The organism is Marinomonas hwangdonensis, from assembly GCF_003721245.1.
Lineage (GTDB): Bacteria > Pseudomonadota > Gammaproteobacteria > Pseudomonadales > Marinomonadaceae > Marinomonas > Marinomonas hwangdonensis.
On record NZ_RIZG01000004.1, the window covers coordinates 57,672 to 115,342 of the forward strand.

The 57,671-nt window shown below is 45.0% G+C and carries 50 protein-coding genes (2 of these 50 cut by a window edge); 26 read left to right on the forward strand and 24 right to left on the reverse strand.

Annotation, left to right across the window (positions count from 1 at the left end; all coding sequences use genetic code 11):
- The 5 genes from EBI00_RS08230 to EBI00_RS08250 form a co-directional block, all read left to right on the forward strand.
- Nucleotides 1-1,421, forward strand: the 3' portion of a protein-coding gene (locus EBI00_RS08230; RefSeq protein WP_277749199.1) for a (Fe-S)-binding protein. Its footprint begins 535 nt before the window's first position; 1,421 of the gene's 1,956 nt are visible here — the last part of the coding sequence; its start codon lies off the left edge, out of view; the stop codon is at nucleotides 1,419-1,421.
- The gene (gene etfA, locus EBI00_RS08235; RefSeq protein WP_123095455.1) at nucleotides 1,414-2,715 is read left to right on the forward strand and encodes an electron transfer flavoprotein subunit alpha; all 1,302 of its coding nucleotides are present in this window, start codon (nucleotides 1,414-1,416) and stop codon (nucleotides 2,713-2,715) included. The genes EBI00_RS08230 and etfA overlap by 8 nt, the downstream gene beginning before the upstream one ends.
- A complete protein-coding gene (etfB, locus tag EBI00_RS08240; RefSeq protein ID WP_123095456.1) occupies nucleotides 2,705-3,481 on the forward strand; it encodes an electron transfer flavoprotein subunit beta in 777 nt (258 codons plus the stop codon). The genes etfA and etfB overlap by 11 nt, the downstream gene beginning before the upstream one ends.
- A gap of 25 nt (nucleotides 3,482-3,506) precedes the next feature.
- The gene (locus EBI00_RS08245) at nucleotides 3,507-3,749 is read left to right on the forward strand and encodes a hypothetical protein (protein WP_123095457.1); all 243 of its coding nucleotides are present in this window, start codon (nucleotides 3,507-3,509) and stop codon (nucleotides 3,747-3,749) included.
- A gap of 382 nt (nucleotides 3,750-4,131) precedes the next feature.
- On the forward strand, nucleotides 4,132-6,099 hold the full coding sequence (locus EBI00_RS08250; protein WP_123095458.1) for a methyl-accepting chemotaxis protein: 1,968 nt from the start codon (nucleotides 4,132-4,134) through the stop codon (nucleotides 6,097-6,099).
- A gap of 100 nt (nucleotides 6,100-6,199) precedes the next feature.
- Here the strand turns inward: EBI00_RS08250 and EBI00_RS08255 are convergent, their stop codons facing one another.
- Genes EBI00_RS08255 through EBI00_RS08265 form a run of 3 tightly spaced genes read right to left on the reverse strand, consistent with a single transcriptional unit; the run spans nucleotide 6,200 to nucleotide 10,290 of the window.
- Complete coding sequence (locus tag EBI00_RS08255) at nucleotides 6,200-6,835, reverse strand: RluA family pseudouridine synthase (protein WP_123095459.1); 636 nt, start codon at nucleotides 6,833-6,835, stop codon at nucleotides 6,200-6,202.
- A 6-nt stretch (nucleotides 6,836-6,841) separates the two neighbouring features.
- Nucleotides 6,842-9,670, reverse strand: coding sequence for an RNA polymerase-associated protein RapA (rapA, locus tag EBI00_RS08260; RefSeq protein WP_123095460.1), 2,829 nt, complete (start codon nucleotides 9,668-9,670; stop codon nucleotides 6,842-6,844).
- A 2-nt stretch (nucleotides 9,671-9,672) separates the two neighbouring features.
- Nucleotides 9,673-10,290, reverse strand: a complete 618-nt coding sequence (locus EBI00_RS08265; protein WP_123095461.1) for a YigZ family protein — start codon at nucleotides 10,288-10,290, stop codon at nucleotides 9,673-9,675.
- 87 nt (nucleotides 10,291-10,377) lie between these two features.
- Here EBI00_RS08265 and EBI00_RS08270 point away from each other — a divergent pair, with 87 nt between their 5' ends.
- Nucleotides 10,378-11,712, forward strand: a complete 1,335-nt coding sequence (locus EBI00_RS08270; protein WP_123095462.1) for a DNA recombination protein RmuC — start codon at nucleotides 10,378-10,380, stop codon at nucleotides 11,710-11,712.
- A 71-nt stretch (nucleotides 11,713-11,783) separates the two neighbouring features.
- Here EBI00_RS08270 and EBI00_RS08275 read toward each other — a convergent pair whose 3' ends face one another.
- From EBI00_RS08275 to EBI00_RS08295, 5 genes are all read right to left on the reverse strand, one after another.
- On the reverse strand, nucleotides 11,784-12,956 hold the full coding sequence (locus tag EBI00_RS08275; protein WP_123095463.1) for a cation diffusion facilitator family transporter: 1,173 nt from the start codon (nucleotides 12,954-12,956) through the stop codon (nucleotides 11,784-11,786).
- Nucleotides 12,957-13,097: 141 nt separating this feature from the next.
- Nucleotides 13,098-13,994, reverse strand: coding sequence for a recombination-associated protein RdgC (locus EBI00_RS08280; protein ID WP_123095464.1), 897 nt, complete (start codon nucleotides 13,992-13,994; stop codon nucleotides 13,098-13,100).
- Between the two features lie 2 nt (nucleotides 13,995-13,996).
- Complete coding sequence (locus EBI00_RS08285; RefSeq protein WP_123095465.1) at nucleotides 13,997-14,575, reverse strand: thymidine kinase; 579 nt, start codon at nucleotides 14,573-14,575, stop codon at nucleotides 13,997-13,999.
- 63 nt (nucleotides 14,576-14,638) lie between these two features.
- Nucleotides 14,639-14,935 (reverse strand): LexA regulated protein, encoded by a 297-nt coding sequence (gene ybfE, locus EBI00_RS08290; protein ID WP_123095466.1) that lies wholly within the window; start codon nucleotides 14,933-14,935, stop codon nucleotides 14,639-14,641.
- A 99-nt stretch (nucleotides 14,936-15,034) separates the two neighbouring features.
- The gene (locus EBI00_RS08295) at nucleotides 15,035-17,086 is read right to left on the reverse strand and encodes a carboxy terminal-processing peptidase (RefSeq protein WP_123095467.1); all 2,052 of its coding nucleotides are present in this window, start codon (nucleotides 17,084-17,086) and stop codon (nucleotides 15,035-15,037) included.
- Between the two features lie 124 nt (nucleotides 17,087-17,210).
- On the opposite strand from EBI00_RS08295, the gene EBI00_RS08300 reads away from it, so the two are divergent.
- The gene (locus tag EBI00_RS08300) at nucleotides 17,211-18,509 is read left to right on the forward strand and encodes a M18 family aminopeptidase (protein ID WP_123095468.1); all 1,299 of its coding nucleotides are present in this window, start codon (nucleotides 17,211-17,213) and stop codon (nucleotides 18,507-18,509) included.
- A 111-nt stretch (nucleotides 18,510-18,620) separates the two neighbouring features.
- Here the strand turns inward: EBI00_RS08300 and EBI00_RS08305 are convergent, their stop codons facing one another.
- Together EBI00_RS08305 and EBI00_RS08310 are read right to left on the reverse strand one after the other, a co-directional pair.
- Nucleotides 18,621-19,943 carry a TolC family outer membrane protein gene (locus EBI00_RS08305; RefSeq protein WP_123095469.1) on the reverse strand — a complete coding sequence of 441 codons (1,323 nt, stop codon included), beginning with the start codon at nucleotides 19,941-19,943 and terminating at the stop codon, nucleotides 18,621-18,623.
- Between the two features lie 124 nt (nucleotides 19,944-20,067).
- The gene (locus tag EBI00_RS08310) at nucleotides 20,068-21,294 is read right to left on the reverse strand and encodes a hypothetical protein (protein ID WP_123095470.1); all 1,227 of its coding nucleotides are present in this window, start codon (nucleotides 21,292-21,294) and stop codon (nucleotides 20,068-20,070) included.
- A gap of 114 nt (nucleotides 21,295-21,408) precedes the next feature.
- Between EBI00_RS08310 and xni the strand changes: the two genes are divergently transcribed.
- Nucleotides 21,409-22,200 (forward strand): flap endonuclease Xni, encoded by a 792-nt coding sequence (gene xni, locus EBI00_RS08315; RefSeq protein ID WP_123095471.1) that lies wholly within the window; start codon nucleotides 21,409-21,411, stop codon nucleotides 22,198-22,200.
- Between the two features lie 102 nt (nucleotides 22,201-22,302).
- Nucleotides 22,303-23,784 carry a glutamate--tRNA ligase gene (gene gltX / locus EBI00_RS08320; protein ID WP_123095472.1) on the forward strand — a complete coding sequence of 494 codons (1,482 nt, stop codon included), beginning with the start codon at nucleotides 22,303-22,305 and terminating at the stop codon, nucleotides 23,782-23,784.
- A gap of 168 nt (nucleotides 23,785-23,952) precedes the next feature.
- Here the strand turns inward: gltX and EBI00_RS08325 are convergent, their stop codons facing one another.
- From EBI00_RS08325 to EBI00_RS08365, 9 genes are all read right to left on the reverse strand, one after another.
- The gene (locus EBI00_RS08325; protein ID WP_123095473.1) at nucleotides 23,953-25,848 is read right to left on the reverse strand and encodes a methyl-accepting chemotaxis protein; all 1,896 of its coding nucleotides are present in this window, start codon (nucleotides 25,846-25,848) and stop codon (nucleotides 23,953-23,955) included.
- A 248-nt stretch (nucleotides 25,849-26,096) separates the two neighbouring features.
- On the reverse strand, nucleotides 26,097-26,411 hold the full coding sequence (locus EBI00_RS08330; RefSeq protein ID WP_123095474.1) for a DUF3301 domain-containing protein: 315 nt from the start codon (nucleotides 26,409-26,411) through the stop codon (nucleotides 26,097-26,099).
- Nucleotides 26,412-26,650: 239 nt separating this feature from the next.
- Nucleotides 26,651-27,187, reverse strand: coding sequence for a flavodoxin (locus EBI00_RS08335; RefSeq protein WP_123095475.1), 537 nt, complete (start codon nucleotides 27,185-27,187; stop codon nucleotides 26,651-26,653).
- Between the two features lie 14 nt (nucleotides 27,188-27,201).
- The gene (locus EBI00_RS08340; RefSeq protein WP_123095476.1) at nucleotides 27,202-28,089 is read right to left on the reverse strand and encodes a helix-turn-helix transcriptional regulator; all 888 of its coding nucleotides are present in this window, start codon (nucleotides 28,087-28,089) and stop codon (nucleotides 27,202-27,204) included.
- Nucleotides 28,090-28,262: 173 nt separating this feature from the next.
- Nucleotides 28,263-29,636 (reverse strand): sigma-54-dependent transcriptional regulator, encoded by a 1,374-nt coding sequence (locus EBI00_RS08345; protein ID WP_123095477.1) that lies wholly within the window; start codon nucleotides 29,634-29,636, stop codon nucleotides 28,263-28,265.
- A gap of 1 nt (nucleotide 29,637) precedes the next feature.
- Nucleotides 29,638-31,716, reverse strand: coding sequence for an ATP-binding protein (locus EBI00_RS08350; protein ID WP_123095478.1), 2,079 nt, complete (start codon nucleotides 31,714-31,716; stop codon nucleotides 29,638-29,640).
- A 64-nt stretch (nucleotides 31,717-31,780) separates the two neighbouring features.
- Nucleotides 31,781-32,737 (reverse strand): AEC family transporter, encoded by a 957-nt coding sequence (locus EBI00_RS08355; protein ID WP_123095479.1) that lies wholly within the window; start codon nucleotides 32,735-32,737, stop codon nucleotides 31,781-31,783.
- A gap of 71 nt (nucleotides 32,738-32,808) precedes the next feature.
- The gene (locus tag EBI00_RS08360; RefSeq protein ID WP_123095480.1) at nucleotides 32,809-33,486 is read right to left on the reverse strand and encodes a response regulator; all 678 of its coding nucleotides are present in this window, start codon (nucleotides 33,484-33,486) and stop codon (nucleotides 32,809-32,811) included.
- 16 nt (nucleotides 33,487-33,502) lie between these two features.
- On the reverse strand, nucleotides 33,503-34,909 hold the full coding sequence (locus EBI00_RS08365) for an ATP-binding protein (RefSeq protein WP_123095481.1): 1,407 nt from the start codon (nucleotides 34,907-34,909) through the stop codon (nucleotides 33,503-33,505).
- 233 nt (nucleotides 34,910-35,142) lie between these two features.
- Here EBI00_RS08365 and EBI00_RS08370 point away from each other — a divergent pair, with 233 nt between their 5' ends.
- The 4 genes from EBI00_RS08370 (at nucleotide 35,143) to EBI00_RS08385 (ending at nucleotide 37,320) form a co-directional block, all read left to right on the forward strand.
- A complete protein-coding gene (locus tag EBI00_RS08370; protein WP_123095482.1) occupies nucleotides 35,143-36,048 on the forward strand; it encodes an acyltransferase in 906 nt (301 codons plus the stop codon).
- A 118-nt stretch (nucleotides 36,049-36,166) separates the two neighbouring features.
- Nucleotides 36,167-36,883: a YebC/PmpR family DNA-binding transcriptional regulator gene (locus tag EBI00_RS08375; RefSeq protein WP_123095483.1), complete on the forward strand. Its 717-nt coding sequence runs from the start codon at nucleotides 36,167-36,169 to the stop codon at nucleotides 36,881-36,883.
- A gap of 75 nt (nucleotides 36,884-36,958) precedes the next feature.
- Entirely contained in the window at nucleotides 36,959-37,129 is a 171-nt protein-coding gene (locus tag EBI00_RS08380; RefSeq protein ID WP_123095484.1) for an oxidoreductase-like domain-containing protein, read from the forward strand.
- On the forward strand, nucleotides 37,126-37,320 hold the full coding sequence (locus EBI00_RS08385; RefSeq protein ID WP_123095485.1) for a DUF1289 domain-containing protein: 195 nt from the start codon (nucleotides 37,126-37,128) through the stop codon (nucleotides 37,318-37,320). The genes EBI00_RS08380 and EBI00_RS08385 overlap by 4 nt, the downstream gene beginning before the upstream one ends.
- Nucleotides 37,321-37,332: 12 nt before the next feature.
- Here the strand turns inward: EBI00_RS08385 and EBI00_RS08390 are convergent, their stop codons facing one another.
- Nucleotides 37,333-38,577 carry a glycosyltransferase gene (locus EBI00_RS08390; RefSeq protein ID WP_123095486.1) on the reverse strand — a complete coding sequence of 415 codons (1,245 nt, stop codon included), beginning with the start codon at nucleotides 38,575-38,577 and terminating at the stop codon, nucleotides 37,333-37,335.
- A gap of 161 nt (nucleotides 38,578-38,738) precedes the next feature.
- On the opposite strand from EBI00_RS08390, the gene fabV reads away from it, so the two are divergent.
- On the forward strand, nucleotides 38,739-39,941 hold the full coding sequence (gene fabV, locus EBI00_RS08395; protein ID WP_123095487.1) for an enoyl-ACP reductase FabV: 1,203 nt from the start codon (nucleotides 38,739-38,741) through the stop codon (nucleotides 39,939-39,941).
- Nucleotides 39,942-40,035: 94 nt separating this feature from the next.
- Nucleotides 40,036-40,590: a hypothetical protein gene (locus EBI00_RS08400; RefSeq protein ID WP_123095488.1), complete on the forward strand. Its 555-nt coding sequence runs from the start codon at nucleotides 40,036-40,038 to the stop codon at nucleotides 40,588-40,590.
- Nucleotides 40,591-40,646: 56 nt separating this feature from the next.
- On the opposite strand, the gene EBI00_RS08405 is transcribed toward EBI00_RS08400, so the two are convergent.
- Together EBI00_RS08405 and ubiG are read right to left on the reverse strand one after the other, a co-directional pair.
- A complete protein-coding gene (locus EBI00_RS08405; protein WP_123095489.1) occupies nucleotides 40,647-41,390 on the reverse strand; it encodes a YciK family oxidoreductase in 744 nt (247 codons plus the stop codon).
- A gap of 20 nt (nucleotides 41,391-41,410) precedes the next feature.
- Nucleotides 41,411-42,136: a bifunctional 2-polyprenyl-6-hydroxyphenol methylase/3-demethylubiquinol 3-O-methyltransferase UbiG gene (gene ubiG / locus EBI00_RS08410; RefSeq protein WP_123095490.1), complete on the reverse strand. Its 726-nt coding sequence runs from the start codon at nucleotides 42,134-42,136 to the stop codon at nucleotides 41,411-41,413.
- A gap of 426 nt (nucleotides 42,137-42,562) precedes the next feature.
- On the opposite strand from ubiG, the gene gyrA reads away from it, so the two are divergent.
- From gyrA to rpsA, 6 genes are all read left to right on the forward strand, one after another.
- Entirely contained in the window at nucleotides 42,563-45,289 is a 2,727-nt protein-coding gene (gene gyrA, locus EBI00_RS08415) for a DNA gyrase subunit A (RefSeq protein ID WP_206612570.1), read from the forward strand.
- A 91-nt stretch (nucleotides 45,290-45,380) separates the two neighbouring features.
- Complete coding sequence (gene serC / locus EBI00_RS08420) at nucleotides 45,381-46,460, forward strand: 3-phosphoserine/phosphohydroxythreonine transaminase (RefSeq protein WP_123095491.1); 1,080 nt, start codon at nucleotides 45,381-45,383, stop codon at nucleotides 46,458-46,460.
- 62 nt (nucleotides 46,461-46,522) lie between these two features.
- On the forward strand, nucleotides 46,523-47,644 hold the full coding sequence (gene pheA / locus EBI00_RS08425; protein WP_123095492.1) for a prephenate dehydratase: 1,122 nt from the start codon (nucleotides 46,523-46,525) through the stop codon (nucleotides 47,642-47,644).
- A gap of 44 nt (nucleotides 47,645-47,688) precedes the next feature.
- Complete coding sequence (locus EBI00_RS08430; protein WP_123095493.1) at nucleotides 47,689-49,911, forward strand: bifunctional prephenate dehydrogenase/3-phosphoshikimate 1-carboxyvinyltransferase; 2,223 nt, start codon at nucleotides 47,689-47,691, stop codon at nucleotides 49,909-49,911.
- Nucleotides 49,912-49,929: 18 nt separating this feature from the next.
- Nucleotides 49,930-50,613, forward strand: a complete 684-nt coding sequence (gene cmk / locus EBI00_RS08435) for a (d)CMP kinase (protein ID WP_123095494.1) — start codon at nucleotides 49,930-49,932, stop codon at nucleotides 50,611-50,613.
- Between the two features lie 164 nt (nucleotides 50,614-50,777).
- Nucleotides 50,778-52,460 carry a 30S ribosomal protein S1 gene (rpsA, locus tag EBI00_RS08440; protein WP_123095495.1) on the forward strand — a complete coding sequence of 561 codons (1,683 nt, stop codon included), beginning with the start codon at nucleotides 50,778-50,780 and terminating at the stop codon, nucleotides 52,458-52,460.
- A gap of 168 nt (nucleotides 52,461-52,628) precedes the next feature.
- On the opposite strand, the gene EBI00_RS08445 is transcribed toward rpsA, so the two are convergent.
- Together EBI00_RS08445 and tsaA are read right to left on the reverse strand one after the other, a co-directional pair.
- On the reverse strand, nucleotides 52,629-52,877 hold the full coding sequence (locus EBI00_RS08445) for a hypothetical protein (protein ID WP_123095496.1): 249 nt from the start codon (nucleotides 52,875-52,877) through the stop codon (nucleotides 52,629-52,631).
- Nucleotides 52,874-53,602 carry a tRNA (N6-threonylcarbamoyladenosine(37)-N6)-methyltransferase TrmO gene (gene tsaA, locus EBI00_RS08450; RefSeq protein WP_123095497.1) on the reverse strand — a complete coding sequence of 243 codons (729 nt, stop codon included), beginning with the start codon at nucleotides 53,600-53,602 and terminating at the stop codon, nucleotides 52,874-52,876. Before tsaA ends, EBI00_RS08445 begins: the two co-directional genes overlap by 4 nt.
- Before the next feature lie 127 nt (nucleotides 53,603-53,729).
- Here tsaA and EBI00_RS08455 point away from each other — a divergent pair, with 127 nt between their 5' ends.
- The 5 genes in view from EBI00_RS08455 to mrdA are tightly spaced (at most 14 nt apart) and all read left to right on the forward strand, a layout consistent with a single transcriptional unit that may run on beyond the window.
- The gene (locus EBI00_RS08455) at nucleotides 53,730-54,989 is read left to right on the forward strand and encodes a glutamate-5-semialdehyde dehydrogenase (RefSeq protein ID WP_123095498.1); all 1,260 of its coding nucleotides are present in this window, start codon (nucleotides 53,730-53,732) and stop codon (nucleotides 54,987-54,989) included.
- Nucleotides 54,979-55,644 (forward strand): nicotinate-nucleotide adenylyltransferase, encoded by a 666-nt coding sequence (nadD, locus tag EBI00_RS08460; RefSeq protein ID WP_241556989.1) that lies wholly within the window; start codon nucleotides 54,979-54,981, stop codon nucleotides 55,642-55,644. The genes EBI00_RS08455 and nadD overlap by 11 nt, the downstream gene beginning before the upstream one ends.
- A 14-nt stretch (nucleotides 55,645-55,658) precedes the next feature.
- Nucleotides 55,659-56,012 carry a ribosome silencing factor gene (gene rsfS / locus EBI00_RS08465; protein ID WP_123095500.1) on the forward strand — a complete coding sequence of 118 codons (354 nt, stop codon included), beginning with the start codon at nucleotides 55,659-55,661 and terminating at the stop codon, nucleotides 56,010-56,012.
- 10 nt (nucleotides 56,013-56,022) lie between these two features.
- The gene (rlmH, locus tag EBI00_RS08470) at nucleotides 56,023-56,490 is read left to right on the forward strand and encodes a 23S rRNA (pseudouridine(1915)-N(3))-methyltransferase RlmH (RefSeq protein ID WP_123095501.1); all 468 of its coding nucleotides are present in this window, start codon (nucleotides 56,023-56,025) and stop codon (nucleotides 56,488-56,490) included.
- A 10-nt stretch (nucleotides 56,491-56,500) separates the two neighbouring features.
- Nucleotides 56,501-57,671: the 5' portion of a penicillin-binding protein 2 gene (mrdA, locus tag EBI00_RS08475; RefSeq protein WP_123095502.1), read on the forward strand. Its footprint extends 713 nt past the window's final position; 1,171 of the gene's 1,884 nt are visible here — the first part of the coding sequence; its start codon is at nucleotides 56,501-56,503; its stop codon lies beyond the right edge, outside the window.

Genomic DNA, 57,671 nt, shown 5'->3' on the forward strand with positions numbered 1-57,671 from the left:
TGTTCGGTATGACATGGGGTGGGCCGATGAAGCACGCGTTTGCGGGGGCGTTACATCTTGCCTTTCATCGTCGTCCAGAGCGTTTTGGTGGCGGTCGATCTACTGGGTTAAAACCAGTCGATTTTGGCGTTGGCGTAAGTGCGAAAGAAGTGCACGGCGTGGCGAAGCCAACGGATTTCAAATGGAATCAGTTATTAGGTTTTGATGCCTGTGTGCAATGTGGTCGTTGCGAAGCGGTGTGTCCGGCGTTCGCGGCGGGGCAGCCGCTAAACCCTAAAAAACTGATTCAAGATATGGTGGTGGGTTTTGCGGGGGGCACAGATGAAAACTACGCGGGCAATCCGTATCCTGGTATTGACCTTGGTCACGCGAAAGGCGAGCCGAATCAGATTATTACCGATGGTTTAATCCATCCCGATACGCTGTGGTCATGTACCACTTGCCGCGCCTGTGTGGAAGAGTGCCCAATGATGATTGAGCATGTGGATGCGATTGTTGATATGCGCCGTTTCTTGACGCTGGAAAAAGGCGAAACGCCGAACAAGGGGGCACAAGTCCTCGAAAATATTATCGCGACGGATAATCCGAATGGCTATGCGCCAGCGAGTCGAACTCACTGGGCGGCGGATCAGAACTTGCCTGTTATGAAAGACGTGAAACAAGCCGATGTGTTGTTTTGGGTCTCTGACGGTGCGTTTGATATGCGTAGCCAGCGGATTCTGCGTGCGTTTGTCAAATTGATGAAAGCCGCCAATGTAGACGCGGCGATTCTAGGAGACGAAGAATTAGACAGTGGTGATGTGGCTCGTCGTTTGGGCGATGATGCGACGTTTCAAAGCTTGGCGAAACGTAACTTGGCAACCTTGTCGACATATCAGTTCAATAAGATTGTCACGACTGACCCTCATGCCTTTCATTGTTTGAAAAACGAATACGGTGATTTTGGTTCTGATGCTCTACAGAACGTGGAAGTATTGCATCATACGATGTTTTTGAATCGCTTGGTAAAAGACGGCCTTTTGCAACTGGAACCCTTTAAAGGTGGCAAGGTAACCTATCACGATCCTTGTTATTTAGGACGTTACAACGGGGAATACGAAGCACCTCGTGAACTCTTGGCGAGTTTGGGTATTGATGTCGCTGAAATGGAGCGATCAAAATTCCGTTCTCGTTGCTGTGGTGGCGGTGGTGGTGCACCGATTACGGACATTCCGGGCGAACGTCGTATTGCCGATATGCGCATGGAAGATGTTGTCAGCACTGGCGCCAGCATGGTGGCCGTTGGTTGTCAGCAGTGTACCGCTATGTTGGAAGGCGTGGTAGAGCCAAGGCCAGTGGTGCGAGATATTGCTGAAATACTGGTGGGCCAGTTAGTTGAAGCAACGTCGATTAGCGTGAAAGAGGAGGTGGTTCATGAGTGATTTTTCTTTGGAGGAGATGTTGCGTCGCGACCCAAGGAACGAATGGATCGCCCGTAATCGTTTGCACCCGCTGCACGACACTGTGCTGTCTGCCGAGCAGGGTGAAAGGCGTGGACCATCCGGCTTGCTGCGAAAGGATCCTCATCTTGTCGGTTTTATTGGTCCTAATGGGATTAAGCGGATCGATCGCGCGGATGTGTTTTCTTCTGTAGGTGCTGAGCTAGCAGGCAAAAAGCGCAGCACTGAAGCAAAAGCGGTGTCATTGCCATGGCATATTGTCGAAAATCCAGCAGGCTACATTATGGTGGTAGCGGATATGGTGGGCGGGCGTTTGACGCGTCATGACAAAGATATTTTAGGATTGGCGCATCAACTTGCGACTGAAAAAGCCGCCGTCGCCGTGGTGTTGGTGTGTTTTGGAGAGAGTAAAGAGACACAATTTGATTTAGCGGGGGTGGATCGCTTGATTCATCTGGCAGGTCAGGAATTTAATGGCTTTGCACCAGAGGCAAGGCTAGCGGCACTGGAACAGATAGAAACACAATTTTATCCGGATTATTGGTTGTTTCCAGACAGCGTGAACGGTGGGGCGGATTTGGCTTCCCGTTTGGCCGCTCGGTTAGGCGAACGACCCGCGACTCAAGCGTGGCAGGTGAATGGCACACAAACGCTGTGTCGTGGCGCTTCGTCGAGTGTGGACATTCGCCGCGCAACACCGCGTATTTTGATGCTGCTCGAAGAATGTGCCGACGCCATAGACAGCACACGCCATCAGGCTTTGCCGCTTCAAATCAAGCCATTAGCCGCACTGAAGAAATCAAATGGCTCGTCGAAGATGCTAGACAGAGGCATGATAGACGTGGATGCTAGCGCGGTTCCTTTGGCGGAAGCAGAGTTTATCTTGTCAGCGGGTAACGGCATTCATAATTGGAACCAGTTCCACGCCGCGGCGGCCGCGTTGGGTGCGACAGAAGGTGCCAGCCGTGTGGCTGTAGACGATGGCTTTATGCCGCGAGAGCGACAAGTGGGGGCATCAGGCACCTGGGTGACCGCTCGGGTGTATCTGGCGGTAGGCATTTCGGGTGCTATTCAGCATATGCAGGGGATTGGGCAATGTGACAAGGTGGTGGCGATTAATACGGATGCCGGTTGTGACATGGTGAAACGGGCAGATTTGGCCGTGATTGCAGACAGTGACGCCGTACTAGCTGAGCTAACAAAACTGGCTAACGCCTTTATGGCGTCAAAACAGCAAACGTCTTCTAAACAAGGGGAGAAGAGTGATGCCGCCTAATATCAATGTGGTTTCTTTGGTGTCTATTGGTCGCCATCCTCAGTCGGGTCGTGCTCGTCGAGCGGAGCAAGATGGTCGCGCTGTTGAGTTAGGTTTAACAATGGTGGGTGAAGCATTAACGGTATTGCATGCAGGCAATCCACAAAACCCTGTGTTACGCCAATATGCCGGCATGGGATTGCCCAGTTTGACTGTGCTAGATCAAGCTTCCAGCTGTGACGCTGTGTCAGTATTGCTGCGTTATTTGCGTAAAAATCCAACCGACATTGTGTTAACTGGGGTGCGCGCAGAGAGAGGCGAGTCCTCCGGCATGTTGCCGTACTTGTTGGCGGAGCAGTTGGGGTGGCCTTTGGTGCCTAAAGTCGCCGAGATTGTGAGCGTACAAGATGGTAAGGCCGATGTTTTGCTGGCATTGCCTCGTGGTCAACGTCGTTCGGTACAAGTCAGTTTGCCTTTTATTGCCACCATCGATAATGCTGCGCCAGAAGCCCGTCAAAGTGCGTTTGGCCCCGGGTCGAGAGCGCTTTTTAGCATTCAAAAAGGCGACAACCTTGCGGACGACGCCTTCATGGAGTGGAAAATAAGCCCTGCTAAACCACGACCAAAACGTTTAAAAGTGGTCAAAGCAAAAACCGCTGCCGATCGAATGAAAGCCGCGACGGCTAAACCAGTGGGGGGCGGCGGTAAAATAATGAAACAAGAAAGCCCAGAAGAAAAAGCCCAAGCTATTTTCGACTTATTACTTGAAGAAAAAGTCATTCGCTAAATAAACATATTCCTAGGTCACCCTTATGATGATAGTAGACTTAATTGACGAAGTGGATTTAAAAGACAAGCTCAGGTTACTAGGGGCGCCGATCCACCAGGAACAGCGGTTAGCCGATGTGCAAGAAACGGTGTTATTGTGGCTGGAAAATGACCCTAAACACTTGGCTCTCATACACGGTCTGTGCAATGAGCTGCAACAAAGTCATATAACGGTTCATCCGAGTGTGATGCAAGTCATAACCGCACTCGATCAGGCCTCTCAGTGATTCATTGTTAGCCCACTTACCTTTTCATGAGAGAAGAATGTGGGCATCTAGGTGAGGGTTTTGTTACATTTTGTTGTTTTTATTGATTAGCCCTAGTGCGTTTTCAGTTTGTGTCGTAATGTTATTTGAAGGGAAAACAAAAATACTGAAGGGATGCGTGAAGTGTGCGATTTGACGAAAGTATCCGAGACAGTATGAGCTGATTAATGTCTTTTTCTATTATTATCATTTTTTTGAAGTAATGTGCTGAGATATTTTCTTTTAATCATTGTTAAAGTACTTGGTTGATGTGATTGCTCTAGCTGTCTGTTAACACAATGTATTTATTGAATGTTGTTTATTTCCATCATAATTTGAGTTTTCTCTTACGTGAGACACGCCTATGAAAATTAAATCGAAACTGCTGGTGGCCTTCTCGGTTGCTACCCTCTTGCCGGTGTTGATTGTGAGTTCGATCACGGCATTTTTAGCCTCTGACCAGGCGTTAAAAAGCTTCTCTCAAAACAGTGGACAGACCTTAACCGCGGTTGAAAACTCGTTTGATCAATTCATGAGTGATATCAAATCTGTGGTGGGTTTTATGGCAGACAGTGCCCCTGTGACCGCGGCTGACGCTAAACCACTGACCACCTACCATGATAAACAAGGTAAAGCGCCTAGTCTTGTTGCTAAACAAAATGGCGGTCGAGAAGCTGAAATTTTCAACCTGTTTGAGGCCATTGGTAAAAATAATTCCAACTACGTCTACGTGTACATGGGGGACGAAGGGGATGGTTACATGGAGTGGCCAGGAACCTATGAATACGCTGAGTGGCACCCCAAAAAACGTGGATGGTACCCAAGAGCCATGGAAACACCCGGTAAGGTTGCGTTACGTGATGCTTACTACTGGGAGCCCGATGATGCCGTTTTTGTGTCTGCGGTGCGCACTTTTAACAAGGGGAGTGCCATTGGTGGCGTGGTCGCCGTTGATGTTTCGATCAAGACACTGACAGAGATGGCCAATAATACCCAGCTGGGAGATTCTGGCAGCATCATGGTGGTAGAAAATTCCGGTACCATTCTGGTAGACGCGTTAAACGAAGAGAATAATTTCAAAAAAATAGGCGATCTTACTGGAGAAGCTTACGCAAAAATTGCGCAAACCTCGTCAGGGGTGATTCGTTTTGACTTAGGTGGCGTCGATTACTACGCCAATATTTACACTTCGCCCAACTTAAAATGGAAGTTTGTGGGATTAATGCCGGCTTCGGAAATTTATGCTAGTACCGTTGAACTAGTAAAAACCACCGCTATTGTCTGTGTATTATTGTTGATTTTATTCGGTTTTGTGGCTTTCTGGATGGCGAGAAGCATGATCACCCCGATTGAGTCAGTGTCGGATCATTTGCGTGTGCTTGCTGAAGGCGAAGGTGACCTTACTTCTAAAATTGATATTAAAACGAACGATGAAACAGGTGTTTTATCTAATTGGTTTAATCAGTTTGTTGGTTCAACACGAGCGCTGATATTGGGGATCAAGCAATCCAGTACTCAGATAGATAAAATAGCCGCTGAGACATCGTTAAAAGCCAGCGATGTTGCCAGTGCAGCGAGTGATCAGTTGCAGTCTATTGAGCTGATTTCAGAGGCTGGTCAGCAAATGTTGATCGCTTCGAACGAAGCGGCCGAGAGCTGTGCCAATTCTGCCCAAGTTTCTGAGAAAGGCTTGGAAACCACAATAGCGGGTAAAAATCTGCTTAAAGACAGTGCTGAGGGAGTGAACCGTTTAGGTTCTCGTCTTAAAGAGTCAAATCAGATTATTACTGAGCTACAAAAAGAGACCGTTAATATTAATCAGATTTTGTCCACCATTCAGGGGATTGCGGAACAAACCAATCTGTTGGCTCTCAATGCCGCTATTGAGGCAGCACGAGCAGGAGAACAAGGTCGAGGCTTTGCAGTTGTAGCTGATGAAGTGCGCACCTTAGCAGGTCGAACTCAAGAATCAACAGAACAGATTAGCAATATTTTGGGTTTGCTCGGCAATCGGACGAAACAGGCATCGGATTCCATGGTGACGAGTTTAGCGGAGTCGGAAAATGCGATTAAACTCTCAGGCCAAGCATTAGTCTCTTTTGAACAGATTGAAGAAGTGGTTAAGCAGATGCGTGATATGACGATGCAAACCGCGGCTTCGGCTGAAGAGCAGAGAGCTGTGACCGAAGGGGTGAATGCCAACATTGGCGCGATTAGCGAATCAGCCCATCGCGTTTCAGGCATCTCGGGCGACGTGGCTGAGTTGTGCCGTAAGCAAGATCAGTTAAGTAAAGAGCTGCATTCTATGGTAGCCCGTTTCCGAACTGAATAGGGAAGGTGTTGCTAAGATGAAGGGCAAAAAAACCACCGAGAGGTGGTTTTTTTTGTGCTGATGCTCAGATCAGATCTGAGTAAAACTAAACAGAACCGAACTAGAAAGGACAAGGCGATACAAACGCCACCCATGCTTGTGTGTATGGGTGGCGAAATTCAAGCCGGAAAGCATGAAGCAAGAGTCTTGGGTCGTTGTGATAATCGGCGTCGTAGAATTCGTCGCCAATTATAGAGTGCCCAAGGCTTTGCATGTGAACACGAAGTTGGTGAGACCGACCGGTAAAGGGGACGAGTCGAACGCGGGTCGTGTTGTTTTCGTAGCCAAGGTTTTCCCAGTAGGTGACGGAATCTTTGCTCCATTCATCGGTGCAGATAATTTGTCTGGGTCGGTTAGGCCAGTCACAGCGCAATGGTTTTCGCACTTCGCCTTTTTCACCTAAAAGATGACCGCGCAACAAGGCGCGGTATTCTTTTTGCACTTCTCGTTCGCGAAAATGGGCGTACATGCGTTTCTGACAGTCATGGGTTTTGGCGACTAAAATCAAACCCGACGTGGCTTCGTCCAAACGATGAATGGCGAAGGCTTGTCCAAAGACACATTCCGCTCGATACAAGATGGAATCTTGCTTATCTGGCCCGCGACCGGGCACAGACAAGCAATTGGCAGGCTTGTTTATCACAGCAAACCATTCGTCTTCGTATAGTATTTCCAAACGGGAAGTAACCTGTTTCACTCAGTATTACTCGGGTTTGGTGGTTAATATGATACGAATGGCGTCTAAGCGGATCTGATGTTCGTCGATACGCGTTAGGCCTTCTTGCATATTGGTTTCCAAATGCTGAATGTCTGCATCGCGGATGGCGCTATTAAATGCTTGCAGTTCAGCAAGACGGTCAATTTCATTCTGACAGCGATGTTGGTAAGACGCTTTTGCTGCTTGCACGATGGGACGTGCTTGGTTTTGTGCATTAAGCTGATGCGCTTGTAACACTTCGATCAGGTTTTTACGTAGGGCTGCCACCCATTGCTCCGCGACACGGTTTGGCACGCCTTTCAGTTTTTCCGCCCATTTATCGGCGGTAAATTGTTGATGAAGGAATTTGCCATTGGAATCCGACAATTGCCACATGGGCGTCATGGGCAGAGATTGCGCCAATTTCAAACGTGGATGAGCCGTCGCTTCAATGACGAACATACTTTCCACCAAGACAGTGCCTTCTGGCAATGCAGCAATAGGCAGAATGGCCGAGGTAAGCTTGCCTGAGTCAAAGCCTTGTACTTCGTCCATGAGCATGGTGATCAGTGGGTGTTCCCATGTGGCGAAGGCCACGTCTTCACGCTGGCTGGCCTGACGGCGATCGAGCATGAGCATTTTGCCTTCTTCTTCAATGCCTGGAAGGGCTTCGAGCATCATGTCGGTCGAAGGACGGATAAACCACGCCGCACGTTCTGGATCGTCGTTGATGCAGTCAGCATAAATATTGAAGGCGTGGGTTACTTGTTCAATGTAGTGATGCAAACCTTTTGTTGCTTGGTGGTTGATTTTGTCGATCAGGTCACGGGCTTGTTCCGGACGACATGAACTCATTTCTAGCAACCTGTTGCGACCTTCTTCCATCTTTTTCAACAGGGCTTCATGGTATGCGTGGGCTTCTGTTAATAAATCTGCGTCGTCATCTTGGCCATGCAAATAAGCATGCAAGCTGTCACCAAAGGCCTCTTCGACTTTGTCGCCAGAGCCGGTGGTACGGCAAAATGCGTTGAGTGCGTGGTGGTACCAGTTAAACAAGCGTTCTTGTACGCTTTGTTTAATGTAAGGCACATGGATTTGCACGTCATTGAGTTGGCCTAAACGGTCTAAACGACCAATGCGTTGTTCTAGTAGATCGGGGTGTTCCGGCAAGTCATACATGACTAGGTGATGGCTGAACTGGAAGTTACGACCTTCACTGCCAATTTCAGAACACACTAGAATCTGTGCGCCGTCTTCGTCAGCAAAATAGGCTGCTGCTCGGTCACGGTGAATCAGTGGCATTTGCTCGTGGAAATCGGCACTCTGGAAGCCAGCAAAGGTCAGTTGGTCGTTTAGCCATTGTGCCATGTCGGCTGTATGACAAATCACCAGAACTTTGTCGGCTTGGCACTCTAGGAACTCTTTTAACCATATCCAACGTGGGTCTTTTTCCCAAAAACCATCAGGCACTTCGGTTTCAGGCTGCACATGTCGATGGGCCGATTCGAAATGTTCATTATTTTCTAATGGGTAAGAATGCAGATAACGATCCGGGAAGCCACCGACGGCAGCACGGGTGTTACGGAACATTTCACGTCCTGTACCGTGGCGGTCAATGAGCCAACTGACGGCGTCTTGGGCGGCTTCTTCTCGGGCAGAGCCCGATTGAGTGGTCAATATTTGGAACCATTCTTTTGCGCTGACTTCTTTTAAATAAGAGCCAAATGCCGCCTCCCAATCTAGGGCCGCGTGGGTGTTATTTTCCAGTGTAAAGGGCAGGAGAGCTTCGGCCAGTTCAGCGGCTTGTTTGAACGCTTGCTGTTGCGCTTGGTAGCGTTCAAAGTCGTGGTAATGATCGGCATCCAAAAGTTGCAATCGAGAGAAGTGCTCACGTTCGCCAGTCTGTTCTGGTGTCGCACTCAGTAGCAATAGGGATTCTGTTTTTGCGGCTAAACGCGCCACCACTTGATAGCCTATGCTCGGTGTTTCTGGGTGCCAAGCTAGGTGGTGAGCTTCGTCGACAATCACCATGTCCCATTCGGCGTCTAGCATGTGCTGAGTCGCTTTAGAGTGTTGGCTTGCCCAATCAATTGGCGAGATAACAAAAGGTTGTTGCTCGAATGGGTTGTCGTCGCCATCTATGAAGTCTTCGTACACGGATTCATTGATCAGTGAGAACGGCTGGTGGAAGCGGCGCAGCATTTCAATCAACCACTGATGTTGAAGGTTGGTTGGCGTCAAAATAAGCACACGTTTGCACAGGCCGTTTAGTAGGCGTTGATGCAAGATTAACCCTGCTTCTAGGGTTTTGCCCATGCCGACTTCGTCACATAAAAGCGCACGAGCTTTTGGTCGGTTGGCGATGTCATGGGCAAGATAAATTTGGTGCGGTAGCAGTTCCGCTTTTAACCCCATCAAACCGCGCACTGGCGATGCCGCGTTCGCTGCTTGGTGTTCTAGAGTGTGACGGCGAAGGTCGAACCACATGCGACGTGCAGGCGAAAGCGCCAACAAGGAGTCTAGTTCGTTTTTATCATTACGAGGAAATTGAATGATGGATTCTTCTAACCAATCATCATCGTCACTAATTCGGTATTCGATCAAGTCATTGATTTCTTCCACTTCCAATACAGTGAAGGTTTCATCTTGGAAGTGCAGTTGATCGCCAACGGTTAAAGTGCGTCGAACGAGGCTGGTCTGGTCATTTGAGTATTGACGATCCGCTTCCGCATCAGGGAAGTGCAAGGTAAAAGACTTGTTTTGTGTGTCTACTATCATGCCTACGCCGAGATCAGGCTCGTTGCGGCTACTCCATCGTTGTCCAGTTTGGTACATAGTTATGCGTTGTCCGGTTCAATTAAAGTTAAACTACCTTGGCATAAATCCGTCAATGTGACTTTATGCTCAGGCCAAGTACGTTCGATGACAGCAAGGTCAATCACAATGCTGTCACTGTAGGTTTTGTTGGTTATTTCTATGTCGCTCTGTTCTAACCAATATTCAACCTTACCCAGTAAAGGGTAGGCGATTTTTAGCTGAACGGGGCTACGAGGGTACACATTTTCATATTCTGTTTGCGAAAGCGCTTCTTGTACAGCTTGGCTGTAGGCTCTGACTAAGCCGCCAGCCCCCAGCTTTACCCCGCCAAAGAAGCGCGTAACGACGACGGAGGTTTCACCAAAATTTGAATGTTGTAACACATTCAGCATGGGTTTCCCGGCGGTGCCTTTGGGCTCGCCGTCATCGCTTTGGTCCCATAAATGGGCATTGTTTGGTGCGCCTGCAATAAATGCCCAACAATGGTGGTTGGCATCGGGATAGCGCTGGCGCATTGTGTCAATAAATGTCTTTGCTGCGTCACGGCCGTTGGTACGACAAACGGTCGTAATAAACTGACTATTTTTGATTTCTAGATCAAAGCGTTGCGTGTGTGTTGGGCTGTGGTAGTAATCCATGTAAACTTATCAATACCTTTGCACGACGACTGTGTTCGTCAATACCTTGTTAAAAACAAATACGTTTAATAGTGAGTTTAAATTTATATGACAGATTGGCTTTCGCAATCAGTTTGGGTGTTATCGGGCTTTTGTATCGGCGCGATTCTTCTCTCTGGTATTGCTGGCGCTATTGTACAGGCTATGCGCCGTCAGTGGCAGCTCACACAGGAAAAAATGCAGCAACAAAATGAGGAATTACAGCGTCTTTTGCAGCAATCGAAAGATCAGATTCATTATTTGGAAAAAGAGTCTTTAACCTTAGAGCAACAGTTCGCTGCAGCGCAAAGTGTTTGGCAAGAAAAGGAAGCCTTTTACCGAGAACAAAAAAAGCAAAACGAAACGGAGTTTAAGCAAATGGCCCATGACATCATGAGCCAGCAAGGGCAGCAACTGGCCAAAGAAAATGAACGTCAACTCGGGTCTTTATTGATGCCGCTTGGCTCGCAAATTCAGAAGTTTCAAGAAAGTGTCGAAAAAAGTTACCATGAAGAAGCCCGTGAACGTTTTTCCTTAGTGAAAGAGATCAAGGGTCTGCAATTATTGAATCAGAAAATCAGTGATGATGCGGTGAGTTTAACCCATGCCTTGAAAGGTCAAAACAAACTGCAAGGAGGGTGGGGAGAAGTCATTCTGGAGCGCATTTTGGAACGCTCTGGTCTGGAAAAAGGCCGTGAGTATGAAACGCAAGCGTCTTATCAAACCGCAGAAGGCCGTCGTTTGCAGCCAGACGTGGTGATACACCTTCCTGAGGGTAAACAGATCGTCGTTGATTCGAAAATGGTACTGATCAGCTATTTGGCTTACATGGAAGCGGAAACCGATGAAGACAGAAATCGTGCGCTGAAACAACATTTAGACGCCGTTCGCCGCCACATGAAAGACCTGAGTGCCAAGTCTTATCATGATTTGCCTGGCATTACTTCTTTGGATTTTGTTTTGCTCTTCATTCCAATCGAAGCGGCGTTTGGTTTGGCGTTACAGGCTGACAACGGTTTGTTCAGTGATGCGTTTGAGCACAATATCATTATTGTGGGGCCGTCGAATCTGTTGGCAACTTTGCGCACCATCCAAAATATTTGGCGTAATGAAAAACAAAGTCAAAACGCCATCGAGATTGCTCGTCAAGCGGGTGCCATGTACGACAAGTTTTCGGGTTTTGTGCAGGATATGGATGACATTGGCAGTAAGCTGGACGCGGTGAACCGCAGCCATGATGCGGCTATGAAAAAGCTAACAACAGGGCGCGGTAATCTGGTGGCCAGAGCCGAAAAGCTGAAGCTGATGGGGGCGAAGACAACCAAAGCTCTACCGGTGGAATATCTAGAGGACACCCTCAGCGATGAACCCAACATGAACGATGATGTTCGTCTTGATGGTTAGAGCGGTTATCTTATCAGCTAAATAAAGTCTGATCGCTGACACACTGCGATCAGACTTCGCATAGAGAAACGTTACTGATTAGATTGAAATTGCCAAAGAACGGTAGTTTTTTGAATGTAGTGGGTGGTTTCTAAACACATTAAGAGTCCAGCGGTAAGGTGTTTTAAGTTAGCACCCTCGGGTGTTTTGTCCGCTAGGGCGATCAGCTCGATTTCCACTTTATTGTTCAAATAATGCAGCCTGGTATTAGCAATATCCACATAGGTGTTGTGCTGGCGTAGCAAAAATCCTAGATCTGCGAGTATCTGGTGACGCGCAGGCAACTTTAAATGCGGTGGTCGACCTGACTGGGCCATAAAGCTCTCGGTTTGGATTGTTTCGTCAGTGTCAATGTGAACCATGACGTCTTCGACTTGTGCGTGTGCTTGTTTAATGGTGTACGCCACCAAATCGCCCAGATAATGTCCCTCGCTGACGCTAGCGTGGCTGGGTACGTGAATGTGCATATCTAGGTAGACTTTTCCTGCCATGGATCTGGCACGAACATCGTGGGGAGCGACTACGTGTTTTAGGCTGTTGGCGGTGTCTTTAATTTGCGCAATCAACTTTGGATCGGGCGCTGTATCCACAAGCTCTGCTAAGTTTTCCCAAACCATTACCACAGCCATTTTGCCGATCAATAGAGCAACGACAATAGAGGCCACCATATCCGCCCAGCCATAACCGAAGTAAACGCCAATTAAGCCAATTAGTACGGCAACAGAGGAAAGTGCATCACTGCGACTGTGCCAGGCATTGGCAACCAGCATTTTACTGCCAATTTTATCACCGGCTTTTTTTGTGTAATGGAAAATTGCTTCTTTGATTACAATAGTTGCAACAATGGCAGCAAGACCATACCAAGTAAATTGTGCTTGTGAGGTTGATGCTGTAATTGATTCGTAAGCAATACCAAGTGCAACAACAATAAGTACCATACCTAGGAAAACCGTCGTCAAGGTTTCGAATCGTAGATGACCATAGGGATGATTTTCGTCTGGGCCTTGGCGTGAGTTGGTAGCAGCGACATACACAAAGACGTCAGTAACCAGATCAGACAAAGAATGTATGCCATCAGCGATGAGGGCTTGAGATTGTGAAAAGTACCCCGCTACGATTTTGGCGATGCCCAACACCGCGTCCCATACGGCTCCGACAAGGGTGACTCTTTTTGCAATGCGTTGTTCTTGTTTCAGCTTTGACATGGTATAGAAGGCTCGCTTTTTAAAGTTGAAAAAGTGACTGTTTTGGCGCGAGCACCATGATGCCTCGCTTAGCGAATGTTCTCCCCAAGCTTATCCACGATAATTGTGGAAAAGGTCGGGGAGCAAAGAAAAAACCGTGTATTAATTAATTTCAAACCACAAACAATACGAGGCAAAAAACTCTCTCATAGTAAGAGACATCAGAGAAAAGTTTGCATCCATATCAGACAAGCCACCACCTTGAGAATCATTAAAAGCGGCTTCTTTCAGGGCGTCGTCGAATTTAATTTTGCGCAAAGTCAGGTCGTCGTGCAAAACGAAACTGAGCTTTTCTGACCAGCGAAGGGCCAGGTTTTTCACCGCCATGCCTTGTTGTAAATGGCGTGTGACGTCTTCAGACAAGGGCTCGAGAGACTTGAATCGAATACTGGCTTTGTCTTCTGAACCGTCTTGTATTTCACATTCATCGCCGGTTTCTAAGCTGGCGGGCACGTCATTTTTGACTAACCAGTCTGTCATCAGAGAAGAGGGCGACACTTGAGCTTGCAAGGGCGTCATCGGGAAACTGCCCAAGGTGGTTTGCAAGTGTTTGAAGAGCTGTTCTGTCATACTGGCGTTGGTGCTGTTGAGAACCAGTATTTTGGCTTGTAGATCAATGTAAGCCCAAATGTCCGTGCGTTTTGAAAAGGCTTTTGGACGCAAGGTAAAAACCAGCTCATCCTTCATATCAGATTTTTCTTTACGCCCGACTTTGCGCCCTTCGATCAGTTCGATTTCAGCCACCTTCGCTTCGAGTTCTTCACGAACCACGGCAGATGGGAGTACCTTTTCTTCTTTGCCTGCGCGGAATAAAACGCAGCGATCGCTTACTAGGCTCCACTGTTCGCTGTTGCGAATCAGTGGCAGCCAACCAAAAGAAAACTCTTCCTGTGAACCGCATTCTTGTAATGGGAATTCCGGGATTTTATCAATCAGTGCATTGGTGTCGAGTGATTCTGTGTCTGTTAACTGAAATATTTGAGCGTTTTTGAACCACATAATTAATCTCTCACGGCTTCTTTAAAGTGCTTTCGACAAACGGACAGGTAGCGATCATTACCGCCTATTTCAACCTGAGCGCCTTCTTTAACGGGCGTACCTTGTGCATTGAGCCGGATGACCATGGTGGCCTTGCTGCCACAATGGCACACGGTTTTTAATTCGATGAGTTTATCTGACCAAGCCAATAAAGCTTGGCTTCCTGCAAACAGTTCGCCTTGGAAATCCGTGCGGATACCAAAGGCTAAAACAGGGATATGCCATTTATCGACCACCTCTGATAGGGCGTAAACCTGATCTTTGGTCAAAAATTGCGCTTCATCGATTAAGATGCAGCTGAGCGTTTGCTGTTGATTCTCGGCTTTGACGAGTGCTGTGATGTCGGTGTTATGATCAAATAGACTGGCTTCGGCTGAGATGCCAATTCGGGAAGCAATTTGTCCCGTTTCAAAGCGGTCGTCTATTGATGCTGTAAGCAGTAAAACTCTCATGCCTCGCTCTTGGTAATTATGAGCGGATTGCAGTAAAACGGTAGATTTACCTGCGTTCATCGCCGAGTAATAAAAATACAGTTTGGCCATAATACGATTGTCTATTTGGTCGCTGATAAATGGGTCGCTGAGTATAGCAAACCAAGCTGGCTATTAACCGGATTTTTTGGGCTTAATGGTTTTTGCTTTAGAAAGGCTTTTGTTAATTTGAAGCGTTAACCATTCTGCCCGCTTAATACCGTTGAGTTCGCATAGTTGATCCAGTTTATCAATAGTGTCTTGTTCAACCACCAGTTCTAGTCGCTTTAGTCCCAGTGCTTTTTCTTTTTCCCGTTGCGCGCGTTTGTTTATTTTGAGCTGATCTTTCCTCGTTAAAGGTTGAGTGCGAGGTCGCCCCGGCGCTTTGCCAAATAAGTCGATGGTATTTCTATCAGAAGACGCTTTTGCCATGATTTTCAGGTTCGTATAGGTGTTAAGGGGTGGAGTGTATTGCAGAAACAAAGAAACGGAAGGGTGATAGAGCTGCTTCCGTTTCTTTGTGTGAGCGGGTTACTTTTGCGCTGTTTGCTTTTCCGTTTGCTGTTGGGCTATTTGGTTGGTTGCAATAAAATCCAACAATATTTCTGACGCTTCTTTTGCGTAAGTGTCTTCTTTGATGGCTTCTATCTCATCAACGGAGGTGAGCAGTGGCAAATCAAGGGCTTCACGACGTGTATTTTCTCGCTGCAGGTCTTTTTGGTCGTTTTCTTCACGTTGTTGCAAACGTATGCTTTCTTTTAGTGAGATTGATTTAAAACTGTCCGCTTGCTGTTTGAATGTGTTCAGCTGATCGTTAATGGCAACGAAGTTAGGGTCTGCTGCCATTCTAGCCTGATGGCGCGGTTCTAAAATAGGTAAATAAGCCGGTATGTTCCAATACACGGGATAGCGAATCTCATGGATTTTATCCCAAGGTAAAGGGTTATCAAGCGCACTTTCGCCTATGGTCTCCTTGTCAATTAGAGAAGGGAATAAGATGTCTGGTACAACACCTTTATGTTGCGTGCTTTCACCAGAAACACGGTAAAATTTTGCTTGTGTGACTTTTAATTGACCTTTATCGAGTTCTTGTAAAACTTGCACTGTGCCTTTACCAAAGGTTTGGTCACCAAGAATTAATGCCCGGCCGTAGTCTTGAAGTGCACCTGCAACGATTTCAGAGGCTGAAGCGCTCATGCGGTTGACTAAAACCGCCATGGGGCCGCTGTAGGCAATGCTGGTGTCAGAGTCTCCTAGTGGAGTCACACGGCCGCTTTGGTCGCGGATCTGAACGGTAGGGCCAGCGGGAATAAATAAGCCAGTGAGAGAGTTGGCTTCTTGCAAAGAACCTCCCCCGTTATTTCTAAGGTCTAATATGAGCGCAGAAATGCCTTCTTCACGCAATTCGTCGATTAGTTGCTTGGTGTCTCTGGTGGAGCTTTTATAGTTTTTGTCTCCTGCCTGTATCGCTGTGAAGTCTGAGTAAAACGTGGGTAGAGATATAACGCCTACCTTGTATTGCTCGCCATCACGTTCTAATTCGACAATTTCTTTTTTAGCAGACTGATCTTCCAGTTTGACTTTTTTGCGCACAATACTGATCTGTTTGCTGGTTTGGGTGTCCCCTTTACTGGAAGTGACTTCCAATACCACCGTGGTGTCTCTCTCGCCGCGAATCATATCAACCACATCGTCGAGGCGCATTCCTACCACATCAATCATGGGTTTGCCTTCTTGACCAACGGCGATAATACGATCGTTTGGAGCTAAGTCACTTTGGGTGGCCGCTGGACCACCAGGCACCAATCTAACAACCTTGGTGTAGTCGTCATCCATTTGCAGAACCGCGCCGATGCCTTCCAGAGACAGGCTCATGTTTATGTTAAATGTCTCTGATGCTCTGGGCGCAAAATAGCTGCTATGCGGGTCTAGGGCAGAGGTCACTGAGTTGGCAAAGGTTTGAAAAACATCGATGGCGTTTGTTTGGTCAACGTGTCTAAGTTGATTTTTGTAACGACGTTGAATCGTGGAGATGATTTTTTCTTCACTTTCGCCATTCAGTTTGAGTGTCAACGCCCGATTTTTTAAGCGTTTACGCCAATAATCATTCAGCTCTTCATGGTTATTTGCCCAAGCTTGTGTTTCTGGGTCCGTGTTGAAACTCTCTTCAACATCGTAGTCAAAGGCACGGACTAATTCTGGCACCTTTTCCTGGAGGTCTGTCAGTCTTTTTTCAAGGCGTTTTAAATAGAGGTTATAAATATCATAAACGATTTGAGGATCACCATTTTTTAGTGCATCGTCTAGTTGGTACTTGTATTGAGAAAGCTGGTCAATGTCGCTTTGTAAAAAGAAGCTTTTACTGGGATCTAAAGCATTGATGTAATAGTCAAACGCTTTGGCCGAAATGGTATCGTCAATGCGAGGTCTGTTATAATGAATTTTTTCCAGTGTCTCTACTAACTCTTTTGACACTTGCTTGTATTCAGGAGGCGGCTGGAGTTCTTGAAAGGCAAATGAAGCCGAAGAGGCCAAAGCGTAGCCAGTCGTTAAAAGGCAAAGTAAAAAGCGTTTGTAATTCATCCTGTACGGGCTCTCTTAATCTATTTAATACGTCGTTATCAAAATCATATTAGACACAGGGCTGTAAGGCTAGCCAAAGTGTTAAAAAGTCACTTTTTTTAAAGCATTGAGTAAATGGGAATATATGCAGCATACACAATTTAATCAGGGTTTATTGTCTTTTTTGCAATCATCACCAACGCCTTTTCATGCCACCAACAGCATGCGAACTGAGTTGATCGGTGCTGGTTTTGTCGAATTGTTTGAAGAAGACAATTGGGTAATCGAAGAGGGTGGACAGTATTTTGTGACTCGTAACGAGTCTTCGATCATTGCTTTTACCACGCCGCAGCTGACATTTAATCAGACCGGTTGGAGAATGATAGGCGCTCATACAGACAGTCCATGTTTGAAGCTGAAGCCCAATGCCCAAGTAGACAGGTTCGGTTATCACCAATTGGGTGTGGAGGTGTATGGCGGGGTGTTATTGCACACATGGTTGGACCGTGACTTGTCTATTGCGGGTCGTGTCACTGTAAAAACGAAAAAGGGTGAGATTGTTAGTCGTTTAATTGATTTTCAGGACCCGATCGCTGTCGTGCCGAATTTGGCAATTCATTTAAACAGACAGGCGAATGAGGGCTTTTCAGTCAATCCTCAAGAAGAGATTTTGCCGATTTTGTGCGGTATAGAGAATGCATTTGATTTGCACGAGGTGTTGGCGGCACAGCTAACAAAACAACATGCGGATGTGTCTATTGACGCCATTTTGGATTTCGAGCTGAGCTTGTATGACACACAGCCAGCGGCCTTAGTGGGTTTACATAAAGAATATATTTGCGCTGCGCGATTAGACAACTTGTTAAGCTGCTACGTGGGTCTACAGGCGCTGTTGCATTCTGACTTTCAACGCCCTAGTTTGTTGATTTGCACAGATCATGAGGAAATTGGCAGTTTATCGGCGTGTGGAGCAAATGGCCCTTTCTTGGACGATGTTTTACGTCGCTTGACGCCGAACCCAGAACAATTTGTTCAGTCTATTCAGCGTTCTATGATGGTATCGGCTGATAATGCTCATGCTCTGCATCCTAATTATGCGAATAAGCACGACAAGCACCATGCGCCTGCAATAAACAAGGGTGCGGTTATTAAAGTGAATGCCAACCAGCGCTATGCAACAAACAGCGAAACCGCCAGTATTTATCGAGACATGGCGGCGGAAGAAAATTATGACGTGCAGTGTTTTGTGGTGCGAAGTGATATGGCGTGTGGCAGTACAATCGGGCCGATTACGTCGGGTGAGATTGGTGTGCCGACCATTGACATAGGTTTGCCGACGTTTGGTATGCACTCTATTCGTGAATTGGCTGGCAGCCAGGATGCGTTCGGCTTGTATAAAGTGCTCACACGATTCACTCAACGAGAAACGCTCATGACTCGCTAGAGGCTATGGGCTAATGCTTTCATCAAGGTTTAGCAGAGTTTAAACCAAAAAAGTCGCCGAAGAGTTCGGCGACTTTTTTATCTAAGCGTGAACGTTTGAAAGCTTATGGGGTTAGTTTTTTGCGATTAACCACTTATCCAACTCTTTAATGTTGTCTTCAGTCAGATTACCAGTCACTTCAAGTAAGTTGAGTTTTTTCATCACAAAGCTGTAACGATATTGCTCGTACATGTTTTGTGCATTAAATAGATTCGACTGGGCATCCAGTAGTTCTACTAGATTTCGTGTACCTACATCATACCCCGCCCTTGTTGCTTCAAGGGCGCTTGTGCGAGAACGAATTAATTGCTGTTGGGCAGAAATCTGCGCGACAGCCGTTTGTAAATCCAAATATAAGCTTCGAATATTTAGCTCTATGGTTTGCAGTGTGCTGGCTCTTTGTTCGAAGGCGGCTTCCGCTTGTGCACTTGCCTGTCGAACACTGGCGTTGATAGCGCCGCCGCTGTAAAGCGGGATGCTGACTCCTACCCCAACAGAAGCACTGTTTCTAACGCCGTCTTGGTTCCGATTGCTTGGGCTGGTATCGCTGTCTGAACGTGACAAGGAGCCAGTAATCGCAACGGTAGGTGAACGCCCGTTGGCTTTCTGTATATTGATGTTATTTTCTGCTCTTTGTACGGCAAGGTCTAGGATACGCAGTTCTTTATTATTCTGATGGGCTTGGGTAATCAGAGCGTCTACCGTCATGCTAGGGTCAAGACGAATCGGGTAGTCTTGTGCCAACTGAGGAATACTTTTAATTTCTCGACCAGTGCGTTGTAACAAGGCTTTTTGCGCATAGGACACATCAGAGCGAGCACTCAGCTCTGTGACTCGAATAGAGTCATATTCTGCCTGAGCATCCTGTAAATCTGTGATGGAGGCGAGACCAACTTCGTACTGCTTTTTGGCACGATCGAGTTGGCTTTCTGTGCTCTTCACCAAGGCTTGAGTTGTCTGCAAAGTGGATTGTGCAATCAACAGGTTAAAATATTCTGTTAAAGTCGTAAGCGCGAGGTTTTCTTCTGCATCATTAAAACTGACGCCTGCACTTTCGTAAACAAGCTCCACCGCGTCTACGGCATAATTGAGTGCAGGAGAATAGATGGGGTAATTGAGTTCTAAGGCTAAACTGTTTGACACATTATCAGAATGGCCAGATGGGGCGTCGGTATTGGTGTATCCCAAGTTGCCTTTGAACCCTATGCTTGGGTATAAATTCCCCCTAGTCACAGTTAAGTTTTCGTTTTCGGCGCGATAAGTGGCCGCAGCGGCTCTTAAACCAGGATCGTGTTGCTTGGCTAATTTGTAAACTTCGTAAATGCTTTCTGCTTGAACAGGTGCGCTGCTTAAGACAGCTGCCGCCATGAGTGAGGGTATAATATGCTTTTTCATAGATCTCTATGGGCCCGTATTATGAAATATAGTTATAATACTACCTTAAGATGACGCTTTAGGCAGTGGTATTATAGCTATATCTATTATGAATTTTGACCATATCCTAGTGATAATGGCGGTTCTATTTGTTTAGTATGACGGTATAGGTAATGACTTTTTGTGCTTTCCCATCGAGACGGCCGTTTAGCACTAAGCTTCTTGCATCCTGTTGTGTTGCTTCATCGCTTTCAATTTTTTCAATGACGCCATTAACGCTGTGATGTATTGAATAATCTTGCTCTTGATTGACGTGATTTTCGATTTTTGCCTGCCAAACTTGTGTGCTCGGTAAAGTGTGTGATGTTGCGCTTAACATCGTCAGAGTGCCTCTTACGTCACGACTTTTATTGGCGGCCACCTTTACTTCTACCCCAGATCGCACGTTATCTAATTGGATGATATTGCCTGGAATCAAGAGCCCATCCCTTTGTTGAAATGTTTTGTACTCACCGGGTAAACCGTCTTGAGGCAGAGTGAAATGTATTTGATTGTAAAAATTCAGCTCTGTGGCGCCTCTCATGTTGCCATAGTCCTGTATCCTCGCCGTGTGGATTTGTTGCGATACGCTGGTTTTACTACTTGGTAGGGGAATGAGGGTGGTCGAATAGGGCGCTAGAGTTAAGGGAGAAGCATTCAGTGCATAGGTTATTTCGTTATCTTGATAATCAATCGATTGATCTGAGCTCATAGCCATCAGGCTTCTTTCTGCTTTAAAGCTATGTGTCGGCTGACGGCTGGCATAGTGAAGCATGCTATTTTGAAGCTGAATGCGGCTTCCCGAATAATTGTGTATTAAGGCTTGTTGAGATAGGGATACCGAATCACCGTTAAAGAGGATATTAAGCTGAGGAGACCACGATAGCTGACTGGTCTGGTAACTCACTCGATAGTTTGACTCTCCTGGGGCAGAGTGCGTTTCATCGTCAAGTGGGATTAGGTAAAAGTCGTCTAAAGGGAATGCAGTTAAGCGATTATTTATGGTCAGAGAAAAAGAGCGATTGTCTTGATCTATTTTGGATAACTTTCCTGTGTAATGTAAATCGCGTTGTTTGTGCTCGACAGTGACTTTTTTGTCTATTTCACTAAGCCAGTTTGAGTAGGCACTGGTTTGTCCATGAGAAATGGGAGAAAAGTCTTCTTTGAGAGGCAGGTAGGTACCCTGATTTGGCGCGAAAGACAGTGACGATGCCGCTTCTATTATTTGGCTGCTGTTTAAGCCAATGACGGCATTAAGACCGGCCGAAAAAGCACTGTATGAACTGGTGCCTAATACAATAGCTAGACATAAGTGGGTTCTTGTTATCTTCATAACAGCGTCCTTTTTGCTTTTATAGATGACGGTTGGTTCAAGCGGATGATGAAACCTGTTTCCTCATGATACTCTAATAATAATGTGCCATTTTAGTAAAAATAAGGGATTGACGTGGATAAAAAGTTACTGATTGTTGACGGACTGAATTTGATTCGACGGCTTTACGCGGCTTTAGAGTCAGAGCACGACGTATCTCGACGCATAGAGCGAACCCAAAGTATCGCTGTTGAAGCGTTAGCGAAATTAACCCATCAGTTTCAACCATCTTATGCCGTGGTGGTATTTGACTCAAGTGGCAAAACTTGGCGGCACCAGGTGTATCCAGAATACAAATTAGGTCGTGTGCCAATGGACGACAGTTTACTGCTGTCTTTACCTGAGTTTGCAAAGGTGTTTCGATTTAATCATTTGTCGTGTTTACGAATCGATGGCTGGGAAGCCGATGATCTTATTGCGACGTTGGCCGTGAAAGCGGCCAGTCATCATATTAAGTCGTACATAATTTCTACTGACAAAGGGTTTACTCAATTGCTGGGCGATGAGTCCATTTTGCAATACGATTATTTTGCTAAGTTAGGGTATGACAAAATTTGGGTGCCTGGAAAATATGGTGTTGAGCCTCATCAATTAGTGGATTACTGGGCGTTGGTCGGCGATACCACAAATCGCATTCCCGGCGTTAAAGGAATCGGTCCTAAAACGGCATTAACCATTATCAATACTTTTCCGACAATAGAAGAGATTTACGCCAATGTGTCGTCATTTTCGGATCGAATTCAAGGCTTACTCGCGGGTGGTTATGAGCAATGTCTGCAATCTAGAAGGTTAGTCGCGCTAAAAACCGATGTGGATATTGGCGTGAGATTGTCACAACTTCGGTATCACTCACCTAAAGTTATGTGAATATCAAACATCTGCACAGAAAAGATCGTGTAGGCCTCTTACTCACGAGTGACGAGAGGCTTATAATATTGGCATTTAAGGCAACGGATAGATGAGAGTTTTATGTCAGAGGTAAGAACACGTATTGCGCCGTCACCTACGGGTGACCCGCACGTTGGTACAGCGTATATCGCACTGTTTAATATGGCGTTTGCCCGTAAAATGGGTGGTAAATTTATTTTACGTATTGAAGATACGGATCAAACTCGTAGTACGCCGGAATCGGAAAAAATGATTTTGGATGCGCTGCGTTGGTTAGGCCTTGATTGGGCAGAAGGGCCGGATGTTGGTGGACAATATGGTCCTTACCGTCAGAGTGAGCGTGGCCATATTTACGGTCAGTATGCTCAAGAATTGATTGATAAAGGGCATGCCTTTTATGCGTTTGAAACAACAGAAGAGTTGGATCAAATGCGTAATGAGCAGAAAGAGCAAGGCTTGCCGCAGAAGTATGATGGCCGTGCTCTCAAATTAACGCCAGAAGAAGTGCAAGCAAAACTGGATGCGGATGTGCCTTATGTAATTCGTATGAAAGTACCTGAAGAGGGGACGTGTGTCGTTCAGGATATGCTTCGTGGCGAAATCGAGATCGATTGGGTTCAAGTGGACATGCAGGTACTGTTAAAAGCGGATGGCATGCCGACTTATCATTTGGCTAACGTCGTTGATGATCATTTGATGAAAATCACCCACGTTATTCGTGGAGAAGAGTGGATCAACTCAGCGCCTAAGCACATTTTGTTGTACCAATATTTTGGTTGGGATATGCCGACTCTGTGCCATATGCCTTTGTTACGTAATCCCGACAAATCTAAGTTATCTAAACGTAAAAACCCAACCAGTATCTTATATTATCAACGCATGGGATTCATGGCAGAAGCGGTGATCAACTACCTTGGTCGTATGGGCTGGTCCATGCCTGATGAGCGTGAAAAATTCTCATTAGACGAAATGATTGAACACTTTGATATCCAACGTGTTTCTTTAGGTGGTCCGGTTTTTGATGTTGAAAAACTGAGCTGGCTAAATGGCATGTGGATTCGTGAGAATTTAACCCCAGAAACCTTTGCGCAGAAATATGTTGAATGGGCGCTTAACCCTGAATACTTGATGAAGATTCTGCCCTTGGTGATCCCACGCGTTGAAACCTTCTCTGATGTGGCTGATGTAGCGGGCTTCTTCTTAAAAGGTATGTTGCCAATTACTAAAGAGGATTTCTCTTCTATTAAGATGGAAGAAGAAACACTCCGTAAGGCTATGCAGTTCGCTTTGTGGCGTCTGGAAGCATTGAGTAAATGGCAAAAAGACGACATCTTTAACGAAATGAAAACCTTAGCTCAAGCAATGGACATTAAGCCGAAAGACTTCTTTGCGCCTTTGTTTGTGGCGATTTCAGGTACGACAGCGTCGGTATCTGTTTTTGATTCTATGGCGATTCTAGGGTCAGATATTTCTCGAGCTCGTATGCGCACCGCCGTCAATGTTCTAGGTGGGCCTTCTAAGAAAGAAGCGAAGCGTTGGGAAAAAGAGTTTGCTGACCTATAAATTCAAGGTGTCTGCATGTCGAATGCTAAGCCCACATTGAATTTAGGATATAAAATCGAGCCCTTTTTAAAGGGCAATAAAAAAGCCGGCTAGCCGGCTTTTTTATTGCTTAGATTTGATTTTCAGGTTGGTGATCTATACGTGATTGAAATCCAATCACGCCGCGTATTAGTGTTTTGAATGTGTGGTGAACATGCTAGTTTTTTCATCCAAACTGCTCACTTGATTATGGATATCACGAGTATTGCCACCAATGCTGTTTATATAGCTGTTATCACGCTGCAGTTGTTGGGCAATCTTATCCATTTCTTCGCTCATGTGAATCGCTGTTTTTGCGACTTCCTGAATAGAGCGAGCCATGTCAATTGAAGACGCTGAACTGGTTTGAGCATTTTGCTCTATTTCGCGTATCGCCAATTCTGCCTTTTCACTGAACCCTTCAATGGCTTGTAAGCTTTCTTGACCACTGTGCATGGTCTCGATAGCCGTTTGCGTAGAGGATTGTATCGTGCTTACTATATTAGTGATCTTCGCTGTTGCATCGACTGTTTTTTCAGCCAAGGAACGCACTTCATCGGCCACCACGGAGAATCCACGTCCTGCTTCGCCTGCTCGGGCGGCTTCGATCGCCGCGTTTAATGCTAACAAGTTTGTCTGATTGGCTAGATCGTTGATCATGCCGATGACATTGTCGATGTCTTTTGACAGTTGACCCAGTTCATTCAATTGCGTGCTGGTTTTATTTACAATACTGATGGTATTAGAAAGGTTAGACAGGGCACCTTTAATGGTTTCAGCGCCAACTTTTGCAGACTCATAGGTGTTTTGAGACTGGCTGCTCAAGTCTTCCGTTGTATGAGAGATACTGGAAATAGTGGTAGAGATCTCTTCCGTTGCAGCGGCAAGGGAATTGGTTTGCTCACTCACAGACTGGTTACTTTTTGCAATATTCGTCACGGATGTGTTGAGTTCTGTGACCATGCCATTGACCCCTTTGGTGGTGCTAACGACTTCACCGATAACCGCACCCAGACCGCTGGTCATCTCGTTGACTGAGCTACACAAAGAGTCAAATTCATCATTGCGTTTATTGTTTACATAAAGGCGCGCTGTTAAGTCACCGCCTTTAACTTTACCAAGGTCCTTGATGATCTGGCTAAGGGTCTTGTTAACACTGCGACCTATGCCCATTACGATCAATGAGGCGAGGATAGCGACGATAATACTGACAGAAATTAAGGTCACTGTGGCTTGTTGTGAACTTCTTCCTGCTTCTCGACGCGCTTCTCTCACTGCGTTTTGCATGTAATCTACTGCGACCGAACGAGTTTCATTAAAGTTGGTCTTTTGTGCTTCGAATGCGTCTTGCAAGGTGATGAGCTGTTGGTATTCTTTGTCAAAGCTTTCAATGGCCGCAGAATATTGGTCAATGACTGCACCAAAGCGATCTTGAAGACCAAAATTGGTGACTCGCTTGTAGAACTTGTCAAAACGTTCTGCAAAACTGGCTTTGTTAGCTTGATTTGGTTCGAAAATAAAGTTTTTCTCTGCTTCACGGACTGGCAGGAATTCTTGTTTTACCAAGCTTAGAAAAGAGATTTCTTCTGTTACTTGCTCACCCAAAGATGAGATAGTGCCCTTTAAACCAGAAGACCCATTAAACCCTACGGTTTGTCGCTTTTGAACCAAGGCTTGTAGAGCCTCATTGTATTGGGTTAGTGACGTTGCGATATTATCAAGATTGTCTTTTGCGGATTGGCTTTCCACATGATTTTTGCCCTCGGCAAGGTTAACCAAGGACGCTTCATAGGAAGTGGTTAGATTTTGCAGGAAAGCTTCATACGATTCATCGTCGATTTTAGATAAAGCTTCGTATTCTTCCATCAAGGTGATGGTTAAAAAAGATAAGTCTTTATCGACTTTCGTTAACCCTTCGAATCTTGTAGAGGAGGTCTCTTGTGCACTTAGACCTTGTAAAGCTACAGCCGTTACAATAAGAAAGCCAAGAATGACCGCAACAAGTAGCGAGAGTAACTTGGTGCGAAAACTAAGATTTGCCAGCATATTTTATCCTATATTTTTATTATAGATTGGACGGATGGGCAGTCCGACAGTAAGGACAATTCGATTCATTGTCTTGCTGCTTAGCCTATCTACATCGTTACAAAAACGTACTTATAAAAGTGTGTTTCTACTAATATCTTATTTACAACAAAGCGAGCCTAATTTTTTTAGCTTCTTGTATCATTACAATGAATGGCGGCTTCTGCAAGCCAGAATACATGAAAAAACCAAATTCCGTGAATCACTTTTTAAAAATCGTGCGGGCTGAGCCAAATGCTGTGTTGATTATTCCCAAGGTAAGTGATTTCTCCAGTATAACGAGCTGATCCGCTGGAGCTAAATTCAAACTTATAACGTCTGCGTATTTTTATTTCGCCATTGGCCCATAAAGGCCTCCATTCCGAGCCAGCAACGCTGCCGTCGAGAAGTTGTAAATTGAGGGAATCGCAATGTTTTTTCGCACTAATCAGCGCTTGCTCTCGAACGGAGGCATTGCGCCACCAAGCATAGAGGCAAACGCCAACGGTTAGAGCAATGATAATATCGGTCAGTTGAAGGTTCATATTCGTTACAAATGATTAGTTTAAGTCCTTGCATCATAACGAATTCTAGCCATGAAAAGAAAGGCGTGGCTGCCTCAAAGCAGGAGAGAAAAAAGAGACAGCCACGTTCCTTACGCGAGAAAGAGAGATACGCACTGTTATCGCATTAAAATAAGTTAAATTTGGGCATTCGAGGCAGCGAATGTATAGCAACCAAATCTGAGTCGTTTACTTAAATCAATGGCCAGTCCGGTGATAACTTATGCGACCTCTAATGTTCTTTCTGCGTAAAGCTGAATAACCCACTGTTCAATACGCTGGTCAGTGAGTTCAAATTGTTGATCTTCATCTATTGCCAAGCCGACAAAGTGTTCTTTGTCGTGAATACAGGCCCTAGACGCTTCAAAGTCATAACCTTCTGTTGGCCATTGACCAATAAAGGTGGCATTTGTGGGCTGTAGCTTTTCGTATAACCACCCCACGGCGTCAATAAAATAGTCACCATAACCAAATTGGTCGCCTAATCCATACAAAGCGATGACGGTATCGTTTAAGGAAAGCTCAGCCAAGCTGCCGCCAATGTCTTCCCAGTCTGATTGAATGCCGCCAAAGTCCCACGTTGGAATACCCAGAATTAACATTGAGTAGTCTTCAAGCTGCTGAAGCTCTATGTCTTTAATGTTAAAAATATCAACCGTTTCTCCGAGTTCCTGCCATTGCTTAGCGATTTTATGACCGACCTCTTCGGTGTTGTTCGTGTCTGTGCCGTAAATAAGGGCGATAGATGATTGCGCCATGGTATTCCTATTCTCTAGTGTATTTGTGCGTAGTGGTGGCTGCTAATGCCAAATTGCTTGATAAAAGCCGCTTCGAATTGCGCTTCAGAAAATCCACTTTGGGCCACAATATAAGATTTGGCAGACGGATCTTCTCTAAGTAGAGCGGCGGCGCATTTGATTCGTCCCAAGCGATAGTAGCTGTCTATAGATTGACCGACAAAAAGTTGAAATCCTACGAGCAAGGCGGTGGTATTTAATCCTACTAGACGAGCCAGCTGGGGAATGTTTAACACATCGTAATCTGGCATCTCGAGAAAGTTTTGTGCTTTAAAAATTTTGCTTTGACAATTTTCACAACGAGATAAATGACTTTGTATTTGTAGCTGTTCAATCAGTGTAAATATGAGTGAATACAAGTGCCCAGCTAGACTGATGGACTGACCTTCATGAGAGAGAAGGGCGTCAATAATTGCCCGCGTCTTTTCTGTCACACAGAGAGAGATCACGCCATTATTATTCCCTAGCTGGTCACGCATCGCCGTAAAGTGTTGAATAATTTGATTTTCGGTTTCCGCTAAAACAGCCGCTAAGTGATCAGCACTAATATGCGCTTGCAACAACGCATATTCTTGGCCTTTTGTGATGAAGACCTCACCCTGAATGTTTTTTGGTTGATAGCAGATTTGTATGGTTTCAACATCGTTTGCAGAACGGATAACTTTTTCACTTAACAGTGAGAAGTAAAGCCCACGCTCCGCTTCTTCGCGAAGCGTTACGTCGGTCTTAGCGCTTAGATGTTGATTTAGCCACCGCAGGTTAGGAAGAAGGTGGCGCTGCTGCCTATGCCCAGCCAGACTTGACGCCGCTTCTTCTTTGATCATTCCGTTAATGTCATACACATCATTCATGCCGAATTGCATCGTGTGTCACCATTTAAAGTTGATAATGGTTATCATTAAAAGGTTTTTAGTCATAAGATGCAAGTGATTCTCATTAAATAATTGTTATGAGAATCACGGTTTTGATATGTTAATTTGATAAGCTGTTTAGATCGTCAGTATGTGATGCTGAGTTGTTACATCGGCTTGATGGCTCAGTCCAAATAATCGGTTCTATTTAACCCGTATTTTTGCATTTTTTGGTTTAACGTACGGCGCGGTAGCTGAAGTTGTTCCAGTACCAGCTGGATATTGCCCTTTTGTTGGCGAATGCTGGCTTCTATTAAGCTGCGTTCAAATTCTTGTACTTTCACGCTAAGAGGGAGGGGCGTGATGGTGTCTATGTCGTCTTGTGCTTGATACCCCGCCAGTATCTTCGCCACGCTGGTGTTGGGTTCCAGAGCGTAACGAAGGGCGACATTTTTCAGTTCGCGTACGTTCCCAGGCCAGCCATATACGGTGAGCGTTTCAAGGTCAATTGGGCTTAGCGGTTTAATTTCTTTACCGCGCTCTTTAACTGCCATACGGCAAAAATGCTCAAAGAGAAGCGGCACGTCAGACCCTCTATTGCGCAGATCAGGTAGATGGATCTGCGAAACATTCAGTCGGAAAAATAAGTCTTGGCGAAAGTCTTCTAGGCTTTGGAGATCATTTTTGGCTGCAGCCACCACTCTTAAATCTATTTGTATGGTTTTGTTACTACCGACGCGCTCTAGTTGATTTTCTTGCAGTACGCGTAGCAATTTTATTTGCATGGCCAGTGGCATGCTTTCTATTTCATCGAGAAATAGGGTGCCGCCACTGGCGTGTTCGAGCTTGCCAATACGCTGTTTGTTAGCGCTGGTAAAGGCACCGGCTTCGTGGCCAAACAATTCACTTTCAAACAGATCTGCGGGTATGGCGGCACAGTTTATGGCGACAAAAGGCTTGGTGTGTCGCGGGCTGCAGTCATGAAGTGCTTTTGCGACTAACTCTTTACCACAGCCTGTTTTGCCATAGACAATGACATGAGTGTCCATGGTGGCAAAGGTATGGATTTGATGGCGAACTCGAACCATTTGCTCATTTTGACCAATAATGGTTTCTTCAAGTCCGTGTAGATCCTCTAGATATTGAGACTGATTGGCATGTTGAAGTTGTATGTTTCTTTTTTGTAGGGCTTTTTCAACGGTTTTAAGCAATCTGTTTGGGTCAAAGGGCTTCTCAAGAAAGTCAAAAGCACCATCACGTAAGGCGTTTACAGCGGTGTCTACATCGCCATGACCCGTGATGAGAATAAAGGGTAAGTTTGCTTCTTTACTGAGGCAATCGCTCATTAAGGTAAGGCCATCAATGGGCGTCATACGGATATCACTGACGATGATGCAGGGTGAGCCGATTTGGAATTTATCTAGGACCGCTTGAGCGTCTTGAAATTCGTGTACAACATAATTGGACAAACGTAACCATTGTGCTGTGGTTGATCTGACTATGTCGTCGTCATCCAGTAACCATATTTCTGCTGAACTATGGGTTGAACTGCTTTTCATCTTAAGCCCTTAATAAAGTTAAATGGAATAGAAGTTGTTCATCGTTGTCATGATGGGCGACGAGTGATCCATTCATATCTTTTGCTAAGTTGGCACTGATGGCAAGCCCAAGACCAAGGCCTTTGCCAATCGGTTTTGTGGTGAAGAAGGGATCAAAAATATGACTCAGTTTTGCTTTTTCGATACCTGGGCCGTTATCTTTATAATGAATGGTGATTTTGTCGTTTTGTGCAGACAAGGACACTTGAATGTTGGGTAATATGTTGTCGTCAGAACACGCTTGAATGGAGTTGCTGATCAGGTTAGAAAAAATTCTTTCTAGACGGGTTGGCTCGGCCATTACCGAATCTAATTGGTTGAGTGTGATTTCAAGCGAAATGTCTTGAGCTTCGTCACCTAAGCTAATAATGGCGCGCTTTAAGCAATCATGGATTGACGTTGGCGTCAGCTGTTCAGGACGTCGGTAGGCCAGTACTTTTAATTCGCTGGTCAGTTTCTGCATCCGTACGACGAGGGTTTCAAGGTCGATCAGTGTTTTTATCGCCTGCTCTGTTTCTTGACGTTTTAGTAAGAGTTCGGCTGTGTAGGTTAAGGTTTTGATACCGGTGAGCGGCTGATTGAGTTCGTGAGCAATGGCCGTTGACATTTGTCCGATAGCCGCGAGTTTTTCTGTTCGTAGGAGTTCTTTTTGTGCCGCTTCTAATGCCTTTGTTCTTTCTAAAACGCGTTCTTCTAACCTTGAGTTCGCATCCAATAAGTTTAACTCGGCTCTTTTTCGCTTACTGATATCCAGTAGTGTGACTAGATAGCCTTGTGAATCACTCCATTCTAAAGAAGATACGGACAATAAGGCTGGAAAGGTTTGGCCATTCTCTTTTTTTAACACAACCTCCTGCTCCAACAAGTTACTAGCGTGGTTGTTGCCGTGTGTTTGCCCTTGCAAAGACTTCATAAACGACAGCGCTGTGTGATTTTCGGAGCAATTGGGTAAAAATTCGTGCAAAAAATGCTGATCCAATTTTGCGTTATGGCCAAAGTAGCGCAACCCCATGGGGTTAACAAAAGATATTTCACCACGCTTTGTCAGCTGGAGTAGACCCACGTGGGTGTTTTCAATCAAGACTCGCTGTTGTTTGGCATTATTCGCAACGAGCATTTGATTTTCGAGTTTAGAGGCGATTTTTAGTGCGCGTTCTCGGCGATAGAGCCAGAATAAAAACAGCAGTCCACAGACCCCTAGGCTCACAAACGCGATATTTTGCGCCTTTATTTTGATGCCCTCTAAATCCGATAAGTAGTGTATTTGCCACCTAAGATCGTCCAAAGTAACGTTCTGCAGGAGGTAGTTCTTATTATCAAGCGTGTAGACTTTTGCCCGTGTTCGGTTTAAAAACTCAGTTTCGGTATGATCGTCGAGCCAGTTATCCACCAATAAACCTTTGAGTTTATTGGCTAAGAAATCCAAATTATTTTGATCTGTCATCACCACAATATCGTCGAAGAAATTCCATCGCTCAATTAAACTGCTGACATTAATTCGAACACCTACTGCGCCTGCAAGCCCATTCACCGTATAGACGGGAGCAAGTACAATGTGTGCGGATTTGGATTGGCGAGGGTTGTAGCCTGAAAAAAGTATGTATTCTCCTTGCTGATTTCTCAACACGCCTTCTAATTCTGACTGTTTAAAATAATCGTCAAAGAGAAAGTTAGGTGACTGTTCACTGGATACTAAAAGATCGCCAGTGGCCGAGATAATAAACCAGTCTTGTGTTCTAGATACGTGAGTTAAATCTTCTAGTTGGCGTTGTAGGTTGCGTGCAAGCGTTTGATCATCAGGGTCATTCATAAACGCCAATAGGATCGGATTATCGGCTAAGGCATAAGGTAGGATATGGTTGTTTTTTAGCTCGTTGCGCAGCTCAATGACATAATCAAGCAGTTGATCTTGGCCTTGGGTGTGCTTTTCTATGATAAGGGCTTGGTAGGCAAGGGTATTAACACCAAAAAAAAGCAGAATAAGAAAAGTGCAGCCGAAAAACAGGAAAGAAAGCCGATGTTTATGAAGTCGTACAATCAAAGCTATTCTCGTTTATTTATGAGTATTTAAGTGGCATGCATCTTATTTAGATCGTTTTGCACGGCTACATTAAGTTTAGGCCGCGCAAAACGGTAACGCCAATACTGGTTGTGATCAAGGAGATTAGAGTGGTCACAGCGATAATATTTGCCGCCAGTGCGGCATTGCCATTCATAGCGCGAACCATGATATAGCTGGCTGATGCGGTTGGGGCGGATGACATCAAAAAGAGCACCCCTAGTTCCATGCCGCGATACCCCAGCAAATAACCACCAAAAGTCAGTGTCAGCGGGATGAAAATCAGCTTTCCGGCGCTCGCCAGTACTGTGCCGAGCATGTCACTTTTCATGGAGCCAAAATGCAACGAGGCGCCGGCGCAAAGTAAAGCAAGCGGCAAGGTCATTTGAGCGAAATAATCCCCAGCCTTATAAAGCGTAGGTGGTAATGTGATGCCAGTCCCTGAGGCGATAAATGCAGCCACAATGGCAATAATGAGCGGGTTTTTGATAATACCTCTCGCAATCGCTATGGCGTTTGTGTCCTTCCCTAGCGCTCGACTTAGACCAATAACCGATAATATATTGAACAAAACCGTGATGCCGCCTAAATAAATAGAGGCAACAGTAAAAACATCATTGCCGTAAGCATTAACACAGTAAGCAAGGCCAATAATGCCCATGTTTGAGCGAAAAGCACCTTGTACCACTACCGCGCGATCTGCTTTGTTTTTCATCATGAAAGAGAAAATATATTCCAGTACTAGGTAAGTGATAGTCACGGCCGCCATGGCGTAGATCGCCAAAGAGAAATCGGTATCACTGCTTACACGAGTTTTTGAAATACTGATAAACAGTAAGGCGGGAAGTGTGACGTTGAAAACAAGTTTTGAAGCGGTATCAATGAAATTATCATTAATCAGGCGTATTCGATATAAGACAGCACCTAACGCCAATATCAAAAATATTGGCATGGTGATTGAAAAAGAAAACGCCAGTACATCTAAAAAATTATCCAACGCCATTCCTTCGATCAAAGTGTTATTAGAGGATTAACAAACTAAAAAAGCGGGTATTTGCCTCTCGCTTGCGACGCTCAGTCGTTATTTTCGAAACGATAGCCTGCACCATAAACAGAATGAATGACATTAAGTTCAGGGGCAACAGCCGATATTTTTTTACGCAGTTTTTTGATGTGACTGTCAATCGTGCGATCACTGACCACTCGGCTATCGGCATAGATACTTTTCATGATCAGATCACGACCGTAAACGCGTCCTGGTTCTTTAATCAGTAGTTGTAATAATTGGAATTCAACAGTAGTCAAATCGATTAGTTCGCCTTTGTATGTTGCTCGCAAACGATCCACATCTAAATCAAAACCATCAGTTTTTGGAGATTGTGTTTGATCTAATTCCACTCTGCGTAGGTTCGCTTTCACTCGAGCCACAATTTCTCTTGGACTAAAGGGTTTGCATACATAATCATCAGCGCCCATTTCTAGCCCAATAAGACGATCAATTTCTTCCGCCTTCGCGGTAACCATAATGATAGGAACACCACTGAATTGACGGACTTGTTTGCATACTTCTACGCCATCGAGGCCAGGCAACATAAGGTCTAATAGGATGATATCAACTTGGTTGTTTTTTACATAACTCACCGCCGTGTCGCCACGATCAAGGTGATGATGTTCATAGCCTGCTTGACCAAGGTAAGCGGCCATTAATTCAGCCAATTTAGGTTCATCTTCAATTATTAGAACTTTACTCATAGTTATGCATTCCGTATCAGTTAAAAGGAAATTCGATTTTTATACCAAGACCGCCATCTGGTGAATGGTAAGCGCTTATACTACCTTGATGCCCGTCAACAATGTTTGAGCAAATGGCTAGCCCAAGGCCTCTACCGCCGGTTGCTCTGTTTCTTGAATTTTCGACACGAAAAAACTGCTCGAAGATTCTGTTTATATCATTATCACCTACGCCTGGGGCGCTGTCTTCAAAAAGCAAAGTGACTTTTTTGCCTTTTCGAAACAATTTAACCGTGAGTTTTCCTGGTGCGTTTGTGTATTTTAATGAATTGCTCATCAAGTTAGAAAAAAGCTGATGCAGTCTATCGGCATCGCCATTCATCATAATAGGAGAGTTGCTTGGTCCTTCGTAAACCAACTCTAATCCAGCCTCACTGAAGGGAAGTGTCATCGATTGAACGGTTTGTTCAATAATGTCGTCAACCGAAATGTCTTCCATTTCGTAATTCAAACTGCCCATATCATGCATTGAAAGCTGGTTAAGGTCATCAATTAAACGTGCGATATGTAAGGTTTCTTGATGTAAAGACGCTAAACTCTCAGGAGTTACTTGAATGATTCCGTCTTGCATGGCCTCGATTTCGCCTCTCAAAATGGCCACCGGCGTTCTTAATTCATGAGCCGTATCGGCTACCCAGCGCTTGCGTGCTTCTCTCATATGTTCAAGGGTGCAAGCCAAGTTATTAAAATCACAACTCAGTTTAGCTAGCTCATCGGACCCATTTACGGCGATTCTTGTGTCAAATTTTCCTGCAGCTAACTTTTTTGTGGCTTGTTGCATGGAAGATATGGGACGGCTAAGCCACTGTGCAAGAGGCCACGTTAGCAAAGCAGCAATGGCAAGCATGAACGCTGAAATCAGCAAAAAAGCTTCCCCCTGCTGACGAACAAATCTCAGGGTTTGATCTTGCACTAGCTCTCTAATCGATCTTAGCCCGACATACCCCACTGTTTGATCATTGACCATGACGGGGTGAGTTTCAGCATCGCTGAATCGAGATTTTCCAATAAGGACTTTTTTATCCGTATCAAATAATAAAAATCGTTGGCGGTAATACTGCGAAGGATAGATTAAATCCAAATTTGGAGTGTTTGGCGGTGGTATTAAGTCTCGTATATTTTCAAGCTTGGTTTGATGCCAAGAGCTTTCCATGCGACTTTCTTGAACTAAAAAATACCAATCATCATAATACACGTAAAGGTTAGCGGTTCTATTGGCCATTTGCTCTAAAAAGTCTCTGTCTCGTTCGGTGGCGTAGGACACAAAACCACGGTCAAAGCTCCACTGGAAAACTTGCCACATAGAAACGATGAGCAAAATATTACTTAAAATAAACACAGCAAATAGTTTGTGGCGAATTTGCAACCCTTTAGGTGGTGTCATAGCGGGCTTAAAAATCCTGTTGAATGGCACTGAAATTCAATGCTCGTTATAAGTCGTTTTGTTGTGATAACTGTGTGCCATTTAGAAGTGAGTAAAAAATAGAACAGCACAGATTCCATTCTCACTATAGCGCTTTTATACAAATCTTTGCTACTTGAGGGGCGTGTAAATAATGAGGAATTCCCAAGGGCGTCATCATTGCGTAAAATAGCGTATTTTTGAATGTGAGTTATATGGCTATGTTGTCAATTTTCAAGGGTTGTTTATCGCTGTCACTTATTGTGATGAACACGCTACTTTGCTTTATGCCTGTTATGGTTTTAGCCGTGTTCAAGTGTCTTATTCCGGTCAGCTCTGTTCGCGCCGCATTAAATGTAGCCTTGGATCGTATAGCTACGTTTTGGATTGGTATTAACAATATCAATCAAAGATATCTTGGGGGTACTCATCTTGATGTGTCGGGTGACTGCCGTTTTTCCATCAACCAATGGTATATGGTGGTGGCGAACCATCAATCTTGGGTAGATATTCTGATTCTGCAGCGCATTTTTAATCGTCGTATTCCCTTTATAAAATTTTTTCTAAAACGAGAGCTTATTTGGGTGCCCTTTATTGGCTTGGCTTGGTGGGCATTAGAGTTTCCTTTCATGAAGCGCTACAGTCCTGCGCTGCTTAAAAAGCGACCGGATTTGAAGGGGAAGGACATTGAAGTAACAAAAAAGGCGTGTGAAAAATTTCAGCATTTCCCCGTGTCCATCATGAACTTTCTCGAAGGAACGCGCTTTACAATCGAAAAACATGACCAACAATCTAGTCCATATAGGCATCTTCTTATGCCCAAAGCAGGTGGTTTGTCTTTTGCATTAAACGCGATGAATGGGAAGTTGCGTCAATTAGTGGATGTCACGATTGTTTATCCTGGGGGTACACCAAGCTTTTTTGATTACCTTCGTGGTGATGTCTCGCAAGTGAAGGTCCATATTAGAGTTATGCCAATTGAAAGCGGATTGCTTGGTGATTATCAAAATGATGCGGAATACAGAGCGAGCTTTCAGCAGTGGGTTAATCAACTGTGGCAAGAAAAAGATCAACGATTTGAGCGCATCTTGCAGCAAGTTAACCTTGATGAGGAAAAGTAGTAGGCGGGATAGCGATAAAGCGAGCATTTATTGTATTTATGTTACCCCAGCAGTTCCCTCTTTATAGGGGACAGGCTAGAATCGATTTTTTTATGACAGTATAAAATAGGAATATGTAATGGGCAGAGCCTTCCAAAACCGCAAAGAGTCCATGGCAAAAACGTCTGACCAGAAAGCCAAGGTGTACAGTAAATACGGCCGTGAAATTTATGTGTGTGCAAAGTCCGGCGGTATTGACCCTAATGGTAACTTGTCCTTGCGCTCCTTGATTGAGCGAGCGAAAAAAGACCAAGTACCCACTCACGTTATCGACAAAGCGATTGATAAAGCAAAAGGCGGTGGCGGTGAAGACTTTGATACAGCTCGTTACGAGGGGTTTGGACCGGGTAATACCATGGTTATCGTGGATTGTTTGTCGGATAACCCAAACCGTACTTTTGGTGACGTGCGTACCTGTTTTAACAAGGTAAAATGCAAAATCGGTAGCCAAGGTAGTGTGAGTCATATGTTTGACCACAGCGCTATCTTTGTTTTTGCTGGCACTGATGAAGAAACGGTATTAGAAGCCTTGATGTTGGCAGACGTAGATGTCACTGATATTGAGCTAGAAGATGGTAAAGTAACGGTGTTTGCGCCTCACACGGATTACAGTAAAGCGAAAACGGCACTGACCGAGGCATTTGGTGATATTGAATTTGAAGTAGATGAAATCCAATTTGTTGCCCAGAATACGACAGAAATTCCAGGTGAAGAAGTGGAGCAATTTGATCGCTTCTTAGATTTATTGAATGATTTAGACGATGTACAGCGCGTTTATCATAACGCTGAATACTAGTCTTATTGGGCTTGGCGGGGCAGTGCTCCGCTAAGCCCCTATATTTAAACTGATTCTGTATGAAAGAGGTTTTTTATGTCTCCACGGCCAATTCCGCCAGAAGAGTGGGAGTGTTGTGAAAGTGAGTGCTCTCCTTGTGTGTGGGATACTTATCGTGAAGAACTTCAGCAATGGAGCGCTGAGCAGAAAGCGTTAAAAGAAGCGTCAGTGTCGTCACTGCAGATCAAAGAAGATAATGAAAAATGACCAAGCCTAAACCTCAGCTTAAATCCCCTTGCGTGAATGTGTGTCTTTTGAATGATGAAGACATCTGTGTTGGTTGTTATCGAACTGGCAAGGAAATCAGCCAGTGGGGAAGCATGAACAAAGCCTCCCAGCAGGCGGTGATGAAAAAAGTGCGCGAGCGGGAAGCGAAGAGTCAGTTTGTCTCTGATTAGCGCTTTTCGGCGTTAGTTTTCTCTTTCTACTTTTTCGTTCTTGTTTTTAAGTTCTATCCATTGCGACATGTATTGTGTGCTTTTAAGGCTATGGTGTCGCAGCATTAATCCCAAGAAGTGTTTCTTTCTCAAGCTTTCCTTTAGCCGAAATTGCAGTTTTAATCGATTGATTAGTTTTGGTTCCCAATCTTCTGCTTGATAGCGAGCTTGAAGGATTCTATTGCCATTGTGTTGCATTAATAGCCAGCTTTCTTTGTCTTGATAGAGTGAGACGGCGGCATCGACAAAGGTCTCCATGTTATCGGTGATGACACCATTCCAAGGCAATCCGCCGTGCATCGACTCGGCGCCAATCGTTGTGGTAATGCTTGGTGTGCCCATTTGCATGGCTTCGACTAATTTCCCCTTAATCCCAGCACCAAAACGTAAGGGGGCTAAGCACAGCTTGGCTTGCTTCATGACGGCCTGGGCATCTTCGGCCCAACCCTTCACCAAAAAACCTTCTTTTGCATTATGCAATTGAGTCGCTTTGGGTGGTGGGTAAGCGCCGTAAATATGCATTTCTGCTTTTGGTAGGCGTTTGCGAATCTTTGGCCAAATTTCCGTTTTTAACTGCAAAACGGCATCCCAATTGGGGGCGTGGCGAAAGTTGCCAATGCTAATAAAGTGTTGGCGCTCTTCGAAGCAGGGTAAAGCGTCTATATCTTGTGGTTTCGGCAGCATAAATGGCAGATGAAATACGTGAGTGTCTGGTACGTGAAATTCATCGATTAATAATGTTGTTTCGACTTCGGAAATCATCAAGGTCAAGTCGCAACGGTGGATAGCGGCGATTTCACGGATACCATGGTCGTTGAAAAGGTCTTCAGGCGCAAATGGCCTATTTTGTTTAATCGCATCATGCCTAGCTTGCCGTAACGAGTGAAGGTCTTCCGTGTTTAGCACGCGTAATGAATCTGGGCTAAATTTTTCTACTCGCCAGCCAAATTGCTCCTCCATCATAAAGCGGTCAAATATTACAATGTCGGGATTTTTGTCTGCAATGTAGGTATTAAACGAGGCATCGTTCAGTGTTATGTGTTCGGCTTCTATGCCTAATTCAGAGAGATCTGTCATGTGCTCCGTTTTTTGGGCGGGACTTGCAAAGGCGATTTGCCATTGTTGTCTATGGAAGCAACTTAACAACTGCATCATTCTGCTGCCAGCGGCAGAGGAGTTGGGTTCTGGCCAAACATAACCAATGACAAGTAAATGCATGCTGTTGTCTCAAGATAAGTGATTTTTAGGCCCTGCGTATTAATGAGAATCAGGACATATTGTTCTGTCTATTGTATCATGTCGGGCAAATTTGTGTTGTCTGCTTCATTTATAGCGTTGTCAGACAGGGCGTAAGCAAAACATGACGTTGAGAAGATATTATGATCATAAAACCAAAGATTCGCGGATTTATTTGTACAACAACACACCCAGTAGGTTGTGAGCAAAATGTAAGAGATCAAATTGCTTTTACTAAAAGCAAAGGGGCGATTGAAAATGGCCCTAAAAAAGTACTCGTAATCGGTGCGTCAAGTGGTTATGGCTTGTCTTCTCGTATCGCGGCGGCATTTGGTTCTGGTGCGGCAACCATAGGTGTTTTCTTTGAAAAGCCAGGCACAGACAAAAAGCCGGGGACAGCGGGTTGGTACAACTCAGCGGCCTTCGATAAAGTGGCGAAAGAAGAGGGTTTGTACGCGAAAAGCATTAATGGCGATGCTTTCTCAAATGAGGCGCGTGATACCGTGATTGACTTGATTAAACAAGATCTTGGTCAAGTGGATATGGTGGTTTACTCTTTGGCTTCTCCAGTGCGCAAAATGCCAGATACGGGCGAAGTGGTGCGTTCTGTTCTTAAGCCTATTGGCGAGACCTACCGCTCTACGGCCATTGATACCAATAAAGACGTGATTATCGAAGCGGAAATTGAGCCAGCCACTGAAGAAGAGGTTGGTGCAACAACGACGGTAATGGGTGGCCAAGATTGGGAGCTTTGGATGTCTGCTCTACAAGAAGCGGGTGTGTTGGCGCAAGGGGCTCGTACTGTCGCTTACTCTTATATTGGTTCTGATATCACTTGGCCGATTTACTGGCACGGAGCCCTTGGCAAAGCAAAAGAAGATTTGGATCGCGCTTCTGCGGCTATCGATGCTGAGTTGGCTAAGATTGGTGGTGGTGCGAATGTGGCGGTACTGAAGTCCGTGGTGACGCAAGCCTCTTCCGCTATTCCTGTTATGCCTTTGTACTTGGCGATGGTGTTCAAGGTAATGCGTGAAAAAGGCCTTCATGAAGGCTGTATGGATCAGATCTATCGCATGTTCTCAGAGCGTTTGTACAATAACCATAATCCAGCAGAATTGACCGATGATAAAAACCGTCTTCGTCTGGATGATTGGGAATTGCGTGAGGATGTTCAGCAAGCGTGTCGTGATCTTTGGCCGCAGGTAAATGACGCTAATCTGTTTGCCGAAACCGATTACCAGCTTTACAAAGACGAGTTTTTGAAGTTGTTTGGTTTTGGCTTGGATGGCGTTGATTATGATGCCGATGTCAACCCAGAAGCAGATTTCGATGTTATTACGCTTTAATTTAATCGTTAATTAAGAGTAAAAGGAGCCTTTGGCTCCTTTTTTTATGGTTTTTTATCTCTTATAGTGAAGCGACATAAGTGTTGAGGTGATTATGAGATATTTATTGGGTTGGCTAGTCATCGTGCCTTTATTTGCTAATGGTCAAACTATAGAGTTGCGACCGGTTGATATTATTTATGGTAACCAAATAATTCGTTCTCAGCATCAGGTTGTGGTCAGTTCAAAGGGGGAGGTTAATGTCATTCCAGTTGAGAAGGTGGCGGTATTGACCAAGCCCAACGTGGTGATTTCCTCTACTGGAAGTCAGCTTTCTTATCTTGAGGAAGGTGCCGCGGCCAAGCGCGAGCAAGCGATTTATGATGAGGTGAATAGGCGCACCGAAGAGGCGCCCTTTACTGTGTTGTTTACTGGAAATATACCTGCAGAAATTGAAGAAAGGCGGCTGCGCTTGATGCCAGAGATGGGGATTTTTGGTAACCAAAATCAGCCTGAGACGGTTCAGCAAAACGCTGAAACTTCTGAAAGAGCGTCTGTTGGGGATTTTGCACCAGTAGGCAACGTGGCAGTGCCTATATCAAATGAGGAGCAAAACGAAAACGCTCCGCTTTCTGATGAGGAAAGGTTGGAGCGTTTGATTGGTGGTTAATAATTTAGTCATTAATCGCTTGATTGTTACAGGATAGCTCAAGAGTGCTAGCCTTCTTATTGAGCATCCAGTGATTGACCATTGACCGATGCACTGTCATCACCCATCAAGTATAGGTATAAAGGCATAATATCTTCGGGTGTTGCTAGGGTTTCAGGGGCTTCACTGGGAAATGCGTTTGCCCTCATGTTTGTTCTTGTGGCACCTGGGTTAATGGCATTGACTCTAATGCTTGGTGAGGTTGTGCTGAGCTCACTGGCGAATAGCTGGGTCATGGCCTCTGTCGCAAACTTTGATATGGCGTAGGCGCCCCAGTTTGCTTTTGCTGTTCTGCCGACACCGGAGGATGTGAAAGCAATCGATGCCGTTTTGGCTTTTTGCATCAAAGGCAGTAGGGCTTGGGTCAATATTAACTGACTGGTTACGTTAACTCTCATGACCTTTTCGAATAAAGCCTGATCGTAACTGGCTAGGTCACAGCGCTCGCCCAAAATGCTGGCGTTATGAAGTATTCCATCAATATGGCCAAATTCACTTTCAATGGTGTTGGCCAGCTCCTGAAAATCGTGTTCAACAGCGCCGTCAAGATTTAATGGAACGATGGCGGCTTGTGGATACTGTTGTTTTTCAATGTAGTCATATACCGCTTCGAGCTTTTTGATTGTACGGCCCAGCAGTATTACCGTTGCTCCATGCTTGGCGTAGGTGATCGCAGCAGTTTTGCCTATGCCGTCTCCAGCACCCGTTACTAAAATGATCTTGCCATCTAGTAACTGGCTCGGGGCTTGATAGTCAAACATATTGGCTCCTTACGACATGTTTAGGGTGTAGTCGATTTTTGAGTGTGCATTAAATAGTTTACCGAAACGTCTTTAGGGTTAAGTTTGTAGACTTTTGTTAATGGGTTGTAGGTCATACCGGTCAAGTGGATGACTTCTAAGCCTGCCTGTCTTGCAAAGTTATTCAGCTCAGAAGGTTGAATGAATTTTGCATAATCATGGGTTCCTTTTGGCAGCATTTTGAGGACGTATTCCGCACCAATAATGGCGAACAGGTAGGATTTTGGGTTTCTGTTAATAGTTGAGAAAAACACGTTGCCGCCGGGTTTAACTAGTTTCATGCAAGCGTTGATAACAGACGAAGGGTCTGGTACGTGCTCTAACATTTCAAGACAGGTTACAACATCGTATTGTCCTGCTTCTCTTTCAGAGATTTCTTCAGCGGTAATTTTTTCGTAATCAATATCTAGCTTAGATTCTTCAAGATGCAGCTTTGCTACCGCTAAAGGGGCTTCACCCATGTCGATGCCTTTGACTTGCGCGCCCAGCTTTGCCATGGCTTCAGACAAAATTCCGCCACCACAACCAATATCGATCACTTTTTTGTTTTGCAGTCCTTCAGAGCGCTCGTTGATATATTGTGTTCTAAGTGGATTGATGTCGTGTAAGGGCTTGAACTCACTTTCTGTATCCCACCAACGACTCGCGAGCGCTTCGAATTTTGCTACTTCATCTAAGTCTACGTTACGTTTCTCTGTGTTTGTCATGAGGTTGATTCCGTTATAAAAGGTGACTTTTCGTTGTGTTCTGTAAGGTTCGATGTATTGAACGTGTTATTTGATAATACGTAAGTGAATGGTTTGTGGATGTGTTTTGTATCCAGCAATCTGCCCGTAACCTGACAAGTTTTTTTGCCAGCACGGCACGCTCAATTTCACTTTAATCCTCACAGTATAACGTCAACCTAGAGGCGTACCAATAATAAACTTGCTGTGGGGGCTTTGCGGTAGCGATTATACGTTGATGAGACGTGTCACTTGCGCGGCAAAGTCACTATGTTGGTAACGCAATAAGGCGGAACAAAAGGTCCACCACTAGAGGTGTTATTTATTTCCTTATGGTATAATTCGGCGCTTATAAAAAGATATTAGGAAGTACTTCTGACTTCCGAGGCATAAGGATCGATTGTATCTATGGGTGAATTAGCCAAAGAAATTATTCCCGTCAGTATCGAAAATGAACTCAAGGGATCGTACCTAGATTATGCAATGAGCGTAATTGTAGGTCGCGCGTTACCTGATGTACGAGATGGGTTAAAACCTGTTCATCGACGTGTTCTGTTTGCGATGAATGAACTTAAAAATGATTGGAATAAACCGTACAAAAAATCGGCGCGTATCGTCGGTGATGTAATCGGTAAATATCACCCACATGGTGATTCCGCTGTTTACGATACGATTGTTCGTATGGCACAGCCTTTTTCAATGCGTTACACCTTGGTTGATGGTCAGGGTAACTTTGGTTCTGTCGATGGAGACAGTGCCGCAGCGATGCGTTATACCGAAATCCGTATGGCGAAGATTGCACATCATCTTCTCATGGATTTAGAAAAAGAAACCGTTGATTTTGTGCCTAACTATGATGGTACAGAATTTATGCCCTCGGTTATGCCGTCTCGCATACCTGGCCTTTTGGTCAATGGTTCTGCTGGTATTGCTGTTGGTATGGCGACTAACATTCCACCTCATAATCTGGGTGAAATTATCGATGGATGTCTTGCTGTCATCGACAATGCAGACATTACGATTGATGAACTCATTGATCATATCCCAGGGCCTGATTTCCCTACAGGGGCTTTTATAAATGGCCGTGCGGGCATTATTGAAGCCTACAAAACAGGTCGTGGTCGCATATATATGCGTGCCCGTCATCACTTTGAAGACATGGAGAAAGGCAATCGCCAATCCATTGTATTCACAGAAATTCCATACCAGTTGAATAAAGCGAAAGTGATCGAAAAAATCGCTGAGCTAGTTAAAGAGAAAAAACTAGAGGGTATTAGCGAGCTTCGTGATGAATCTGACAAAGATGGTATGCGCATCGTTATAGAATTACGTCGTGGTGAAAATCCTGATGTGGTCGTAAATAATATCTTTACGCAAACTCAATTACAGTCTGTGTTTGGTATCAACATGGTTGCTTTAGTTGATGGTCGTCCTCAATTACTTAATATCAAACAGATTCTAGAATGCTTCGTAAAGCACCGCCGAGAAGTCGTAACTCGTCGTACTATCTTTGAACTACGTAAAGCTCGTGAGCGTGGTCATATTCTTGAAGGTTTGGCGGTGTCTCTAGCCAATATTGACCGTGTTATTGAGTTGATTCGTACTTCACCTACCTCGGCTGAAGCGAAAGAAAAACTGGTAAGCGAATCTTGGCAGCCAGGCAATGTTATGGCCATGTTAGAGCGTGCTGGTGCAGATGCTTGTCGTCCAGATGATTTAGATGCTGCTTATGGCTTTGTTGATGGTGCTTATCACTTATCACTAGATCAAGCACAAGCGATTTTGGATTTGCGTTTACATCGTTTGACTGGTCTAGAACACGATAAGTTGCTTGGTGAGTATAAAGCGCTTATTGAGACCATTGGTGAATTGCTGAATATTCTTTCTAATCCTGATCGTTTGATGGAAGTCATTCGCGAAGAGCTAGAAGAAGTTCGTGATACGTTTGGTGACGCTCGCCGTACTGAAATACTGACATCTCGTCAGGACCTGACGATTGCTGATTTGATTGATGAAGCCCCTATGGTGGTGACTATTTCGAATACGGGTTATGCCAAGTCTCAGCCATTGGAAGAGTATCAAGCGCAGCGTCGTGGTGGTCGTGGCAAATCTTCAGCGAGTATGAAGGATGAAGATCACATAGAACACCTGTTGGTCACCAGTAGTCATGACACCATTATGTTGTTTAGCAATTTTGGTAAGGTGTATTGGCTGAGAGTTTATGAAATTCCCGTGGCCAGCCGCAGTGCTAAAGGACGCCCAATTATTAATTTGTTGCCGCTCAAAGAGGGAGAATTTATTTCCGCTTTGTTGCCTTTGCCTGTTGTTGAAGCAGAAGTTGAAGCAGCGGAATCGCTTGTAGAATCTGATGATGCAAGCGAAGACATGGTTGAAGCCAGTAGCTATATCTTCATGGCAACCGCGAACGGTACCGTTAAGAAAACAGCAATGCAACATTTTGCTCGACCGCGTTCAACGGGTCTGATTGCACTGAGTCTTGATGAAACAGATGAGCTGGTTGGCGTATCGGTAACAAATGGTGAAAACGACATCATGCTGGTGTCTTCTTCTGGTAAGACAATTCGTTTCAAAGAGTCGGATGTGCGCGCCATGGGGCGTACAGCGGCCGGTGTACGTGGTATTCGTTTAGCGGAAGGATCTAAAGTGGTGTCCTTGATTGTTCCTCGTGAGGATGCAGCTGTTTTGATGGCGTGCGAAAATGGCTATGGTAAACGTACCCTATTAGACGATTTCCCTGTCTACGGTCGCGGTGGTCAAGGTGTTATTGGTATTCAGGTTTCAGAGCGTAATGGCCCTGTTGTTGGTGCTGCTCAAGTAGATGAAACGGATGAAATTATTCTGATAACCGATCAGGGTACCTTGGTGCGTACTCGGGTTACGGAAGTGTCTTGTCAAGGGCGTAATACACAAGGCGTGACCTTGATTCGTTTAACCAATGATGAACATCTAGTCGGTATTGAACGAGTTGTTGAAAATGATGAAGATGCGGTTGACGATGATCTAGAAGCATACGGCGATGACGTAAATCAAGCTGTTATGGATCATCCTAGGACAGATGGCATTGACCCAAATCTTGATGAGTCAACAGGCGTTAATGAAACAGATACTGAGTAAAGTGGTTGTAGAGTAATAAAAGAATCGGCGCACTTAGGTGCGTCGATTTTATTGTGAATGGGTCCTGAAAATACTAGAGGTAACGAGCAGGATGAGCCGAGTATATAATTTTTGTTCTGGACCAGCAGCGCTTCCTGAAGCGGTGTTGAAAAAAGCCCAAGCTGAAATGCTTGATTGGCACGGTGCTGGTGTTTCTGTGATGGAAATGAGCCATCGTAGTGAGGAGTTTATGTCGATTTTGGCCTCCGCCAAGGCTCGATTGACCCGTTTGCTCAACATTAATGATGATTATGAGATTTTATTTGTTCAAGGTGGGGCGTCTACCTTGTTTTCTCAGATTCCTGCCAACCTGGTAAACGGTTTTGATTCAGCTTGCTTCTTGAATACGGGGGCTTGGTCCTCAAAAGCCATCAAAGAAGCAAAAAGATACACTAATGTTAAGGTAGTTGGCTCTTCAAAAGAACAAAATTACACGACGGTGCCAGATTTTTCTAGTCTTGATCTAGATGAGAGCGCTGCGTATCTGCACCTTTGTCCAAATGAAACCATCGGTGGTCTTGAGTTCGCGGATCTGCCTGAAACAGGTTTGCCAATTGTGGCGGATTTGTCGTCGACGATATTGTCTCGCAAAATTGATGTGAGCAAATACGGTCTGATTTATGCGGGCGCCCAGAAAAATGTCGGCCCTGCAGGTGTAGTCATTTGTATTATCCGCAAAGATTTGTTGGCGCGTAGCCATGATTCATTGCCGTCTATCTGGAACTTTGCCAATTTGGCAGCAAACGATTCCATGATTAATACGCCACCGACGTTTGCGATCTATCTGGCGGATTTGGTGTTTGAGTGGTTGGAGGAGCAAGGTGGCGTTGAGGCAATAGAAGCTATCAACGCTCTTAAGGCAAAGACTCTGTACGATTTTATTGACGCCAGTGCCTTTTATTCTAACCCCATTGACCCTGCCTTTAGATCGCGGATGAACGTGCCTTTTACCTTAGCGGACGAGTCTCTTGAGGCACTTTTCTTACAAGAATCTGAGGCTGCAGGTTTGCGTACTTTGGCAGGGCACCGCTCTGTTGGTGGGATGCGAGCCAGTATTTATAATGCGATGCCAATTGAAGGGATTGTTGCTTTGATTGAGTTTATGCGCGATTTTGAAAAGCGTCACGCTTAACTGGGCTGTTAAGTACCAAGCAAGGTTCCAAATTACCGATACAATTTACGAGTACGATAAGCATGTCGAATACCAAGCCAGCAGTGCCTGAAACACTGCCTCTGTTGCGTGATCGGATTGATTCGATTGATTCGCAAATACAAATTTTGATTAATGAGCGAGCGCGTTGCGCGCAAAAAGTAGCTGAAGTAAAGCTCGCTGAGCAGGGCGATGTTGCTGTGGTGTTTTATCGTCCTGAGCGTGAAGCCCAAGTTTTGCGTAGGGTGATGGAGCGAAATGAAGGGCCATTGGGTAACGAGGAGATGGCGAAGATTTTTCGTCAAGTCATGTCATCCTGTCTGGCACTTGAGAAGCCGTTACGTATTGCCTTTTTGGGACCTGAAGGAACGTTTACCCAGCAGGCCGCTTTAAAGCATTTTGGTAAATCGATTATCAGTGCTCCTATGGCAGCCATTGATGAAGTGTTTCGTGAGGTGGAGTCAGGTGCCGCGAATTACGGTGTCGTGCCAGTCGAAAATTCCACGGAAGGCGTGGTCAATCACACGCTTGATAGCTTTCGGGATTCTCGTTTAAAAATTTGTGGTGAGGTAGAGGAGCGTATTCATCACCACTTGTTGGTGAGTCCGAATATTAATGTGGATGACGTTACGCATATTTATTCTCACCAGCAGTCTTTAGCCCAATGCCGTGCTTGGTTAGATAGATATTGGCCTCACGTTGAGCGTGTTGCGGTCAGTTCTAATGCAGAGGCTGCGCGACTTGTTGCCGACGCTGGTCGAAATGGTCGAGCGGTTGCCGCGATTGCCGGTGAAGTGGCTTGTGAATTGTATGGTCTTTTAAAAGTATCAGCCAATATTGAAGATAGGCCTGATAACACGACGCGATTTTTAATCATTGGCAATGAAGATGTTCCGCCAAGTGGTAAGGATAAAACCTCTCTACTTATTAGTGCCAAGAATGAGCCTGGTGCTTTGTATCGTTTGCTTGAAGCGTTTGAACGCCATGGCGTAGACATGACGCGTTTAGAGACTCGCCCCTCGTTAGTGAGTCGTTGGGGCTATATTTTTTATATTGACTTTGTTGGGCATTTTTCAGACAGCGAATGTCAGGCGGTAATCGAAGAGCTACGAGCGCGCGCGTCAGAGGTAAGAGTATTAGGTTCTTACCCTGTTGCTGTGTTGTAAATACTGACGTGATAGTGTCTTGATAAGTGAGAGATGGTTTTTAGATGTCTGATGATTTGACACCTCCAGGAAAGAAGAAGTTTGGCAATGTCATGATTATTGGTCTTGGCATGATTGGTGGCTCCTTTGCCAAGGCGTTAAAAGAGCGCGGTCTGGCGACCTTGTATGGCGTCGATAGAAGAGAGAGTGAATTAACGCTAGGGGTGTCTACCGGTGTTATTGATTTTCATGGTGAATTGACGTTTGACTGTGTGTCAAAGATGGACGTGATCGTGTTGGCGACGCCGGTGAGAGCGATGGAATCGGTTTTGCATGATCTTAAACCTTTGCTTTCAAGTCACACACTCATTACGGATGTGGGCTCGACAAAAGGTAGTGTGGTTACTGCCGCACAGCGTGTTTTTGGTTATATGCCGACCCATTTTATACCAGGGCATCCAATCGCTGGTGCAGAGAAAAGTGGTGTTTTAGCGTCTAATTCAAAATTGTTTGAAAAGCACATGGCGATTGTGACGCCACTGCCTGACAGCAGTCCTGTCTTGCTTGATCGATTGCATCGTTTATGGCATGCAGTGGGTGCCGATGTGGTGAGTATGGATGTTGAACATCACGATCATGTGCTTGCTTCCTCCAGTCATTTGCCGCATTTGCTTGCGTATACGCTTGTTGACGCACTGGCGAATGGCGACCGAAGCCAAGATATTTTCCGATTTGCCGCCGGTGGCTTTCGTGACTTTACACGGATTGCATCGAGTGATCCGGTCATGTGGCGAGACGTATTTCTTGCCAATAAAGAAGCGACTTTATCGACACTGGATCATTTTACCGAGCGTTTAGCCGACATGCGCACAGCGATAGAGCAAGGCGATGGGGCGAGTATGTTTGGTGTCTTTACGAGGGCGAAATCTGCTCGGGATCACTTTTTACGTCTGTTAGAACAGCGCACAAAGGGGGGGCAGAAAGAGGTTCGACCAGTGTCTGTTTCTGTATTGCCCGCTTCTGTTATAAAAGGTGAAGTTTCTTTGTTAGGTGACAAGTCTTTGTCACATAAAGCGATTACTATTGCGGCGCTGTCAGACGGTGTTAGTGAGATAAGGAACATTGATTTGACGGGGGACGTGCGCATTACGACACAAGCTTTTCGTGATATGGGTGTTGTTATTGAAGAGGTTGCTGCTGATCAGTTGCGCGTTCATGGTGTTGGTCGTCGTGGTTTAAAAGCACCTATTGCGCCCATCAACGTGCATCAGTCAAGAGAGAGTTTGTACTTGTTATTACCGGTGTTAGCGGGGCAAACTTTTTCTGTGTCGATAACAGCCGATGACGTTTTGCAACAAAGGCCCATGAGCGATCTGTTTTCTTTGGTCCGCAAAATGGGGGGGGAGATTGTGTCCGAGGTTGAAGATTGTTTGCCCGCGACTTTACGCCCTAAGTCACCGACAAATTTGAGTTTTGAAATGCGGTCCGGCTCTGAGCGATTGCGTATGGCGGCGTTCTTGGCGGCTTTGTATTCTCCTCAGGTTAGTAAGATTAAGCTTGACGGTCAAACCTTGTCTCACTGTGAAGTGCTGCTGCGACACTTTCGCTTAGATGTGAAGGGCGACAGTGAAGGTTTTGAGTTACCCTCATCCCCATTAGTTGGCTCAGATATTATTTTATCTGGGGATGAGCATGAAACAATCTGGTTGGTGCTGCTGGCAACCTTGTTGCCGGGTTCTGAGTTAGTGATTTGCAACGCCGGTTTGGATTCAGATGCCTATGCTCTGCTGTCATTTCTGCAGTCTATTGGCGCGGAGGTTGCCCTTCCAAGTAAAAGTGAACGTGGTCTATACGAGGGGAATGTACAGGCTTGCTTTGCTGAGTTAAAGGCGTTTTCGCTGACAAACGAGCAAAGCTATCAGTTCCGTGATGAGCTGCCTCTGTTGTGCGTTGCTGCGGCTTACGCAAAAGGTGAAAGTCGTTTACAAGGTATCAACACTTTGCCCTATCAATATGAGGACAGAGTGCTGGCTCTAGCGGATGCTCTAAAGCAGATGGGGGTTGCCTGTCGAATGGAGAATGGTGAACTGGTTATTGCTGGCAGTGTTCCTGTTGGCGGTGAGTTGGATTGTGCTGGCGATGATAAGCTTGCACTCGCGTTATTGGCGATTGGTGCTCGAAGTCAGCAGGTGGTTAAGGTTAATGATTGTCAGAAATTATTAGAAGAATTTAATGAGTTAGAAAGTGTGACTAGGCAATTAGGTTTTCATTGCCAGGTAACAAAATAGTTTTTAAGAGGAATAGTTATGATAAACCAAGGCCCTGTTATTGCGATTGATGGTCCGAGTGGCGCTGGAAAAGGTACGGTCAGTCAATTGGTGGCAGAAAAATTGGGGTGGCACATACTGGATAGTGGGGCCTTGTATCGACTTCTTGCTCTTGCTGTATCGCACCATGGTATGTCGACGGACGATGTTGAAACGTTAAAAGTGTTAGCAGAGCATCTGGATATTCAGTTTAAGCAGTCTGTTGATGGACACGTTGAAATTATTTTAGAGGGTGAGGTTGTAACGCAAGCTATCCGAACAGAAGAAATAGGCAATAACGCCTCTAAGTTGGCGGCTATTCCTGAGGTTCGCGATGGGTTGTTATCTCGCCAGCGCGCATTTTCACAAGCGCCGGGACTGGTGGCTGACGGACGAGATATGGGGACGGTAGTTTTCCCTTCTGCCCCTATTAAAGTGTTTTTGACGGCTTCTGCGGAAGAGCGCGCCCAGCGACGTTTAATGCAATTGCAGGAAAAAGGCGAAACTGTTAATCTTGATGAACTTGTAGAGACAATTAAAGAGCGAGATGAGCGAGATGCTAATAGAGAAATTGCTCCTCTTGTGCCTGCAGCGGGCGCTTTAGTGATTGACAGTACAGATTTAACCATTGAGCAGGTTGTCGAGATGATTTTTGCTGAAACAGTGAAAGCAGGTCTTGTATAATCTGTTCTTTACTGTGTTGTAAATGTGCTACAATAGATCAAATGTTATTCAAGTCGGTAAGGGTGCCAGCAAGCCTTTATCGCATCATCCAAAAAAATTGACCCACATTGGCTGGCGATGTGGATAAAGGTTTGGTTCTCCAAACCGATTATATAGGAAATACAATGACTCAAAGCTTCGCAGAACTGTTTGAAGAAAGCCTGTTAACCGTCGAAATGGCGCCAGGCTCAATTGTTACTGGTATTGTTGTTGATATCGACAGCGAATGGGTAACTGTTCATGCAGGTCTTAAATCTGAAGGCGTAATTCCTCGTTCTCAGTTCCTAACGGATAGTGGTGAGTTCAACGTTAAAATCGGTGACGAAGTTAAAGTTGCTCTTGATGCTGTTGAAGATGGTTTCGGTGAGACTAAATTGTCTCGTGAAAAAGCGAAACGTGCAGAAACTTGGTCTGTTCTTGAAAAAGCATACGAAGAAAATGCCATCGTTCACGGTGTTATCAATGGTAAAGTCAAAGGTGGCTTCACAGTTGATATCGCGAATATCCGTGCCTTCTTGCCTGGTTCTTTGGTAGATGTTCGCCCAATCCGCGACACATCTCATTTGGAAGGTGTTGATCTAGAGTTCAAACTTATCAAGCTTGATCAAAAACGTAACAACGTTGTTGTATCTCGTCGTGCCGTTATGGAAGCGACTAACAGCGCTGAACGCGAAACATTGCTTGCTTCTCTTGAAGAAGGTCAAGAAGTTAAAGGTATCGTTAAGAACCTTACTGACTACGGTGCTTTCGTTGATCTTGGTGGTGTTGATGGTCTTCTACACATCACTGACATGGCTTGGAAACGCATCAAGCACCCAAGTGAAATCATTGCTGTTGGCGATGAAATCGATGTTAAAGTACTTAAGTTTGACCGCGAGCGTAACCGCGTGTCTCTAGGTCTTAAGCAGTTGGGTGAAGATCCATGGGTAGCAATCAAAGCCCGTTACCCAGAAAATACAAAAGTAACGGCTAAAGTGACTAACTTGACTGATTACGGCTGCTTCGCTGAACTTGAAGAAGGCGTTGAAGGTCTAGTGCACGTTTCTGAAATGGATTGGACTAACAAAAACATTCACCCATCTAAAGTTGTTCAGATTGGTGATGAAGTTGAAGTTATGGTTCTTGACATTGATGAAGAGCGTCGTCGTATTTCTTTGGGTATCAAGCAGTGCACAATGAACCCATGGGAAGAATTCGCAACTTCTTTCAATAAAGGCGACAAAATCTCTGGCGCAATCAAGTCTATCACTGACTTTGGTGTGTTCATTGGTCTTGACGGCGGTATTGACGGTCTTGTTCACCTTTCTGACCTATCTTGGGATGAAGCTGGTGAAGAAGCGGTTCGTCAGTACAAGAAAGGCGACATGCTAGAAACCGTTGTTTTGTCTATTGATGCTGAGCGTGAGCGTATTTCTTTGGGCGTTAAACAGCTTGAAGAAGACCCATTCCTTGCTTATGTTGCTGAAAATGACAAAGGTGCAGTTGTAAACGGTACTGTATCTTCTGTTGATGCAAAAGGTGCGATTGTGATTCTTTCTGAAGGCGTTGAAGCAACGTTGAAAGTATCTGAAATCAGCCGTGAGCGCGTTGAAGATGCCACTACTGCATTGAAAGAAGGTGATAAAGTAGAAGCAGCGATCATTAATGTTGATCGTAAAGCTCGTACTATTGCTATCTCTATCAAGCAGAAAGACGCAACTGAAGAAAAAGCAGCTATCAAATCTCATTCTGAGAAGCAGCAAGCTGAAGCGACAGGTCCTACCACTATCGGTGATTTGATCAAAGCTCAGCTAGAAAACCAAAACTAAGTTTTTAGTTTAACTTTTGGTTTTTTGAGAATGAATTAAAAGCGGACCTAGGTCCGCTTTTTTTTGCTAATTTTTGCGTATTCATTGACAAAAAAACTATACACAAAACATGTGGATAACCATGGGTATATAGATTTTTCAACTTTCTTGCAGATGTTTTTTTGGATGCTAGCGTAGGTTTTTGAGTAGCTCTTGGGTGTCTTCATCACTCCAATCTTCTTTCTCAAGCAGTGCTTTTAAAGAGGGGTTCTGTTGAGTAAATTGTAGATTTTTTTTGAATTTCGCATAATGAAGGTCTTTTATCAGTCGTTCATCGTACTCAGACCGATAAAGAGGTTTTGTTTCGGACGTATTTCTTGGTTTTTCGTTTAACGAGTCTATTTTTTTATACGTTTTTAGAAACTGATTTTTATTCATGTTGATTTGTCCCGCAAAGACTCAATATCTAAAATCTCAAGGTGATCAATTCTTGCGCACCATTTGATGTTTAGGTTCCAAAGTGTGATTCCATGCACTTTGCCGGTTTGATGAGTGAGATAAGAAGGGCGAGGGTCCTGCTCGACAATTTGTTTAATTAAAGTGCCTATCTCCCGATTGTGCAAGTTTTCATAGTGCTGGCATTTTGATAGGGCGAGTTCAGAGAAGTGAACTTGTTTTGTTTGAGCCGCTTCTGGGGCAAAGCCTCCAGTGGCATTTTCAACGCAATCCGAATACGGGAGATACGGTTTGATATCGAGTACGGGGGTGCCATCTAGTAAGTCGGCGCCATGTAAGTCGATAAAGACCTTTTTGTCTTCCTCGTAAATTCGTCCTATTTTGACGACAGACAAGCCAATCGGATTGGGTCTGTGCGTGCTTCTGGTGGCAAATACCCCCATTTTCACCTTTCCTCCTAAACGTGGCGGTCGTACTTTGGCTTTCCAGTTTTCACTAAGACAAGCATGAAAAATAAATTGGATCCAAATATGTGAAAAACCCTCTAACCCATCTAGTGTATCCAGCCTATTGTAGGGTGAAGTCAGTTCTAGTCGAGCGACCGCTTCTGTTACGAGTCCAGGTTGCCTCGGAATACCAAATTTTTCTGTGTAGCATGAATGAATAATGCCTATGGTTTGCAATGTAAAAGTAGAGTCAGAAGACACAATAAAACCTTATAAAACGGCACAAAAAGAAAATAAATAGTATGTTAGTATACTCTTTTACGTCGGTGCATAGCAGGCATGTATAATGCCTAGCTGAGCTATTTCACTTTTAAAGTAGAGATTAAACATGTCTTTAGAATCTTATATGAATCAAATCGGTCAGCAAGCTCGCGATGCTTCGCGCATACTTGCTAAGGCATCCACCAAGCAAAAAAACACAGCACTTTTTGCAATGGCAGACGCTTTGGAAAACGCTCGACCTCGATTGATAGAAGAAAATGCTAAAGATATGGAAAACGGTCGCATCAAGGGTTTAGACTCTGCGCTTCTGGATAGGTTGCTTTTAGATGATAAGCGTATTGATGGCATGATTGAAGGCTTAAAACAGGTCGCCTCTTTACCTGATCCAATTGGTGAGATCTCCAACATGGTATGTCTACCGTCTGGCATCCAGCGTGGGCAAATGCGCGTCCCACTTGGTGTGATTGGTATTATTTATGAGTCTCGTCCAAATGTAACGATAGATGCGGCGAGTCTATGTCTAAAGTCTGGCAACGCGACTATTTTACGAGGTGGCTCAGAGGCGTTTTATTCTAATCAAGCCATATCTACCGCAGTGCGAGAAGGGTTGGCTGCGTCAGGCTTACCAGAAAATGCCGTTCAAGTGCTAAATACGACAGACAGAGGCGCTGTAGGGCTTTTGATTTCTATGCCTGAATTTGTTGATGTGATTGTGCCTCGTGGTGGCAAGGGGTTGATTGAGCGTATTAGTAAAGACGCTCGTGTTCCAGTGATCAAGCATCTTGATGGCAATTGCCATGTATATGTAGATGATGAAGCGGATCTGAATAAAGCCTTTTCCATTGCATTGAATGCAAAAACTCGTCGTTATGGTGTGTGTAATGCTATGGAGTCGTTATTGGTCCATCATGCTGTTGCCGTCGATTTTCTGCCGAAGTTAGTCACAGCGTTTGTTGATAAAGGTGTTGAGTTGGTGGGGTGTGAATCGTCTCAAGCTATTTCATCATCCATTGGTATTGCCACAGAAGAAGATTGGTATACCGAATACCTAGCGCCCAAGTTGTCGGTGAAGATAGTCGATGATATGGATCAGGCCATTGCTCACATAAATCAATATGGCTCTCACCATACGGATGCGATAGTTTCACAAAACTATTCAAAAACGCGGGCTTTTATGACGGAGGTAGATTCATCTTCTGTGATGGTAAATGCGTCGACATCGTTTGCGGATGGTTTCGAGTATGGGTTTGGGGCGGAGATTGGTATTTCTACTGATAAAATTCATGCCCGTGGTCCTGTTGGTTTATTAGGTTTGACAAGTCAGAAGTACATTGTACTTGGAGATGGTCATACTCGTGACAACTAATATCAACAACGATGCTCAGGTATCAGGAACGGCCATCATGGGAGGGACGTTTGACCCTGTTCATAATGGCCATTTAAGAACCGCAGTCGAGATATTGGATCGTTTTCATTATTCGTCTCTCAAGCTGGTGCCTTGTTTTCAGCCGGTTCACAAAGGTCGCCCTAGTGTGACGCCTGAGCAACGACTTGAAATGACGCGTTTGGCGATCTCTAGTGATGTTAGGTTGGGTGTTGATACCCGGGAAATACAACGCGAGGGGCCAAGCTACAGTATTGATACCTTACGAGATATTCGTTCCGAGATTGGTGTCAGTGAGCCACTCATTATGGTACTTGGAATGGACAGTTTTTTGTCTTTACCTACTTGGCATGATTGGCAGGCATTAATTCAGTATGCACATTTATTGGTTGTGTCCCGCCCTGGCTGGGAGCCGGACTTGATTTCTGAATTAAGCGCTTTTTGCGAAAACTATCGTGCCGGATCGCCGCATGAGTTACAATGCGCGCCCTCAGGGCGGGTCTGGTTTGAGACTCTCACCCCTTTGGGGATATCCTCTAGCATGATTAGAGCGCTGGCGCGTAAAAACGAAGCCATTGCTTATCTGCTACCAGAGCCGGTCCAACACTACATAGAACAACATCAATTATATCGATAGGGTAACGTAATTATATGAGTCAGCTTAACCTCACAGCAGATCAAATTTTAGCTTTTGCTGTTGAAGCATTGGAAGATGTGAAAGGCGATAAAATAACCGTACTAAATGTCACGAACCACACTGACATGATGGATTACATGGTAATTTGTACAGGAACTTCCAAGCGTCATGTAAATGCGCTAGGACAAAATGTCTTTGAACATTTGAAAACACAAGGTCTTCAGCCGCTTGGCTCAGAAGGTCGTGGTATGGGCAGTGACTGGGTGCTGGTCGATTTGCATGATGTTGTTGTTCATGTGATGACAGATGAAGCGCGCGCCTTCTATGATCTCGAGAAATTGTGGGATATTAAGCCAGAAACGATCTAAGGATATCTTGATGCGTATTCGTTTAATTGCGGTTGGTCATAAAATGCCCAAGTGGGTGGTCGAAGGTTACGATGAGTACGCGAAACGTTTGCCTAAAGACTTTGCATTGGAACTTCTTGAAATTCCAATGTCACCTCGTGGGAAAAATACTGACATTGCAAAGGCGATACGAAAAGAAGGCGACTTAATGCTTGAGGCAATCCCTTCTTCTGACAAGGTCATCGCTATGGAAGTGCTGGGTAAGGAATGGTCCACCGATCAACTGGCGGACCAAACAGAGCAATGGCGCATGGATGGTTACAACGTTAGCTTACTGGTGGGTGGTCCTGATGGTCTTGATCCTAGGTGCACGGCTCGTGCTGATCAAGTTTGGTCTTTGTCTCGTCTTACGCTGCCTCATCCCATGGTAAGAATATTATTGGCTGAGCAAATCTACCGAGCTTGGACTTTAATGAATAATCACCCATACCATCGATAAGGTGAAGTAGGTGAGTCGTCGGCATCAGAATTTTCGCAATTACCGCCAAGAGCAACGGCTAACGCAAAATCGCGTTATTGCGTCTGCTATTTTTGTGTTGATTATGATGGCCGTACTTCTAGCAAGATTGTTTTATTTGCAAGTTGTACAGCATGAGATTTATCAAACCAAGGCCGATGATAATCGAGTCATGCTGATCACAGAGCCGCCGCCAAGAGGGCTTATATACGACCGTAATGGACTAGTATTAGCGGATAATAGGCCCATTCACAGCTTAACCGTGATCCCAGAACGCGTTGAAGACATCAAAACACTAAGAGAAACCCTCTCCGCCACCATTGATATTACTGACAGCGAATGGGATGACTTTAATAACCGGTTATCCGAATATCGGCGTCCTTATCAGTCTATCACCCTTAAGTCACAACTGACTGATGAGGAGTGGGCTAAAATCTCTGTTGACCTTTATCGATTACATGGTGTGCAGGTCGAAGCGCAACTGACGCGCTATTATCCTTTTGGCGAGGCGTTTGCCCATGCTGTTGGCTACGTTGGCCGCATCACAGCAAACGATTTACAGAAAGTGGACCGGCTGGTTTATCAGGGAGCCTTGTTTATCGGTAAAACAGGTATTGAGGACTTTTATGAAGACACTCTTTTTGGTCAGCCGGGCCTCAGTAAAGTAGAAGTTAACGCTCGCGGTCGTATTATGTCCGAATTAGAGCGACAGAATCCAACGCCAGGTAAAGATCTGCACTTACATCTTGATGCTAGGTTGCAACAATATGCTCACGATCTTTTGGGGGATTATAAAGGGGCTGTGGTTGCCATCGATCCGAAAACTGGTGGTGTGTTGGCGCTTGTCTCTAAGCCAAGTTTTGATCCCAACATGTTCGTACAAGGCATTTCTTATGGTAATTATTCTGTATTACGTGAATCAAATTCGCTTCCTTTGTTTAACCGGGCAGTAAGAGGTGGTTACCCACCAGCTTCAACTATAAAACCTTTTATGGCGTTAGCGGGTCTCGAATATGGTTTCTCTTCGTGGACAGAGCGTTATTTTGCTAGTGGTTTTTATCAAATTAACCCAGGTGGCCGTCGTTATCGTGATTGGAAGAGAACTGGTCATGGTTGGGTTGACTTGGAGCGCTCTGTTATTGAATCTGTTGATACTTATTATT

Coding starts and splice junctions, on each gene's coding strand:
- etfA (WP_123095455.1), top strand. CDS start 1,414: ATGAGTGATTTTTCTTTGGAGGAGATGTTGCGTCGCGACCCAAGGAAC.
- etfB (WP_123095456.1), top strand. CDS start 2,705: ATGCCGCCTAATATCAATGTGGTTTCTTTGGTGTCTATTGGTCGCCAT.
- EBI00_RS08245 (WP_123095457.1), top strand. CDS start 3,507: ATGATGATAGTAGACTTAATTGACGAAGTGGATTTAAAAGACAAGCTC.
- EBI00_RS08250 (WP_123095458.1), top strand. CDS start 4,132: ATGAAAATTAAATCGAAACTGCTGGTGGCCTTCTCGGTTGCTACCCTC.
- rapA (WP_123095460.1), bottom strand. CDS start 9,670: ATGTACCAAACTGGACAACGATGGAGTAGCCGCAACGAGCCTGATCTC.
- EBI00_RS08265 (WP_123095461.1), bottom strand. CDS start 10,290: ATGGATTACTACCACAGCCCAACACACACGCAACGCTTTGATCTAGAA.
- EBI00_RS08270 (WP_123095462.1), top strand. CDS start 10,378: ATGACAGATTGGCTTTCGCAATCAGTTTGGGTGTTATCGGGCTTTTGT.
- EBI00_RS08275 (WP_123095463.1), bottom strand. CDS start 12,956: ATGTCAAAGCTGAAACAAGAACAACGCATTGCAAAAAGAGTCACCCTT.
- EBI00_RS08280 (WP_123095464.1), bottom strand. CDS start 13,994: ATGTGGTTCAAAAACGCTCAAATATTTCAGTTAACAGACACAGAATCA.
- EBI00_RS08285 (WP_123095465.1), bottom strand. CDS start 14,575: ATGGCCAAACTGTATTTTTATTACTCGGCGATGAACGCAGGTAAATCT.
- ybfE (WP_123095466.1), bottom strand. CDS start 14,935: ATGGCAAAAGCGTCTTCTGATAGAAATACCATCGACTTATTTGGCAAA.
- EBI00_RS08295 (WP_123095467.1), bottom strand. CDS start 17,086: ATGAATTACAAACGCTTTTTACTTTGCCTTTTAACGACTGGCTACGCT.
- EBI00_RS08300 (WP_123095468.1), top strand. CDS start 17,211: ATGCAGCATACACAATTTAATCAGGGTTTATTGTCTTTTTTGCAATCA.
- EBI00_RS08305 (WP_123095469.1), bottom strand. CDS start 19,943: ATGAAAAAGCATATTATACCCTCACTCATGGCGGCAGCTGTCTTAAGC.
- EBI00_RS08310 (WP_123095470.1), bottom strand. CDS start 21,294: ATGAAGATAACAAGAACCCACTTATGTCTAGCTATTGTATTAGGCACC.
- gltX (WP_123095472.1), top strand. CDS start 22,303: ATGTCAGAGGTAAGAACACGTATTGCGCCGTCACCTACGGGTGACCCG.
- EBI00_RS08325 (WP_123095473.1), bottom strand. CDS start 25,848: ATGCTGGCAAATCTTAGTTTTCGCACCAAGTTACTCTCGCTACTTGTT.
- EBI00_RS08330 (WP_123095474.1), bottom strand. CDS start 26,411: ATGAACCTTCAACTGACCGATATTATCATTGCTCTAACCGTTGGCGTT.
- EBI00_RS08335 (WP_123095475.1), bottom strand. CDS start 27,187: ATGGCGCAATCATCTATCGCCCTTATTTACGGCACAGACACGAACAAC.
- EBI00_RS08340 (WP_123095476.1), bottom strand. CDS start 28,089: ATGCAATTCGGCATGAATGATGTGTATGACATTAACGGAATGATCAAA.
- EBI00_RS08345 (WP_123095477.1), bottom strand. CDS start 29,636: ATGAAAAGCAGTTCAACCCATAGTTCAGCAGAAATATGGTTACTGGAT.
- EBI00_RS08355 (WP_123095479.1), bottom strand. CDS start 32,737: ATGGCGTTGGATAATTTTTTAGATGTACTGGCGTTTTCTTTTTCAATC.
- EBI00_RS08360 (WP_123095480.1), bottom strand. CDS start 33,486: ATGAGTAAAGTTCTAATAATTGAAGATGAACCTAAATTGGCTGAATTA.
- EBI00_RS08365 (WP_123095481.1), bottom strand. CDS start 34,909: ATGACACCACCTAAAGGGTTGCAAATTCGCCACAAACTATTTGCTGTG.
- EBI00_RS08370 (WP_123095482.1), top strand. CDS start 35,143: ATGGCTATGTTGTCAATTTTCAAGGGTTGTTTATCGCTGTCACTTATT.
- EBI00_RS08375 (WP_123095483.1), top strand. CDS start 36,167: ATGGGCAGAGCCTTCCAAAACCGCAAAGAGTCCATGGCAAAAACGTCT.
- EBI00_RS08380 (WP_123095484.1), top strand. CDS start 36,959: ATGTCTCCACGGCCAATTCCGCCAGAAGAGTGGGAGTGTTGTGAAAGT.
- EBI00_RS08385 (WP_123095485.1), top strand. CDS start 37,126: ATGACCAAGCCTAAACCTCAGCTTAAATCCCCTTGCGTGAATGTGTGT.
- EBI00_RS08390 (WP_123095486.1), bottom strand. CDS start 38,577: ATGCATTTACTTGTCATTGGTTATGTTTGGCCAGAACCCAACTCCTCT.
- fabV (WP_123095487.1), top strand. CDS start 38,739: ATGATCATAAAACCAAAGATTCGCGGATTTATTTGTACAACAACACAC.
- EBI00_RS08400 (WP_123095488.1), top strand. CDS start 40,036: ATGAGATATTTATTGGGTTGGCTAGTCATCGTGCCTTTATTTGCTAAT.
- EBI00_RS08405 (WP_123095489.1), bottom strand. CDS start 41,390: ATGTTTGACTATCAAGCCCCGAGCCAGTTACTAGATGGCAAGATCATT.
- ubiG (WP_123095490.1), bottom strand. CDS start 42,136: ATGACAAACACAGAGAAACGTAACGTAGACTTAGATGAAGTAGCAAAA.
- gyrA (WP_206612570.1), top strand. CDS start 42,563: ATGGGTGAATTAGCCAAAGAAATTATTCCCGTCAGTATCGAAAATGAA.
- serC (WP_123095491.1), top strand. CDS start 45,381: ATGAGCCGAGTATATAATTTTTGTTCTGGACCAGCAGCGCTTCCTGAA.
- pheA (WP_123095492.1), top strand. CDS start 46,523: ATGTCGAATACCAAGCCAGCAGTGCCTGAAACACTGCCTCTGTTGCGT.
- EBI00_RS08430 (WP_123095493.1), top strand. CDS start 47,689: ATGTCTGATGATTTGACACCTCCAGGAAAGAAGAAGTTTGGCAATGTC.
- cmk (WP_123095494.1), top strand. CDS start 49,930: ATGATAAACCAAGGCCCTGTTATTGCGATTGATGGTCCGAGTGGCGCT.
- rpsA (WP_123095495.1), top strand. CDS start 50,778: ATGACTCAAAGCTTCGCAGAACTGTTTGAAGAAAGCCTGTTAACCGTC.
- EBI00_RS08445 (WP_123095496.1), bottom strand. CDS start 52,877: ATGAATAAAAATCAGTTTCTAAAAACGTATAAAAAAATAGACTCGTTA.
- EBI00_RS08455 (WP_123095498.1), top strand. CDS start 53,730: ATGTCTTTAGAATCTTATATGAATCAAATCGGTCAGCAAGCTCGCGAT.
- rsfS (WP_123095500.1), top strand. CDS start 55,659: ATGAGTCAGCTTAACCTCACAGCAGATCAAATTTTAGCTTTTGCTGTT.
- rlmH (WP_123095501.1), top strand. CDS start 56,023: ATGCGTATTCGTTTAATTGCGGTTGGTCATAAAATGCCCAAGTGGGTG.